The organism is Grimontia marina (assembly GCF_900060185.1).
Lineage (GTDB): Bacteria > Pseudomonadota > Gammaproteobacteria > Enterobacterales > Vibrionaceae > Enterovibrio > Enterovibrio marinus.
The window spans coordinates 53,863-111,533 of record NZ_FIZY01000007.1 but is presented as its reverse complement, the minus strand read 5'-3'; the positions used below and the strand labels follow the sequence as shown (position 1 = coordinate 111,533).

General features: G+C 49.8%; 37 protein-coding genes and 3 pseudogenes (2 of these 40 only partly in view). 17 read left to right on the top strand and 23 right to left on the bottom strand.

What is annotated here, in order from left to right; genetic code table 11:
• From rpsA to GMA8713_RS05705, 4 genes are all read right to left on the bottom strand, one after another.
• Positions 1-1,301: the 5' portion of a 30S ribosomal protein S1 gene (gene rpsA, locus GMA8713_RS05725; protein ID WP_062706717.1), read on the bottom strand. Its footprint begins 370 nt before the window's first position; the window shows 1,301 of its 1,671 coding nt (coding positions 1-1,301); the start codon lies at positions 1,299-1,301; its stop codon lies off the left edge, out of view.
• Between the two features lie 103 nt (positions 1,302-1,404).
• Entirely contained in the window at positions 1,405-2,091 is a 687-nt protein-coding gene (gene cmk, locus GMA8713_RS05720; RefSeq protein ID WP_062706715.1) for a (d)CMP kinase, read from the bottom strand.
• Positions 2,092-2,256: 165 nt separating this feature from the next.
• A complete protein-coding gene (aroA, locus tag GMA8713_RS05715) occupies positions 2,257-3,540 on the bottom strand; it encodes a 3-phosphoshikimate 1-carboxyvinyltransferase (protein ID WP_062706713.1) in 1,284 nt (427 codons plus the stop codon).
• Positions 3,541-3,987: 447 nt separating this feature from the next.
• Entirely contained in the window at positions 3,988-5,367 is a 1,380-nt protein-coding gene (locus GMA8713_RS05705) for a uracil-xanthine permease family protein (RefSeq protein ID WP_062706710.1), read from the bottom strand.
• Positions 5,368-5,670: 303 nt separating this feature from the next.
• Here GMA8713_RS05705 and GMA8713_RS05700 point away from each other — a divergent pair, with 303 nt between their 5' ends.
• Positions 5,671-6,426 (top strand): MBL fold metallo-hydrolase, encoded by a 756-nt coding sequence (locus tag GMA8713_RS05700; protein ID WP_062706775.1) that lies wholly within the window; start codon positions 5,671-5,673, stop codon positions 6,424-6,426.
• A gap of 58 nt (positions 6,427-6,484) precedes the next feature.
• On the opposite strand, the gene serC is transcribed toward GMA8713_RS05700, so the two are convergent.
• On the bottom strand, positions 6,485-7,567 hold the full coding sequence (gene serC, locus GMA8713_RS05695) for a 3-phosphoserine/phosphohydroxythreonine transaminase (protein WP_062706707.1): 1,083 nt from the start codon (positions 7,565-7,567) through the stop codon (positions 6,485-6,487).
• Between the two features lie 254 nt (positions 7,568-7,821).
• The gene (gene gyrA / locus GMA8713_RS05690) at positions 7,822-10,461 is read right to left on the bottom strand and encodes a DNA topoisomerase (ATP-hydrolyzing) subunit A (RefSeq protein WP_062706705.1); all 2,640 of its coding nucleotides are present in this window, start codon (positions 10,459-10,461) and stop codon (positions 7,822-7,824) included.
• A 711-nt stretch (positions 10,462-11,172) separates the two neighbouring features.
• On the opposite strand from gyrA, the gene ubiG reads away from it, so the two are divergent.
• From ubiG to glsA, 8 genes are all read left to right on the top strand, one after another.
• On the top strand, positions 11,173-11,886 hold the full coding sequence (gene ubiG, locus GMA8713_RS05685; RefSeq protein WP_062706704.1) for a bifunctional 2-polyprenyl-6-hydroxyphenol methylase/3-demethylubiquinol 3-O-methyltransferase UbiG: 714 nt from the start codon (positions 11,173-11,175) through the stop codon (positions 11,884-11,886).
• A gap of 45 nt (positions 11,887-11,931) precedes the next feature.
• Positions 11,932-12,588 carry an HAD family hydrolase gene (locus GMA8713_RS05680; protein WP_062706702.1) on the top strand — a complete coding sequence of 219 codons (657 nt, stop codon included), beginning with the start codon at positions 11,932-11,934 and terminating at the stop codon, positions 12,586-12,588.
• A 400-nt stretch (positions 12,589-12,988) separates the two neighbouring features.
• Positions 12,989-15,268 (top strand): class 1a ribonucleoside-diphosphate reductase subunit alpha, encoded by a 2,280-nt coding sequence (gene nrdA / locus GMA8713_RS05675; RefSeq protein ID WP_062706700.1) that lies wholly within the window; start codon positions 12,989-12,991, stop codon positions 15,266-15,268.
• 67 nt (positions 15,269-15,335) lie between these two features.
• Positions 15,336-16,469: a class Ia ribonucleoside-diphosphate reductase subunit beta gene (gene nrdB, locus GMA8713_RS05670; RefSeq protein WP_062706698.1), complete on the top strand. Its 1,134-nt coding sequence runs from the start codon at positions 15,336-15,338 to the stop codon at positions 16,467-16,469.
• Positions 16,466-16,756: a 2Fe-2S iron-sulfur cluster-binding protein gene (locus GMA8713_RS05665; RefSeq protein WP_062706696.1), complete on the top strand. Its 291-nt coding sequence runs from the start codon at positions 16,466-16,468 to the stop codon at positions 16,754-16,756. Before nrdB ends, GMA8713_RS05665 begins: the two co-directional genes overlap by 4 nt.
• Positions 16,757-16,956: 200 nt before the next feature.
• Positions 16,957-18,336 (top strand): glutamate decarboxylase, encoded by a 1,380-nt coding sequence (gad, locus tag GMA8713_RS05660; RefSeq protein WP_062706694.1) that lies wholly within the window; start codon positions 16,957-16,959, stop codon positions 18,334-18,336.
• 72 nt (positions 18,337-18,408) lie between these two features.
• Positions 18,409-19,968 (top strand): glutamine/gamma-aminobutyrate antiporter GadC, encoded by a 1,560-nt coding sequence (gene gadC, locus GMA8713_RS05655; RefSeq protein WP_062706692.1) that lies wholly within the window; start codon positions 18,409-18,411, stop codon positions 19,966-19,968.
• The gene (gene glsA / locus GMA8713_RS05650) at positions 19,965-20,903 is read left to right on the top strand and encodes a glutaminase A (protein ID WP_062706690.1); all 939 of its coding nucleotides are present in this window, start codon (positions 19,965-19,967) and stop codon (positions 20,901-20,903) included. Before gadC ends, glsA begins: the two co-directional genes overlap by 4 nt.
• A gap of 49 nt (positions 20,904-20,952) precedes the next feature.
• Here glsA and GMA8713_RS05645 read toward each other — a convergent pair whose 3' ends face one another.
• Positions 20,953-22,209 carry a CinA family nicotinamide mononucleotide deamidase-related protein gene (locus GMA8713_RS05645; RefSeq protein ID WP_232314369.1) on the bottom strand — a complete coding sequence of 419 codons (1,257 nt, stop codon included), beginning with the start codon at positions 22,207-22,209 and terminating at the stop codon, positions 20,953-20,955.
• 158 nt (positions 22,210-22,367) lie between these two features.
• Here GMA8713_RS05645 and GMA8713_RS05640 point away from each other — a divergent pair.
• Both GMA8713_RS05640 and GMA8713_RS05635 read left to right on the top strand, forming a co-directional pair.
• A pseudogene (locus GMA8713_RS05640) lies at positions 22,368-23,525 on the top strand (aromatic amino acid transport family protein).
• Positions 23,526-23,891: 366 nt separating this feature from the next.
• Positions 23,892-24,557, top strand: a pseudogene (locus tag GMA8713_RS05635) (DUF3943 domain-containing protein); the annotation flags it as partial.
• A 74-nt stretch (positions 24,558-24,631) separates the two neighbouring features.
• On the opposite strand, the gene GMA8713_RS05630 reads toward GMA8713_RS05635, so the two are convergent.
• The 3 genes from GMA8713_RS05630 to cysB form a co-directional block, all read right to left on the bottom strand.
• Complete coding sequence (locus GMA8713_RS05630) at positions 24,632-25,354, bottom strand: sulfite exporter TauE/SafE family protein (RefSeq protein ID WP_062706685.1); 723 nt, start codon at positions 25,352-25,354, stop codon at positions 24,632-24,634.
• Positions 25,345-26,562, bottom strand: coding sequence for a methyltransferase (locus tag GMA8713_RS05625; protein WP_062706772.1), 1,218 nt, complete (start codon positions 26,560-26,562; stop codon positions 25,345-25,347). The genes GMA8713_RS05630 and GMA8713_RS05625 overlap by 10 nt, the downstream gene beginning before the upstream one ends.
• 93 nt (positions 26,563-26,655) lie before the next feature.
• Positions 26,656-27,630, bottom strand: coding sequence for an HTH-type transcriptional regulator CysB (gene cysB / locus GMA8713_RS05620; protein ID WP_062706683.1), 975 nt, complete (start codon positions 27,628-27,630; stop codon positions 26,656-26,658).
• A 319-nt stretch (positions 27,631-27,949) separates the two neighbouring features.
• Between cysB and GMA8713_RS05615 the strand changes: the two genes are divergently transcribed.
• The 3 genes from GMA8713_RS05615 to GMA8713_RS05605 all read left to right on the top strand — a co-directional run bounded on the left by GMA8713_RS05615 (position 27,950) and on the right by GMA8713_RS05605 (position 32,340).
• Positions 27,950-28,702 carry a hypothetical protein gene (locus GMA8713_RS05615; RefSeq protein WP_062706681.1) on the top strand — a complete coding sequence of 251 codons (753 nt, stop codon included), beginning with the start codon at positions 27,950-27,952 and terminating at the stop codon, positions 28,700-28,702.
• Positions 28,703-29,057: 355 nt separating this feature from the next.
• Positions 29,058-31,031: a methyl-accepting chemotaxis protein gene (locus tag GMA8713_RS05610; RefSeq protein ID WP_062706678.1), complete on the top strand. Its 1,974-nt coding sequence runs from the start codon at positions 29,058-29,060 to the stop codon at positions 31,029-31,031.
• A gap of 10 nt (positions 31,032-31,041) precedes the next feature.
• Positions 31,042-32,340, top strand: a complete 1,299-nt coding sequence (locus tag GMA8713_RS05605) for an ABC transporter substrate-binding protein (RefSeq protein WP_062706675.1) — start codon at positions 31,042-31,044, stop codon at positions 32,338-32,340.
• Between the two features lie 185 nt (positions 32,341-32,525).
• Here GMA8713_RS05605 and adiA read toward each other — a convergent pair whose 3' ends face one another.
• Positions 32,526-34,820 carry an arginine decarboxylase gene (gene adiA, locus GMA8713_RS05600; RefSeq protein WP_062706673.1) on the bottom strand — a complete coding sequence of 765 codons (2,295 nt, stop codon included), beginning with the start codon at positions 34,818-34,820 and terminating at the stop codon, positions 32,526-32,528.
• A 384-nt stretch (positions 34,821-35,204) separates the two neighbouring features.
• Between adiA and potE the strand changes: the two genes are divergently transcribed.
• Both potE and GMA8713_RS05590 read left to right on the top strand, forming a co-directional pair.
• Positions 35,205-36,524: a putrescine-ornithine antiporter gene (gene potE / locus GMA8713_RS05595; RefSeq protein WP_062706671.1), complete on the top strand. Its 1,320-nt coding sequence runs from the start codon at positions 35,205-35,207 to the stop codon at positions 36,522-36,524.
• An 8-nt stretch (positions 36,525-36,532) separates the two neighbouring features.
• The gene (locus GMA8713_RS05590; protein ID WP_062706669.1) at positions 36,533-36,922 is read left to right on the top strand and encodes a hypothetical protein; all 390 of its coding nucleotides are present in this window, start codon (positions 36,533-36,535) and stop codon (positions 36,920-36,922) included.
• 47 nt (positions 36,923-36,969) lie between these two features.
• Here GMA8713_RS05590 and GMA8713_RS05585 read toward each other — a convergent pair whose 3' ends face one another.
• The 4 genes and pseudogenes from GMA8713_RS05585 to GMA8713_RS05570 form a co-directional block, all read right to left on the bottom strand.
• Positions 36,970-37,944 (bottom strand): LysR substrate-binding domain-containing protein, encoded by a 975-nt coding sequence (locus GMA8713_RS05585; protein ID WP_062706666.1) that lies wholly within the window; start codon positions 37,942-37,944, stop codon positions 36,970-36,972.
• Between the two features lie 179 nt (positions 37,945-38,123).
• The gene (locus GMA8713_RS05580; RefSeq protein WP_062706664.1) at positions 38,124-38,594 is read right to left on the bottom strand and encodes a low molecular weight protein-tyrosine-phosphatase; all 471 of its coding nucleotides are present in this window, start codon (positions 38,592-38,594) and stop codon (positions 38,124-38,126) included.
• Positions 38,595-39,052: 458 nt separating this feature from the next.
• A pseudogene (locus GMA8713_RS28740) lies at positions 39,053-39,214 on the bottom strand (IS4 family transposase); the annotation flags it as partial.
• A gap of 293 nt (positions 39,215-39,507) precedes the next feature.
• Positions 39,508-39,714, bottom strand: a complete 207-nt coding sequence (locus GMA8713_RS05570; protein WP_062706659.1) for a hypothetical protein — start codon at positions 39,712-39,714, stop codon at positions 39,508-39,510.
• Between the two features lie 877 nt (positions 39,715-40,591).
• Between GMA8713_RS05570 and GMA8713_RS05565 the strand changes: the two genes are divergently transcribed.
• Entirely contained in the window at positions 40,592-42,943 is a 2,352-nt protein-coding gene (locus tag GMA8713_RS05565) for an FG-GAP repeat protein (protein ID WP_062706656.1), read from the top strand.
• Positions 42,944-43,204: 261 nt separating this feature from the next.
• On the opposite strand, the gene GMA8713_RS05560 is transcribed toward GMA8713_RS05565, so the two are convergent.
• The 8 genes from GMA8713_RS05560 to GMA8713_RS05525 all read right to left on the bottom strand — a co-directional run.
• The gene (locus GMA8713_RS05560) at positions 43,205-51,523 is read right to left on the bottom strand and encodes a PLxRFG domain-containing protein (protein ID WP_062706654.1); all 8,319 of its coding nucleotides are present in this window, start codon (positions 51,521-51,523) and stop codon (positions 43,205-43,207) included.
• A 114-nt stretch (positions 51,524-51,637) separates the two neighbouring features.
• Entirely contained in the window at positions 51,638-52,987 is a 1,350-nt protein-coding gene (locus GMA8713_RS05555; protein WP_062706652.1) for a hypothetical protein, read from the bottom strand.
• Positions 52,988-52,996: 9 nt separating this feature from the next.
• The gene (locus GMA8713_RS05550) at positions 52,997-53,236 is read right to left on the bottom strand and encodes a hypothetical protein (RefSeq protein WP_062706650.1); all 240 of its coding nucleotides are present in this window, start codon (positions 53,234-53,236) and stop codon (positions 52,997-52,999) included.
• An 11-nt stretch (positions 53,237-53,247) separates the two neighbouring features.
• Positions 53,248-53,613, bottom strand: coding sequence for a hypothetical protein (locus GMA8713_RS05545; RefSeq protein WP_232314368.1), 366 nt, complete (start codon positions 53,611-53,613; stop codon positions 53,248-53,250).
• A gap of 8 nt (positions 53,614-53,621) precedes the next feature.
• Positions 53,622-54,284, bottom strand: a complete 663-nt coding sequence (locus GMA8713_RS05540; protein ID WP_062706646.1) for a hypothetical protein — start codon at positions 54,282-54,284, stop codon at positions 53,622-53,624.
• A 7-nt stretch (positions 54,285-54,291) separates the two neighbouring features.
• Positions 54,292-54,696: a hypothetical protein gene (locus tag GMA8713_RS05535; RefSeq protein WP_062706644.1), complete on the bottom strand. Its 405-nt coding sequence runs from the start codon at positions 54,694-54,696 to the stop codon at positions 54,292-54,294.
• Between the two features lie 8 nt (positions 54,697-54,704).
• The gene (locus GMA8713_RS05530; RefSeq protein ID WP_157515494.1) at positions 54,705-56,144 is read right to left on the bottom strand and encodes a phage tail tip fiber protein; all 1,440 of its coding nucleotides are present in this window, start codon (positions 56,142-56,144) and stop codon (positions 54,705-54,707) included.
• Between the two features lie 5 nt (positions 56,145-56,149).
• On the bottom strand, positions 56,150-57,671 hold the 3' portion of the coding sequence (locus tag GMA8713_RS05525) for a hypothetical protein (RefSeq protein WP_062706640.1). 86 nt of this gene lie beyond the right edge of the window; 1,522 of the gene's 1,608 nt are visible here — the last part of the coding sequence; its start codon lies off the right edge, out of view; its stop codon occupies positions 56,150-56,152.

Sequence of the window (57,671 nt, the reverse complement as noted above, 5' to 3'; positions counted from 1 at the left end):
TTGATGCCCAGAGAGATACGCTCACGCTCAGCATCTACTTGCAGAACAACTGCAGAGATTTCGTCGCCTTTCTTGAAGTCGCGAACTGCTTCTTCACCAGCAACATTCCAAGAAATGTCAGACAGGTGAACCAGACCGTCGATGCCACCGTCCAGACCGATGAAGATACCGAAGTCAGTGATTGACTTGATCTTACCCGTTACGCGATCGCCTTTGTTTTGCATTTCTGCAAACGACTGCCATGGGTTAGCTTTACATTGCTTCAGACCCAGGCTGATGCGACGACGCTCTTCGTCGATGTCCAGAACCATAACTTCAACTTCGTCACCCACGTTAACAACTTTAGATGGGTGAATGTTCTTGTTAGTCCAGTCCATTTCAGAAACGTGTACCAGACCTTCAACGCCTTCTTCGATTTCAACGAAGCAGCCGTAGTCAGTCAGGTTGGTTACGCGACCAGTCAGTTTGTGACCTTCTGGGTAACGGTTAGCGATTGCTACCCATGGATCTTCACCCAGTTGCTTCAGACCCAGTGATACGCGAGTGCGGTCACGGTCGAACTTCAGAACTTTAACCAGAATCTCGTCACCTACGTTAACGATTTCTGATGGATGCTTAACGCGTTTCCAAGCCATGTCAGTGATGTGCAGCAGGCCGTCAACACCGCCCAGATCTACGAATGCACCGTAGTCGGTCAGGTTCTTAACGATACCTTTAACTTCCATGCCTTCTTGCAGAGAAGCCAGCAGTTCATCACGCTCAACGCTGTTTTCAGATTCGATAACCGCGCGACGAGAAACAACAACGTTGTTGCGCTTCTGGTCCAGCTTGATAACTTTGAACTCCAGCTCTTTGCCTTCAAGGTGAGCAGTGTCACGTACTGGACGCACGTCAACCAGTGAACCTGGCAGGAACGCACGAATGCCGTTCAGCTCAACAGTGAAACCGCCTTTAACTTTACCGTTGATAACACCGATAACAGTTTCAGCTTCTTCGTAAGCTTTCTCCAGTTGGATCCAAGCTTCGTGGCGCTTCGCTTTTTCGCGAGACAGTTGAGTCTCACCGAAACCATCTTCAATCGCGTCCAGTGCTACGTCTACTTCAGCACCAACTTCGATTTCCAGCTCGCCAGCAGCATTTTTGAATTGCTCTGCTGGGATAGAAGATTCAGATTTCAGGCCTGCGTCAACCAGAACGTAACCGTTCTCGATAGCAACTACAGTACCTTTAACGATCGCACCTGGGCGGGTTTCTAGCTCTTTAAGAGATTCTTCAAAGAGTGAAGCAAAAGATTCAGTCATTAATTTAATCTTCAATATTTAAACTACCACGGGTGTCCTACCACGTGGGGTTGATAGTAGTGTCAGTCTTCATCCTTGCGACCAACGGTTAAACCCGCTGCTTTTAAGAAGCAACGGTAAGTTTACTTTCAATATAGGACAATGCTTGCTCTAGCACCTGCTCAATGTTGAGAGAGGTTGAGTCCAGAACAAATGCATCGTCTGCGGGACGCAATGGTGCGACTGCTCGGTTGCGGTCACGATCATCACGTTCCTGAATTTCGCTCAAAAGGCGGTCAAAGTTAACATCTAACCCCTTTAGTTGCAACTGATTCATGCGGCGCTGGGCGCGTTCTTCAGCGCTTGCGTCTAGGAAGATTTTCGCTTCCGCCTTTGGGAAGACGACCGTGCCCATATCGCGACCATCAGCTACTAATCCAGGTGCTTCTGCAAACGCGCGTTGGCGTCGCAGAAGGGCTTCACGAACGCGAGGTAAAGCTGCCACTTTCGATGCCGCCATACCCGTTTCCTCTTTGCGCAGTTCGCTGGACACATCCTCACCCTCTAGGATCACTTTTACCAGATCACCTTCAGCTTTGAACTGTACGTCCAAATGGGCAGCCAAAGGAACCAAAGCCTCTTCCGAATCAGGGTTAACGCCATGGTGAATAGCCGCTAACGCAAGCACGCGATAAATCGCGCCAGAGTCAAGCAAATGCCAGCCCAGCTTCTCTGCCAACAGCATGCAAAGGGTACCTTTTCCAGCACCGCTAGGGCCATCAACAGTAATTACGGGTGCTTGGGTAGACATATAATTCTCCAGATCGTTTTAAAATAGAGCAATTTAGTTGATGAATACTCACCAGTTTACCGCGAATTACTCCATAGAATCGGTGGCGTATTATAGGGAAGTCTAGGTAAAAAAAACAGGCCAGCGGATCGCTGACCTGTTGTCTGTCCCTTACAAACTGTCTCATTAAGTTTCCGATAAAGATGCCAGTTTGTCGAAGTAGTCAGGAAAGGTTTTAGAGGTACATTTTGGGTCATTAATGGTCACAGGCGTACCACCCAAAGCAACCAGCGAGAAACACATCGCTATACGGTGATCATCATAGGTATCAATCGCTGCATGCTGTAGGTTTGGTGTTGGAGTGATGGTAATGTAGTCGTCCCCCTCCTCCACTTCCGCACCAACTTTACGAAGTTCAGTGGCCATAGCAGCCAAGCGATCCGTTTCCTTCACGCGCCAGTTGTACACGTTACGAATAGATGTGGTGCCTTCTGCAAAAAGTGCTGCGGTAGCAATTGTCATCGCCGCATCAGGGATATGGTTAAAATCCAAGTCGACGGCTTTCAATTCTCCATGACGAGCTATCACATAATCATCGCCCCACTGGATATCAGCCCCCATTAAAGCCAGCGCATCAGCAAATTTCACATCACCCTGTACGCTCTTTTTACCAATCCCCGTCACCTTCACTTCACCACCTTTTATGGCAGCAGCGGCAAGGAAGTAAGACGCTGATGATGCATCACCTTCGACCAGGAAATCACCCGGCGCGGTGTATGATTGGTTACCCTTCACATGGAAAGTCTGGTAATCATTATTCGCCACCTCAACACCAAACTGCGCCATGATGTGCAGGGTAATGTCGATGTAAGGCTTTGAAACCAAATCGCCTTTGATTCGAATGTTGGTATTACCACTAAAAAGCGGAGCCGTCATCAAAAGCGCGGTAAGGAACTGGCTTGAAATCGTCCCATCGATTTCTACATCGCCACCCTGAATGTCCTGACTGACGATTTTTAGAGGTGGATAGTTTTCATTTTCCAGATAGGTCACGTCTGCACCGACAGTACGCATCGCATCAATCAGGTGTCCGATTGGACGCTCCTTCATGCGCGGCTCACCCGTCAACACGTATTCACCTTCGCCAAGACATAGCGCCGCCGCTAAAGGGCGCATCGCAGTACCAGCATTCCCAAGGAAAAGCTCAAGGGGTTCAGACGTTTTAAATGCGCCGCCCAGACCTTCAACTTCACACTCAGTTTTGTCAGCTGACAAACGATAAGTCACGCCCAGCTTGCTCAAAGCATTGAGCATATGGCGAATGTCATCACTATCCAGCAGGTTGGTCAGGCGGGTTGTGCCCTTCGCCAGCGCGGCAAGTAGAAGTGCGCGATTAGAAACACTTTTAGAACCGGGAAGATTCACTTCACCGTTAATTTTAGAAATAGGTTGTAGCGTCAACTGCTCCATCTGAACAAAATAAATCCTTAATTTTTCGTACCTCGAGAGTAACGAAAAAGCAGCGCTGGGGCTACCCTTTGCTGCTTTTAAAGATCAATTGATGTTCCTGTGTCTAACGGGTCATTTTCTTCACAAAAACTACAACGAACAGTGCGATCGTAAAGGTCACCACGCCTTAATATAGGCAATCAAAAAATGCAATCATATTGGCATCAAAAGGTTGGGAATGCTGAAACCCAGCGTATTCCCCAGCAAATTGAATCCCAGTAAAGAAGTAAATCATGACGCACAACGAAATCAGAGTCAGTGAAAAAATACGACTCTCACCATAGCCACAAAAAAGATCAACCGTTTTGAACATTGCCCATTGCGTGGAAAAAAAGCGGCATTTGATAGAGATTAGAGACGGGTAGCGACGATAAACACAATTATCACTACCCTTTTGGCAAGGTTCGGTTAGCCGTCTTTAAGATCATCGTCTAGCGGCAACACCAGATTTAGAACAATAGCCGTTAGGCCACCCGCTGCCATACCTGACGAAAGAATGTTTTTGATCCACTCAGGTATAAACTGCAGGATTTCCGGTTTTTGCGCGATACCCAAACCCATTGAGAATGAAAGCGCCATAATGAGAATCGCGCGACGGTTGAGCTCACAGCGGGAAATAATACGGATACCCGAGGCCGCAATGGTACCGAACATCACAATGGTTGCGCCGCCGAGTACAGGTTCCGGAATGAGCTGAACCAGCGTTGCTACCCCTGGCAAAAGACCCAAAATCACCAGCATACCCGCAACGAAGTAACCGATATAACGGCTTGCAACGCCTGTTAACTGGATAATGCCATTGTTCTGGCTAAACGTAGAGTTAGGGAAACTGTTCAATACAGCCGCCAATGCCGAGTTCACACCATCCGCCAATACACCGCCTTTGATTCGTTCCATGTAAATCGGCCCTGACACGGGCTGCTCCGATGTTTCCGAAGTCGCCGTAATATCACCAATCGCCTCAAGAGAGGTCACCAAAAAGACAATGATGAGAGGAATAAGTAGCGCAAAGTCGAATGAGATGCCGTACTGCATCGGCTGTGGGATGGCAAAGAAGGCGACATCTTCTGTTGGTGCGCTGTTCACCATACCCAAGGCATAGGCGATGATTGTGCCGACTGTCATCGCGATCACAATCGACGATACACGTAGATAAGGATTATCGATACGATTCAAAAAGACGATCACAGCCAGCACTGAACCCGCCAGCAACAGGTTTTTCAAATCACCAAAGGTGCCGTTTTCGATGGCTGCATAACCACCACCCATCGAGGTTAAGCCTACCTGAATCAGAGTCAATCCAATCAGGGTAACGACGATACCCGATACTAGCGGCGTAATAATGCGCTGCGCATGCTCCAGCACACGGGAAAGAAAAACTTCAGTCAGGGAAGCGACCATAATGGTACCGAAGATCGCGGCCATCATGGTTTCCGTTGGCGTACCGCCTGCCTTCATCGCCAGACCTGCGCCAATAATTGGTCCCAGAAAATTAAAACTGGTGCCTTGAATGGATAACAACCCTGACCCTAAGGGGCCAAAAGTACGGATTTGGATAAACGAGGCGATACCTGATGCAAACAGAGACATGCTCACAATGGTGTTGGTGTCACTCGTAGGAAGCCCAAGTGCCTGACAGATAATTAAAGATGGCGTCACCACCGCGACAAACATCGCCAGGAGGTGTTGGAAAGCAGCAAAAAGCGTTTGTGGTAAGGGTGGTCGGTCATCCAGTCGATAGACTAATTCCGATGGACGAACGTTTTCTGATAGGCGCTGAGAGCTCATTGTTATACCTATTTAAACTCACTCACTGCAATACGCTGAATGGGTAGAGCAGTTGATGGAATGCTTCTCTCTGTGATTGCTGTTACTCAGAGCATTCAATCAGTTAAGTGATTGGGCTGAAGGAAATTTCGCGCCATTCTATCCGGGAAGAAACCAAAAGCAATCGGTTGCGGAAACCGTTTGCGTCAAGTGCTTACGCTTTGTTCTGATTTAACACCTCAACTACAAATAGGCAGAAAAATTGATACAAACGGGTATACTCTCACTGGTCTGATGAGAGAGGAGTCCCACGTGTCGACACTGATCAAACTGCACCAGTTAGACGGCTACATTCAATCCATTTACCTTGCGGAGCATCATCATGGACTCTTGCTCTTAGATGGGTGCAGCCGGGCTGACGTTGATAAAGTCTGCCAGTTCATCACCGAAGAGCTGAACCGCCCTTTAAACGATCTGAAGTTGGTCGTTGTCACTCACATGCACCCCGATCACGCGGGTGGTGCGGTAAAATTTCGCAATTTGTCGGGCTGTCAGATAGCCACAGCCAATGTGTCAGGCGACTGGTATCAAGGACTGGATGGTTTTCTAATGCATTGGAGCGACTTACTTTTGGCAAAGTGGGTGGCCAAACGGAAAGGCCAACCAGCAAAAAACATTTGGTACAACAGAAAGCTGAAAGCAGATGTGATGTTGAATGATGAAGAGCCACTGCCCGGCTTTATCGAGTGGAAAGCACTTTTTACCCAAGGACATACCGATCGCGATTTGTCTCTCTACCATGCACCGACACATCACGTTTACGTGGCCGACTTAATGGTCACAGTCAAAGGACGTTACATTCCGCCTTTCCCCGTCTTCTACCCTAACCGCTACAAAGCGTCTGTCGATAAAATCGTACAACTAAAGCCTCGAGGCGTGTGGCTTGCACATGGCGGTGAAATTGAATTGACGGAAGAAGTTATCGCTCATTTGAGAGCGCGTTCACCGAACCGCCCGATCACACATTGGCGCTCGGTGAAAGCGAAAGTCAGGCGTGCAATTTTCAAAAAAGCTGCGTAAAAAAACCGCCGATTAGCGGCGGTTTCTAAAACGCGGTGGTAAGCGCAAACCTGGCTTATTACGCGTTTTTGGCTTCGAAGTCCTTCATAAAGGCAACCAGTGCCTGAACACCTTCCAAAGACATCGCATTGTAGATAGATGCACGCATACCACCCACATCACGGTGACCTTTCAGCGCCTTTAGACCAAGCGCATCTGATTCAGCCAGGAATTTCGCATCCAGCTCAGGATTCACCAACTGGAAAGGCACGTTCATCAAAGAACGGTTGTCAGCATGGATGTTGTTCACGTAGAAGTCCGAACCATCAATGAAGTCGTAAAGCAACGCAGCTTTCTCTTCATTCTTCTTCTGCATGGCTTCCACACCGCCCTGCTCTTTCAGCCATTTGTATACTTCACCCGCCAAATACCAACCAAATGTCGGTGGCGTATTGAACATAGACTCTTTATCTACCAGCGTGGTGTAGTTCAATACATTCGGCAGGAAATCCTTGGCTTTGCCCAACAGATCGTCGCGAACTATCACTAACGTGATGCCAGCAGGACCGATGTTTTTCTGCGCACCGGCGTAAATCACCCCGTACTTAGACACATCGATTGGACGAGACAGAATCGTTGAAGACATATCTGCCACGATTGGTTTGTCTGTTTCTGGCAAATCGCGAATTTCAATACCATCAATGGTTTCATTTGGACAGAAGTGAACGAAAGCCGCATCGCTACTCAACTTCCAGTCTTTTGCTGGAAGGATAGCGCGTTTGCCATCGATTTCTGTTTTGACGGTAACCACATTCGGTGTGCAGTATTTTTTGGCTTCTTTTACTGCACTTGCCGCCCAGTAACCACCGTCCACATAGTCAGCAATGGTGTTGCTGCCCAAAAGGTTCATTGGCACCGCAGCAAATTGGGCACGGGCACCGCCTTGTGCGTAAAGAACATGGTAGTTATCAGGAATAGACAGCAGTTCACGGAGGTTTTTCTCGGCTTCATCAACAACAGCCAGAAATTCCTTACTGCGGTGGGAAATCTCCATGACGGATGTACCCAAGCCGTTCCAGTTAGTCAGTTCACCCTGTACTTTTTCCAGAACCGCTTCCGGCAACATCGCCGGGCCAGCAGAGAAGTTATATACCTTTTCCATGATTTTTGAATGCTCCTGCATTAAATCGCTTATTTTTGGCTTTCTAATTTTGTCACTGAGGAAATTCATTCCCGACAACGCCCGCAAATGGCGGCAGTGAGAAGCCGTGATGAATTGTTATTCGTTTTGTTTTATCACCTTTCGCAAGCGATTGGAACGGAAAGTGTTGATCTAATGACGACACAATTAAAAAGGGGATAAAAAAACGCAGCGAATGCTGCGTTTTTTTCAGATTGATGAATGCAGGCCAGGAATTACTCCTCGGTCGCTTCTCCATCTGTTGAGTCTTCTGATGGTGCTTCGGCAGTTGGTTGCGCTTCTGCTTCTGCGTCAACGTCACCGTCTTCATCCAATGGCAGTAACTCTTCATCAGGCTCATCGATGCGCTGAAGACCAACCACTTTCTCGTCTTCCGAGGTACGAATTAGCGTCACACCCTGGGTGTTACGGCCAACCTGGCTGACTTCTGCCACACGGGTACGTACCAGCGTACCTGCGTTGGTGATCATCATGAACTCATCACCGGTTTCTACCTGAACCGCACCAACTACACAGCCGTTACGCTCAGAAACCTTGATCGATACAACACCTTGGGTTGCACGGCTCTTCGCTGGGTACTCAACAAGCTCAGTACGCTTACCGTAACCGTTTTCAGTTACCGTCAGAACATCACCTTCGTTGTGAGGAACAATCAGAGAAACAACTTTGTCGCCCTCTGCCAGTTTGATACCACGAACACCAGCCGCTGTACGGCCCATGCCACGAACCTGGCCTTCGTTGAAGCGAACAACTTTACCAGACTTCGAGAACAGCATGATGTCGTTATCACCAGTAGTGATATCAACGCCAATCAGAGAGTCGTTTTCACGCAGATTCACTGCAATGATACCTGCGCTACGAGGACGGCTGAAATCAGTCAGCGGTGTCTTTTTCACAGTACCGTCACCGGTGGCCATGAATACGAACTTGTCTTCTTCGTACTCTTTAACAGGAAGGATCGCAGTGATGCGCTCATCCTGCTCCAGAGGCAGCAGGTTAACAATCGGCTTACCACGAGCAGTACGTGATGCCAGAGGCAATTGGTAAACCTTCAGCCAGTACATACGGCCACGGCTTGAGAAACACAGAATAGTATCGTGTGTATTCGCCACCAGAAGACGCTCAATGTAGTCTTCTTCTTTCATGCGAGTCGCTGACTTACCTTTACCGCCACGACGCTGCGCTTCGTAGTCAGTCAGAGGCTGATACTTCACATAACCTTCGTGCGACAGGGTTACAACAACATCTTCCTGATTGATCAGGTCTTCGATGTCGATGTCAGCACTTGCAGCTGTGATTTCAGTGCGGCGCTCATCGCCAAAACCATCACGAACAGCAGTCAGCTCTTCGGTGATCACTTCCATCAGACGCTCAGGGCTGGACAGAATGAACATCAGCTCGCCGATCAGTGCCAGCAGCTCTTTGTATTCATCCAGGATCTTCTCGTGCTCGAGACCTGTCAGTTTGTGCAGGCGCAGATCCAAGATAGCTTGCGCTTGTTGTTCAGTCAGGTAGTACTTACCGTCACGAACACCGAACTCGTCTTCCAGCCACTCAGGACGTGCAGCATCAACACCGGTTGCTTCCAGCATTGCAGCCACAGTGCCTAGATCCCAACCACGGTTTTGCAGCTCTTCGCGCGCAATCGCAGGGGTTTGTGCATTGCGGATCATCTCGATGATCTCATCGATATTCGCCAGTGCAATAGCCAAACCTTCAAGGATGTGGGCACGGTCACGTGCTTTACGCAGCTCGAAAATAGTACGACGTGTCACCACTTCACGGCGGTGATTCACGAAGCACTTCAGCATATCTTTCAGGCCAAACAGGCGTGGCTGGTTGTTGTCCAGCGCAACCATGTTGATACCGAAAGAGGTTTGAAGCTGCGTTTGTGCGTACAGGTTGTTGAGGATAACCTCACCTACCGCATCACGCTTACATTCGATAACAATGCGCATACCGTCTTTGTCAGACTCATCGCGCAGTGCACTGATGCCTTCAATCTTCTTATCTTTAACCAGCTCGGCGATCTTCTCGATCAAACGTGCTTTGTTCACCTGATAAGGGATCTCGGTAACGATGATGGTTTCCTTACCGTTCTTCTCGACTTCAATATCTGCTTTTGAGCGCAGATAAATCTTGCCTCGACCGGTGCGGTAAGCATCTTCAATGCCTTTACGGCCATTGATCATTGCAGCCGTTGGGAAATCAGGGCCCGGAATGTGAGTCATCAGCTCTTCAATCGTGATGTCTTCATTCTCAATATAAGCCAAACAACCGTTAATAACTTCTGTCAGGTTATGCGGAGGAATATTGGTCGCCATACCTACTGCGATACCGGACGCACCGTTAACCAGCAGGTTTGGAATACGGGTAGGCATTACCTCTGGGATCTGCTCAGTACCGTCGTAGTTAGGAACGTAATCGACAGTTTCTTTATCCAGGTCAGCCAGCAGTTCATGGGCGATTTTCGCCATGCGAACTTCGGTATAACGCATTGCTGCCGCTGAGTCGCCGTCGATCGAACCGAAGTTACCCTGGCCATCGACCAGCATGTAACGCAGTGAAAACGGCTGAGCCATACGAACAATGGTATCGTAAACAGCGCTGTCACCGTGTGGGTGGTATTTACCGATCACATCGCCAACAACACGTGCAGATTTTTTATATGCTTTGTTCCAGTCGTTGCCCAGTACATTCATCGCGAAAAGAACGCGGCGGTGTACAGGCTTCAGGCCATCACGCACATCTGGAAGAGCTCGACCCACGATAACGGACATCGCGTAGTCGAGGTATGAGCTTTTCAGCTCCTCTTCAATGTTGACGGGCGTGATCTCTTTAGCAAGATCGCTCATGGAGCCAATATCCCTCAGGTAAGTATGTCAAAAATGACTACGTGCAAGACTAGTGAGAATACCACAAAAGCAGGCAAAGAGTCATAGCCTAAACCCGAGATAAATCACGAATTACTCTTATTTTGGCGCTCTAACGCACGACAGGGCGAAAAAACGCTCAGCCGCAGGGTGGAACTAGCAAAATTTGCCAGAAAGGCTGAGAAGCGCTCAGGCGTCTTTTTTCATATCCAAAGCCCGCTAAATCGCATTCAGCCGATAAAACCATCCACCTCACGGATCCGGATGTAATAAAGGATGGAAAATTAAAATGGGAACCTGATCTCAATATCCCCTTTTTCAGTAGGGGAAAATACCCATGACACAAAAAAGTGTCGCTAAAAAAATCAGGGGGCGCTATGTTACATCAAGCTATCAATGCTGTGGGTATGGCCATCATTGTTGGAAAATACACTTTATTGGGGCTTTTGGCTGCTGTTGCAGTAACCAATGCCGCTTAACTTTTCTCCAACACGATAACCACGACTTTTCCAATCTCGCCGGGGGTCTGCCTCCGGCTCTGTGATCGCCTCACTCAATCCTTTTCTACATACCAACCGTAACGATATTTAATGCATTGAGACTTCATTATCGTTGCTTTCAACAACAAATCTTCCACCTGCAATAGCAATCAAAACGGGTATAATGGAAAAAAATTTTAGGGATAAGATGTAGATGACAACCCAACTCAACGTCGATCCGGCGGAAATTCAAAAATTCGAAGACATGGCTTCCCGTTGGTGGGATCTGGAAGGTGAGTTCAAGCCTTTACACCGAATCAATCCCCTTCGCCTCAACTATGTGATTGAGAAAAGCAGCGGGATTTTTGGCAAGAAAGTACTCGATGTGGGTTGTGGTGGCGGTATCCTGGCAGAAAGCATGGCACGAGAAGGTGCCGATGTGACTGGCCTCGATATGGGCAAAGAGCCGCTAACGGTGGCACGTTTGCACGCGCTGGAAACAGGCGCGACAGTCTCTTATGTACAATCTACCGCCGAAGAACATGCTGAAGCACATCAGGGCCATTACGATGTGGTGACCTGCATGGAAATGCTGGAGCATGTACCCGATCCGGCGTCTGTGATTGCTTCCTGTGCGAAGATGGTAAAACCGGGCGGTCACGTATTCTTCTCTACCCTAAACCGCAATACTAAATCCTGGTTGTTTGCGATTGTTGGTGCAGAGCATGTGATGAAGATTGTGCCTAAAGGCACGCATGACCATAACAAGTTCATCCGCCCTTCTGAATTGCTGAAGATGATCGACTACACGCCACTTCAGGAACAGCACATGACAGGATTACATTACAACCCGCTGACGGATCGATACTGGCTGTCACCACGTAATGTGGACGTGAATTACATCGTACATACTCAAAGCCCGGAATAATCCGGGCTTTATTTTGCAGCGCTAAAACCTGAACAAGGAACATTAATGAAAGGAAGCGTAGAAGCAGTTCTGTTTGATTTGGATGGCACCTTACTGGATACCGCGCCCGATATGGCCAACGCCGCAAACTGTGTTTTGAAAGATCACGGACTCCCTCCTCTTTCTGAAAGCCAGATTCAGGCCAATACCAGCCATGGGGCCAGAGGGCTACTTCGCACAGGCTTTGGCGATGCGCTGCAAGGAAAAGACCTCAACCAACTGCGACTTTCTTTTCTCGATCACTATGCAGATAACATTTGCACTACAACCACACTATATAGTGGTGTGGTGGAATTACTGGAACAACTCACTATGCGACAAATCCCCTGGGGTATTGTGACCAATAAACCCGGTTTCCTGACCGGAATGCTGCTCCCATACTTTCCTTTATTACTCCAGGCCAGAACTATCGTTTGTGCAGACACTACTCCTCATGCAAAGCCCCACCCTGCACCGTTGCTGCACGGCGCATCGATTCTGACTATTGAGCCAGAAAAGTGTCTATACGTTGGAGACATACAAAACGACATTGTGGCAGCTAAAGCGGCTAACATGATGTCTGCTATCGCCTCTTGGGGGTATATCGGGGAAGAAGATCGACCAAGCGAATGGGAGGCGGATCTGATTTTTAACACACCTGTAGAGATTCTGTTATTATTCTGATCCTAATCACACAGTCACAGAACAGAAAATAACCACTATTCAGGTGCTTAACGGGATGCACCGATAGCACTATCAGGCAAGCATAATATTTTTTTTTATTTAATTTCGTACTGTAAAAAGCATTGCTTTTTTTTATACCATTGCCTTACTTGGTATAAAACAGTGAGTAAGCACTAACATAATAAATACCATCCCCAAGATATCCACAGCCCGCTACTTTGGGGGGAGCTTGCATTATCCTCATCCCACCACTATCTTGTTACTCAAGCATAGCGTAGACCCTACATATAGTGTTTTGATGACTACGCCATAAGTTAATATCGATCACAAATCATCCTTGCAATTTGTGAAACTTTGCAAAAATAGCTCTTCAGGCAAGGAAATACCGGGAACAAGATAAATGAACCAACAAATTACCGTCCAAAAGCGCAGTGGTGTCAAAGAAAACATAGATCTTGACAAAATCCACCGTGTCATTACTTGGGCCGCGAAAGGCCTCGACAATGTATCCGTATCACAGGTCGAACTGCGTTCTCATATTCAATTTTACGACGGTATCAAAACTGAAGACATTCACGAAACCATCATCAAAGCTGCAGCAGATCTGATCTCTGAAGAGACTCCTGACTACCAGTATCTGGCAGCGCGTCTGGCGGTCTTCCACTTGCGCAAGAAGGCTTACGGCCAATTTGAGCCACCAACGCTTTTCGATCATGTCAACAAAATGGTTGATATGGGTAAGTATGATAAACATCTGCTTGAAGACTACACTGCCGAAGAATTAAACATTCTTGATACCTACATTGACCACTGGCGTGATATGAACTTTTCGTACGCTGCTGTGAAGCAACTGGAAGGTAAATATTTGGTGCAAAACCGTGTTACCGGTGAAATCTACGAAAGTGCACAGTTTTTGTACATTATGGTTGCAGCATGTCTGTTTGCGAACTACCCGAAAGAAACCCGCCTAGATTACATCCGTCGTTTCTATGAAGCGGTATCTCTATTTAAGATTTCTCTGCCTACTCCAATCATGTCTGGTGTCCGCACACCAACACGTCAGTTCAGTTCTTGTGTACTGATTGAGTGTGATGATAGCTTGGATTCCATCAACGCAACCGCTAGCGCGATCGTTCGTTACGTTAGCCAGCGTGCTGGTATCGGTATTAACGCAGGCCGAATCCGTGCATTGGGTAGCCCTATCCGTGGCGGTGAAGCTTTCCACACAGGCTGTATTCCTTTCTACAAATACTTCCAAACAGCTGTGAAATGTTGCTCACAAGGCGGTGTACGTGGTGGTGCAGCTACCCTCTTTTATCCAATGTGGCACCGTGAAGTAGAAAGCCTGTTGGTTCTGAAGAATAATCGCGGTGTTGAAGAAAACCGTGTTCGCCACATGGATTACGGCGTTCAAATCAACAAACTGATGTACACACGTTTGATCAAAGGCGAGAGTATTTCTCTGTTCTCACCATCAGATGTACCGGGACTCTACGACGCGTTCTTTGCGGACCAAGAGGAATTTGAGCGTCTGTACGTTCAGTACGAGAACGACCCATCCATCAAGCGAGAAACACGCAAAGCAGTAGAGTTGTTCTCGCTGATGATGCAAGAGCGTGCCTCAACGGGTCGTATCTACATTCAGAACGTGGACCACTGTAATACTCACAGCCCGTTTGACCCTCAGGTAGCGCCGATTCGTCAGTCTAACCTGTGTCTGGAAATTGCGTTGCCAACTAAGCCACTGACCAATGTTGAAGACGATCAGGGCGAAATTGCACTGTGTACGCTGTCTGCGTTTAACCTGGGTGCGATTAAAGAACTGGACGAGCTGGAAGAGTTGGCTGACCTGACTATCCGTGCTCTGGACTCACTGCTGGATTATCAGGATTACCCTCTGCCAGCAGCGCGTAAAGCGACCATGAACCGCCGTACTCTGGGTGTGGGCGTGATCAACTTTGCTTACTATTTGGCGAAAAATGGCGTGCGTTACTCAGACGGCAGTGCAAACGGCCTGACTCACCGTACGTTCGAAGCGATTCAGTACTACCTGTTGAAAGCGTCTGTTGGTCTGGCGAAAGAGCAAGGCGCATGTCCTTCGTTTAACGAAACCAACTACGCAAAAGGCTTACTGCCAATCGACACTTACAAGCGTGATTTGGATGCGATTTGTGACGAACCACTGCACTTTGATTGGGACGCATTGCGCGCAGAGATCATGGAGCATGGTCTGCGTAACTCAACACTTTCTGCACTGATGCCTTCAGAGACGTCTTCGCAAATCTCTAACGCAACCAACGGGATCGAACCACCACGCGGCTTCGTATCAATTAAAGCGTCGAAAGATGGCATCTTGAAGCAAGTCGTTCCTGAGTACGAAAAATACAAAGACAACTACGAGTTGCTTTGGAACATCGAGTCAAACGACGGTTACCTGCAACTGGTTGGTCTGATGCAAAAGTTCGTGGATCAGGCAATCTCTGCCAACACGAACTACGACCCAAGCAAACAGGCTGGTGGCAAGGTACCAATGAAGCTGCTTCTTAAAGATCTGCTTTCTGCCTACAAGCTGGGTGTCAAAACCCTGTACTATCACAACACCCGTGATGGTGCAGACGATGCGCAGAAAGATCTCGCTGCACAAGATGATGATTGCGCAGGCGGCGCTTGCAAAATCTAAGAAAAGAATTAGGAGGGAGCACTAGCTCCCTCTTTGAAGTTTTAACCTGATTGGTAAATTTACGGCAATGGCTTACAGCACTTTTTCTAAAGAAAACAACAACGCGCTCAAGGAACCAATGTTCTTTGGTCAGCCGGTTAACGTCGCTCGCTACGACCAACAAAAGTACGAAATTTTTGAAAAGCTGATCGAGAAACAGCTTTCCTTCTTCTGGCGTCCAGAAGAAGTCGATGTCTCCAGTGATCGCATCGACTACAACAAACTACCAGAACATGAAAAGCATATTTTCATCAGTAATCTGAAATACCAAACACTGCTGGATTCTATCCAAGGTCGCAGCCCGAATGTTGCGCTGTTGCCGCTGGTTTCTATTCCAGAACTGGAAACCTGGATTGAAACCTGGTCTTTCTCTGAGACTATTCACTCGCGTTCTTACACCCACATCATCCGTAACATCGTGACCAATCCGGCACTAGTTTTTGATGACATCGTGGTCAATGAGCACATCATCAAGCGCGCGAATGACATCGCGGGTTACTACGATGACCTGATTCAGGCCACCAGCGATTACCACCGTTTTGGCGAAGGTGAACACACAGTTAACGGCGAAACCGTTTTGGTGTCTCTGCGCGAGTTAAAGAAAAAGCTGTATATCTGCCTGATGTCTGTCAATGCGCTTGAAGCGATTCGTTTCTACGTAAGCTTTGCCTGTTCATTTGCATTTGCAGAGCGTGAGCTGATGGAAGGTAATGCAAAGATCATTAAACTGATTGCCCGCGATGAAGCACTTCATCTGACCAGTACCCAACACATGCTGAACATCCTGCGCTCTGGAGACGACGATCCAGAAATGGCCGAGATAGCCAAAGAGTGCGAGCAAACATGTTTTGACCTGTTCAAAGATGCCGCTGAGCAAGAGAAAGAATGGGCAGAATACCTATTTAAAGACGGCTCAATGATTGGTCTGAACAAAGATATTTTGTGCCAGTACGTCGAATACATTACGAATCTTCGTATGGCCGCTGTTGGTCTTAAGCCTGCTTACCAAGGTGCAAGCCAGAACCCGATTCCTTGGATCAACGCTTGGTTGTCTTCTGACAACGTTCAGGTTGCCCCTCAGGAAGCGGAAATTAGCTCTTACCTTGTTGGCCAAATTGACAACGACGTTGATATCGACGATCTGGGTGACTTCGAACTATGAGCCGAATCGCTATTACAGTGAATGGACATGCGCTGGTGGGTAACACCCACCAGCCTCTGCTTGAGCAACTCGAGCAAGCAGGCCTGCAACCGGAATTCCAATGCCGAAATGGTGTTTGTGGCGCCTGTCGCTGCAAATTAGACAGGGGCAATGTTGCTCAGGAAGATGCAATGGCGTACCTCGCCGCTGGTGAAATCCTGACGTGCCGCTCTACTCCAAGTGAAGACGTGGCACTGGAGTTCGATTACCAAGTTTCTTTTGTAGCAAAAAAAGCCGCGAACCTCTGACTCGGTCGCGGCGCTCTTTTTCTCCCCCACACACCGCTCATCAGTCTGTCTGACTTTTTAGCCTTATCTAAAATAGACAACACCTTATATCTCATTTTTCAGTCACTGCACTGCGTCATGCAATCCAATACTAATGTCTGTTGTCCATTTAAATCGCTGATACCCAGCTTGGACAATTTTCCCTTCGAAAGGAGCAGACAATGGGATTGCACTTCACCAACAAACAAGATCCAGAGATAGAAGATATTTACGAAGAAGCCCTCTCTCAAACCCAGCTTCCCAAGTATTCTCTTCCACAAAAAAGCCAATCACCGGAGTTGATTGCACAATTGTTAAAAGATGAGTTGTTGATGGATGGTAACGCACGTCAGAACTTGGCGACGTTCTGTTCTACCTGGATGGAGCCCAGTGTTCACGATTTGATGGATGTCTGTATCGACAAAAACATGATCGATAAAGATGAATATCCCCAAACCGCAGAAATTGAAGCTCGCTGTGTTCATATCCTCGCCAAGCTTTGGAATAGCCCAGAAAGTGACTCGACAGTAGGCTGCTCAACCACAGGCTCTTCAGAAGCGGCCATGCTGGGTGGCCTTGCCATGAAATGGAACTGGCGAGCGAAACGCAAGGCTCAAGGAGAACCCGCCGATAAACCCAATATTGTTTGTGGACCCGTGCAGATTTGTTGGCATAAATTCGCCCGCTACTTCGATGTGGAAATGCGCGAAATTCCACTTGATGGTGACGAAGTCTGCATGAACCCAGACAAGCTTTCAGAATATGTCGATGAAAACACTATCGGCGTGGTTCCGACTCTTGGGGTGACCTACACCTGTGTATTCGAGCCAGTAGAAATCATTTCCAAAAAGCTGGATGAGCTCCAAGCGGAAACCGGGCTCGACATTCCCATTCACGTTGATGGCGCTTCAGGCGGTTTCATCGCACCTTTCGTAAGCCCTGAATTGAAATGGGATTTCAGGTTGCCCCGCGTGGTTTCCATCAACAGTTCTGGTCACAAATATGGCCTCGCGCCCCTCGGCGTTGGCTGGGTAGTATGGCGTGATAAGCAGCATCTTCCCGAAGACTTGGTGTTCAACGTGGATTACCTCGGTGGGAACATGCCGACCTTCGCTCTTAACTTCTCTCGTCCTGGTGGACAAATCGTGGCGCAATACTACAACTTCCTCCGTCTTGGCTTTGATGGCTATAAGGGCATTCAGACGACGTGTCTGAATACCGCTCAGTGGCTTGCAGATGAGATCGCTAAGATTGGACCCTTCGATCTTTTCTACGACGGACGGGGAGGTTTGCCAGCCCTAAGCTACAGCCTAAAAGAAGGCGATTGGGGATTTACCCTCTATGACCTCTCTGACCGAATGCGAATGCGAGGCTGGCAAATTGCTTCTTATCCTCTTCCTGGCAATCGTCAGGACACTGTCATTCAACGCATTATGATCCGACATGGCGTCAGCAAAGACATGGTTGCTTTGCTACTGGAAGATCTGAAGCGCTGCGTTGACTACTTCAAGCAATTCCCACAAGTCCACTCTGGTGCGACTTCTACTTTCCACCACGGCTGATCTTAGTCTTACAGCGCTTTACATCACCCACTGTCAGGCCAGAGCTGGCCTGACAGGTAAAGGACTATTCAAATGAATAACAAAAAAGATTCTTCAGTTGGCGCAAAAGATGTAGGAAAAATCAGCGTCGTTACCTTCGCGATCATGAATATTGTGGCCGTAGTCAGCCTCAGAGGACTGCCAGCCGAAGCCGAGTATGGATTGAGCTCAGTGTTCTTCTATGTCTTCGCTGCGGCATTTTTTCTGGTGCCTGTCTCATTGGTCGCAGCTGAACTTGCCACTGGCTGGCCAGAAAAAGGCGGCATATTCCGCTGGGTGGGTGAAGCCTTTGGGCCAAAGCTCGCCTTTATGGCGATGTTCTTGCTCTTCGTTCAGGTATGCGTTTGGTTCCCCACAGCATTGACGTTTGGTGCGGTTTCGCTGGCCTTTATCGGCCCAGATCAAACCTTTGATGCCGCCCTATCAGAAAACAAATTCTTCGTACTGGCTATCGTGCTCGCGATTTACTGGTTCGCAACCTTTGTCGCTTTTCGCGGGGTAGCGGCCTTTACGTTGCTGTCTAAATGGGGTGGTATCATTGGTACCATTATCCCCGCCATTATCCTGATACTGCTTGGCTTTGCATTTCTGTTCAGCGGAGAAAAAATCCAGATTGAGCTGGCATGGAAAGACTTAGTCCCTGACCTTTCCAACTTCAACAATGTGGTGCTGGCAGCCAGTATTTTCCTTTTTTATGCCGGGATGGAGATGAACGCCATCCACGTTAAAGATTTGGATAACCCTACCCGCTCTTATCCCCTTGCCATTGGTATGGCGGCATTAGGTACGGTGGTGATCTTTGTGCTTGGCACGCTCGCCATCGCCTTTGTGATCCCAAGTGCAGACATCAACCTTACCCAAAGTCTGTTGGTGGCCTACTTCGATATGTTCAAATGGGCGGGACTGGGTTTCCTCGGTCCGATTATGGCGATTTGCCTCGCCATTGGTGTGTTGGCGGGGATTGTCACCTGGGTTGCAGGCCCATCCACTGGCTTGCTTGAAGTCGCCAAGGCGGGCTATATGCCCAGATTCTGGCAACACACTAACAACAATGGCATGGCGACCCACATTCTCTTGGTGCAAGGCATCATTGTGAGTTTCCTTGCCGTTACTTTCGTGGTGTTACCATCAGTAGAAGCCGCTTACCAGATATTGAGTCAGCTTGCCGCGGTTATCTACCTCACTCTGTATATGCTGATGTTCTCAGCAGCGATTTACCTCCGCTTCAGTCAGCCCAATCGCCCACGCCCATATCGTGTGCCGGGAGGAAAGAAAGGCTTGTATGTGTTTGCCGGAGTGGGTTTTACCAGCTCGGCGATTGCCTTTGCTTTTAGCTTTATCCCACCCAGTCAAATTGCCGTGGGTAGCCCAACAACCTTTATCTCTATTCTTGTTGGCCTCAGTCTGGTGTTCGCCATTATTCCTTTTCTGATATATGCCGCGAGGAAACCGCACTGGCGGAATGAAAACTCTGACTTTGCGCCATTTACATGGCAGGTAGAGGGTGTGCACCCTGGTGTGGAGAACCACTCTGACCGTCACACGGAATCTGTCACCGAAATGCATCGAGAAGGGAAAGGAGACGCACAATGAATCATCTCCCTTCTCCCAGCGAGCTTCAGGCTTTGGTTAACGATACTTACCATCAGTTTCGCGATCTCCCAGGTGGTGAGAATGCCAGTTACATTCCTTATCTCGCTTCAGTTCCTTCAGAATTGGCAGCATTAGTCGTGGTCACGGCTGATGGTGACGTTTATCAAGCTGGCGACAGTGACTTCGGCTTTGCCATTGAATCCATATCTAAAGTGGTGACGCTGGCTTTGCTGATGGAAGATGTCGGGTCCGAAACGGTTCGCGAAAAGATTGGAGCTGAACCTACCGGCCTTCCATTCAATTCCGTCTTGGCTTTGTGTGAACATCAGGACAAGCCTCTCTCTCCGTTAGTCAATGCGGGCGCAATGGCCAGTGTCAGCTTGTTGAAAGCAGATAATCCAGAACAAAGGTGGCAGCGCATTTTGGACATGCAGCGACGAATCACCGCAGGAAACGTGACACTGTCAGAGGAAATCAACCAGTCAGAGCAGACAACAAACTTCCACAACCGTGGTATTGCATGGCTGCTTTATGCCGCAGGGAACTGTTTCTGCGACCCGATGGAAGCTTGCGAGGTTTACACCAGACAATGCTCCACACTCGTGACGTGTAAAGATCTGGCTGTGCTGGCCGCCACATTTGCGAACAAAGGCGTCAATCCTGTGTCTGGCGAACGGGTTATGTCTCGAGATAATGTGGCTCCTTTGCTCGCAGAGATGACCATGGAAGGCTTGTATGACTACTCCGGTGACTGGGCGTTTGAAGTGGGTCTTCCCGGCAAAAGTGGCGTGGGTGGCGGATTGCTTGCGGTCGCTCCGGGGAAATGTGGCATCGCGACATTTTCTCCACCCTTGGATGAATCCGGCAACAGTGTGCGTGGGCAGAGGATGATTGCGGAAGTGGCAAAAGCCCTCAATCTAAATATCTACCGATAGCGTTGAAAGGTATGCAGAAAAATGGCCTGATTATCAGGCCATTCTTTCATTACTCAGGGTCTTCTACTTCCTCGACGGGAATATGGAGCGACTCCAACGTCACCAGTGAGGCAATCTCCGGGAACATGTTTTGACCAGTGAGATAACGTCTAAGTAGGTCGAGCAACATGGTACTGCAGTAAATCCGAAAGTTCTCCGGTGTCTGGTTGCGACGCGGCTTCACGATTACTCCCCAATCACCTTCCTGAGACGACAAACCAAGAGCCACTCTACCCGCTTCGAGATTTCCACAGGCAAGACCAATATTGGCACCTGCATTTTCGCGGGAAGCAGCTGCCATGGCGAGCACTGCGGCCAGCGGATTGTAATCCCCATCTGCAGTCAGTGTAGATTCACTCAACACCCAAGACTGGACAAGTGCCTGGCGCGTATCGTCATCTTGGTTCAGCCAATTGGTGAGATAACCACCAGAGAATTTTTCAGCAACCGCCAGTGTCATACCAGAGTCTTCCAGTAATACGCCAACAGATTCCAGCATGGGTAAGCCGTCACCAACCATCAAGTCACCAAGGACATTGCGAACACCGTCCGCTACCAGTGAAATATCTAGATGCTGGCGCGGTGAGAACACTTTCACTTCAATGAAAGGTAAGGCAGATCGGTAGCCAAGTTCAAAACCTTCCGGTAACGCCAAAGACTCGAGCTTGTCGTTAAGCAGAGATTCTGAAAAACCAAAGGTGTAGAAACGGTTAATTTCACGACGGTAAGTATTCGGAAAGCGCTCCTGGAGCCTTGGCAGGATTTCATTGTCGAACATCTGCTTAAATTCACTTGGCACGCCTGGTGTGAAGAAGAACAAGCAGTCATTGAGTTTGGCAGCGAAGCCACAAGCGCTACCAACCGGGTTGTCCACCAATTCACTACCTTCCGGCAGCATCGCCTGTTTGATGTTACTTTTGGGCATCGTCTTACCATTCTTTTCAAAACGGCTTTTAAGCTCCGACAACCAATGACTGTTGAGTTCCAGATCGGCGTCCATCGCCATCGCCATGGCTTCTGTGGTCAGATCATCTGTCGTAGGCCCAAGACCACCATTGACAATCACCACATCTGACACCTGACTGCACCTAACGAGTTCGATGGCGATGTCATCCAGAGCATCCCCCACCGTCACGCGGCGGTGCATGGCGAACCCTTCTTCAAAGCAGCGTCTCGACAGCCAAGCTGCATTGGTATCGGTGATGTCTCCGTGAAGCACTTCCTCGCCAGTGCTGAGCATGGCAACTCGAAGTTTGTTGTGTTCCACCGATATCTCCTTGTTCGGACTGTATTAATACTCAGACGTTATCAGGAAGCCCGTTCAAGCACAAAAAATACTCATCAGATGCGATTCAAATTCAACCTACTTTCACAGCAAGAGGTACCTCAGTGCAACCGTAAACATATCATTACAAGAAGTCGATTATGCGCAATAAAGTTTTAGGAAGCACTTTGATCATCGCTGGCACCACGATTGGTGCAGGTATGTTAGCCCTTCCCCTTGCATCAGCAGGGTTGGGATTTACTCATTCGCTGATTCTGATGATCGCGATGTGGATGCTCATGAGCTATACCGCTTTACTGATGCTTGAGGCTCACCAACATGCACCCGCTAACGCGACCTTAAACAGTCTCGCCAGGCAGTTTCTCGGGAAAAAAGGCTAATGGGTCGCGAGTGCTGCCTACATTGCAGGTGGCGGAGGCCAATTCCACCATAAACTGACCGCATTAGCAGCGACGGAATCGATACCACCGAGCGCAGGTATCATTCTGTTTACCGCTCTGGTGGCAACCGTGGTGATGTTGGGCACTCAAAAAGTTGATGTGATTAACCGAGGGTTGTTTCTGCTGAAAGTCGTGCTTCTTGGGCTCTCCCTTGCATTACTGCTTCCCTTGGGAGAAGGCCAGAATCTGGTTTCCTTGCCACTGCAGGAAGGGCTATTGATTGCAGCGATTCCTGCCATGTTCACCTCATTTGGCTTTCACGGTAGTATTCCGTCAGTGGTGGCTTACACCGGGCTCAATATTCACGTATTAAGAAAAGTGATGCTGATGGGCTCCGCCCTGCCACTGGTTATTTACGTGCTCTGGCAAGCTGCGAGTTTTGGCGTGTTGGGTGCGTCTACGCTTGCTGAAAACACAAACTTGGGGATGTTTATTCAATCCATTAGTGTTGCAGTAGATTCGGCTCGCATAGCCAATGCGATCTCACTGTTTGCTGATTTGGCACTGGCAACGTCGTTTCTTGGTGTCAGTCTGGGGCTTTTCGACTTCATCGCTGACATGCTAAAGCGCCAAGCTTCGGTAAAAGGCCGGTTTCAGACTGGTTTAGTGACTTTTCTTCCACCCATGCTAGTCGCTTTGTTCTATCCGCAAGGATTCATTACCGCGCTGGGTTTTGCGTCAATAGCTTTGGTGATTCTGGCAGTTGTACTTCCCGTTTTGATGGCTCAGAAAGTACGCCGTTTAGGTTTAAATCGCGACCAATATCAAGTTTTCGGTGGAAAAGTTACCCTTTACGTTGCTATGATTAGCGGCCTTTCCGTGGTTGCCTCACAATTAGGACACGGTATCGTGCATTAAACATATGTCTCGATTTTAATTCAGAAAGGACGTACTGAATCTCGTCGACTGACAAACTTTTTTAAACCAAGAATTTATATGCCAGACCATTCGCACAATGCGTTGCGATCAGGTTTGGCATTTTATTTGTGTGGGAGATCCTACGTGCGCTTTCGCTCTACTATCGCTGCAGCCGCTTTATTTGTTACACACTCTGTCTCTGCATTCGATGCGTCCACCATCAACTTCGAGCAGCAAGGTTCTGTCTACAGGGGGCAGCTGAACTACAGCCAATCTGCACTCGACACTGGTGAACCTATCCAAAGTGGTTATTCATTCGATGTTAATGAATACCGCTCTCAAGGTTTGCCTCGCTACCTATCTACCTCTTCCGATAAAGACTGGGACTACCTGATGGGACAGACTTACACCATTCTGGGCCTTAGTGTAGCGACCGTCGGTCTGATGACATTCTTGCCGGAAAGCGTGACCAACTGGACAGCAGAAGATCGCGACTTCTCAAATCTGGGTAAGAAGTGGTGGGACAATGTGTCCGAAGGGCCTGTTTGGGATAAAGATGACCACTACCTGAACTACGTAATGCACCCTTACTTTGGTGGTGTTTACTACACTGCGGCTCGTCACTCAGGCTTCAACGAGTTCGAGTCCTTCCTGTACTCGTTCACTATGTCGACCTTCTTCTGGGAATACGGTGTAGAGGCCTTTGCAGAAGTTCCTTCCATCCAGGATATTATCGTGACGCCATTATTTGGTGCTGCTGTAGGTGAATGGATGTACCTGACCGAGCAACACATCGTCGCAGACGGTGGTGAAGTCATGGGCTCAGAAACGCTGGGGGATGTCAGCCTGTTCCTCCTGAATCCGGTGGGTCATATTCACGGTTGGGTGACGAACATGTGGCAAGGCGACACTGAAGTTCGTATGAATTACGACCCTTGGTTCAACAATCAGGAGGCCGCACGTTATGCTGCAGATGCTGGTGCGCCGTATGACAGCCAATTCATTGGTATGCAGGTCAGCCTGAAGTTTTAAGGTCTCTGAACTATAAAAGATAAGAAAAGCCAGCAATGCTGGCTATTTTGTAATAGGGTCTGTTTATCTGATATTTAGCTTAAACCTTTCCCTAAAAGCGCCAGCCCAGCAAACCCACACAAAATCAGTAGTCCGTATCTTACCCATTCTGCTCTCACATAAGGGGCCAAACGAAGAGCAAACACTGAAGAGAGAAATACGAGTGGTAGAGAAATCAGGCTGACTTTCAGGTGCCACAACGTAAAGTATCCTGCCATCGCTTGTGCGCCTAGAGAAATCGCGCAACTGAAAATAAAATAACCAGCCAGTGTCGCCCTCAGTTTCATCACATCCATTTTCTGCAGAACCAATGCCATGGGCGGGCCACCAATCCCAGTTGTGGTTCCCATAATCGCCGCAGCAAAACCTGCCCAGAACATATTTTTATTGTTCGGCTCTACAGCAAATTTGAAGATACTGGCGACAACGGCAATCAGCACTGCAATCCCCATCAGCAATTCCAGTGAATTCGCTGAGAGATAGAAAAGCAATGCTGAAGCAACAAAAGTACCGGGAATACGGCCAATAAATGCCCAACTGATGCCTTTAAAGGACAACTGACTGCGATATTGCCAGGTATTCACTATTGCGAGTCCAAGCGTCACAAGTGTCACTGCGGCAGGCACCAACGAGGCGTCAATAAACATTAGAATTGGCGCAGAAACAATGGCAAGACCAAAGCCAATTAGGCTTTGAACAAATGCGCCGGCACTTAAAGCCAGCATGATTAAAATGAGCTCTTCCGTGCTCAGTGCCATCTATTTTTCCTTACAGCATGGATAAGCAGATTCCTCGGCGTCAGTTCGCGAGAGCAAAATGTGGAGATATCAGTATGGTACCCGTTTTCTGTCAGATAAAGGGCCCGGTCAAGAACCAACCATATTTCTAGGGGACGCCGAAACAGCGTTCGCACTGTCTCCATCTTCTCTACGGTGTGGAATCGAGTCTCTCCGATTTGAAGGAAATGACCGAAGTTAAGACCCTTTGGCAGGGTGATGCCTTTTCGCATAGCGGCCCAATAGCAGAATGCCTCAAACCCCTCTTTTAAAAAAGATTTTTGTACATTAGGAATAGGCAAATATTTGTCGGAGTTAGATAGGTTTCTCTGCAAAGCATCAAAACCAAGTCGAAAGCTCACCTCGACAAAACGCTTACTCTTCACGGTTTGCCCCGCCGTTACGGTTTCTTGGAGGGGGAGCTTTAAATCATGTTTGCTGAGCGATAGCTCAGATGCCTTGGCTAATGAAGATAAAGGTTGATACTGCTTATCCCGAATGAGGTGATAGCAGCAAGGAGACACCGAAACAGACAACGGCTTCGCTTCTACTGCATGGCGTAAAAGCGTCACATGCAGGTCACCGCATGCATGCAATGCAACCGCATGATCACACCCTTGTACTAACTGCTGGCTTTCTTTTGCGAAGGCATCGCCCTGCACGAACCGCATTGGAAGTTGATGCTTTTCTGCATACGCCTGACCATCATCACAAAGCGCCTGCTGCCACTCCAAGCTAGTGACATTCGCATTTTTCGTTGCCGCCAGAATACGCCCGAGATATCCCTTCCCAGCGCACCATTCAAGCCAATTTCCGCCTTCACCTGCTCGTAACGCCGCCGTAAAGGTGCTGATCTGAGACCACTTACGACCAGGAACACCTGTCGCCCAATGGGGATCGCACTGAACATCAGCGGATTGTTGTGGCTCTATCGCAGTCAGAGAAATAAAAGACTTCGCATCTGGGAGCCACTTACTGAGCATTTTGGCCAAATCTGCAGGGCTTTCTTTCCAATTTCCCAGTTCGTGAAGGGACTGCGTATCCAGCCACTCGCATAGTTCGGGGTGACTCTCCCGCCAGGGTAAATCGAGACAATCAAAGGGCACACCCTGCCAAAATACAGTATGCGAGGACAGAAAAGCATCCAATTGAATAAAACGTTCAGTGAGAACATTAAAGGATAATGACAAGAAAGTACTCCACCCACATTGCGGAATCTCCAGAAAACAGCCGAAGTATATACCCAACTCGGGGGAGAGGTGCAGAGCTTCCTTTTACGATAACTACCTTACTGGGAGGTCAAACTGACTAAAGAACTTTTCAACTTCATTGAGGTCTTTCATCAGCATCACTTTCTCAATTGTTTCGCGGGTTAGGTGTGGCGCAAAACTCTCAATAAAATCGTACATGTAGCTGCGAAGGACTGTGCCTCTTCGAAACCCAATTCTTGTTGTGCTGGCATCAAAAATATGGCTCGCATCGATCGCAACCAAATCTTTATCCAATTCATTGTCATAGGCCATACGCGCCATCACACCAATACCTACCCCCAAACGAACATAAGTCTTAATCACGTCAGCATCGGTTGCAGTAAAAACGATATTTGGCTTGAGCTTGGCTTTATTGAACGCGGAATCCAGACTAGACCTTCCAGTAAAACCAAATACATATGTTACCAGCGGATATTGGGCGATGTCGTAGATTGTAATAGCGGAGCGCTGCGCCAGTGGGTGATCTTTCCGCACAATCAAAGAGCGAGTCCAGTGATAGCAAGGCAACATCAGTAGATCTTCGTATAAATGTGAAGCTTCTGTTGTAATAGCAAAGTCAGAAGCCCCCTTCAATACAAAGTCTGCGATCTGACTTGGCGCTCCCTGATGCATGTGCAGTGATACCTTCGGATAACGCTTCACAAATCGTGAAATCAAGTCCGGTAAGGCATATCTTGCCTGGGTGTGGGTGGTGGCAATATTCAATTGACCACGCTCCGGGTTGGTATACTCCTGCGCCACCGATTTAATGCTGTCTACACGGGAGAGAATGTCTCTCGAAATTTCAACAATCTGACAACCAGCAGGGGTGAGTTTAGTCAGGTGTTTACCGCTACGGCCAAAGATCTGCACACCAAGTTCATCTTCCAGGGCTCGGATTTGCTTACTGATACCAGGTTGTGACGTATAGAGGCTTTCTGCCGTTGAGGAAACGTTGAGATCGTGGTTAACCACTTCGACGATATATTTTAGTTGTTGTAATTTCATAATGTTGCAGCAAGCAAGAAATGGGGCTAATGCTGTTATAGCGCCAAAATAAGCGGAGGCGTAGTTTTATGTCACGTAACCTTTACCCAGCGCCCAAAATACCTTGTCTCACTCAGACTCACGGACAACGATTGCGGGTGGTAACTTAATGATAGCACTATAAATAAACGTGCGTTCTGGCGCAGTAAGTTGGATAAAAGGGTTACGCTACGTCATAATTTAGCTAAGATCGAAAATAGTATTAACAAACTATGACCCTATCTGTAGATCGTGTATCTTAGTCAGTCATCGTTTTAACAGGGATTATCGACGCTCACTTATGAATATCGCCTTAATTGTTGGCCTTTGCGTCATTTTGCTTGGTCTTATTGTTGGCTACAACATTATGGCCCAGCAACGTCAGCGTGTAGAGTCATCAAAACGCCAGGAAATGGCTAAATATATTGCAGTTATTGATGCCACTGAAGAGCTGATTGGTAACGCGCATAACCTTCCTTATAGTGGGTCCCTGCTGATTTGTCTGAACCAGAAAATCCTTGATGCCCTGAAAACCATGCATGAGATCGACAAGAGCGATCGTTCTCTACCAACACGCATTGCTGACGTTCAGCAGCAGGTTAACCAGATCAATCAGACTTATCAGAATAAAGAGTCGACTTCTTTCCGAGTACCAGACAGTGATCGTGAAGCGATTTCTATGCTAAAGCTGGTGAAGCGTTTGCGCGCCGTGATTAAGGCCGAGCACACAAAAGGTCGTATGCAAACTCAAGCGTTCGTGGCTGAAAACTCACGTCTTGAGCAGATGCAGATGAAGATCAACATCGAGAATGTATTGAAACGTGTTAACGATGCCAAGATTAAAGGCCAGATGGGTACCGCCCAACAATTGCTTAAGAAAGCCCTGGATGTGGTTAGCGCTAAGAACGATCCATACTGCCAATCAGCGAAGGAAAATCTCTCTGCCATGCTAGAAGACGTTAATACCGCGTTGAACAAAACAGCCGCAGCTCAACAGCCGAAAAAAGAAGGCGACGAGCTCGACGAACTGTTCGCTCCCAAGAAGAAGTGGTAATGCTTTAACTTTCCAATCGAGGAAGCCCCCATGCGGGGCTTTTTTGTGCCCGCCAGCACTCGGTTAATCGCCTTGAAGCCAAGTATCCCTGCAGCAACGAATCTTTTTTGACCCATCTGGTCAGTATTTATTTTCACCTGCGAATTAATTGTGCGTCAGATAGCATTTTTTTATTAAAGAATAACGTACGGCGTGCCGATAAGAATGTTTGATGTCACAATCCTCAACCTTTTTGGCTTCTCCTAAGTCTTTATTTAGAGCTGTAAATTTAGAAGCCGTTGTGACTCTAAGCTGCCGGAATACGCTGCGTAGCTTTTGAATCCCCATCGCCAGACTGTTGTAGAGTGAGAGAACAATGAAGTTGTCCGTCGTACAGAGAACAGTTGCAGGTTTTGTCTTAATGTTCGTATTAATGTCACTACTTAGCAGCGTCAGCCTGTTCAGCGCCAGGACCCTACAGGGTAAAGTTGAACAAATAACCGACCAATCCACCCCAATGGTTGTTGCATCCGGAAACCTGATCACTCAGTTGATGCGCACCAACCAGCTGGTCAGAACCTTTCACAATGACACATCTGAAGCAAGCCAGATTGATCAGACCTTTGAAGAGCAAAAACGCCGCTTCTTCGACACTCTGAATACTGCACAACAGGGCCGTCCGAATGAAAATGAAAGTCAACAACTCAATACCATCGCCCAAGCTTCAAACGGCTATTTTGAGCAGGCGAAAGTGCTAATCCAGCTTCAAAAGCAATCCAACCAGCTAATCGCAGAACGCGAAGCCTTAGATCTGAAATTCCTGCGTCTGGAAGACACCTACCAGTGGGCTGCTAACCTTCTTTTACAAAAAGCTTCTGTGAAGCGCTCACTACATAACCGTGCAGAACTCATCACCAGTGGTATTGCCCGTGACCTGAAAATGCTGCGCCGCGCCGATCAGGACACCAACCTCGACAAACTTCGGGCCACCATGGCGAAAGACATTGAAATTGCGTTCAAGCGTCTAGAACTTATTAGCGTAGAAGAAGACGTAAAAGCACGATACTCGCGCAACCTAAAGAAAGTTGAATCCCTGACGCTAGATGAAAATGGTCTCATTGATGTACTTAGCCAACAACAGCAAGTCAATGCCCGCCTTCATCAGGAAAGCCAGCGTACCAACCGCCAGATGGAAGACATCCAGGGTCAACTGGAAGGTTATGCAACGTATGCACAACAACTGGCCACCAGCAGCCGTAAAGATGCTGAAGCGGCAGTGAGTGGAGCTTTCCTATACGTGATTCTGATGACTTCGATTGCTGCAGTTTTCAGCCTTTGGGTTGGTGTTAGCACGACACGCAGCATCCAAAAGCCACTGGCGCTGATTCGAAACGTGCTGGACAAAATGACTGATGGCGATATGCGTACCCGCGCGAATTACAATGGGCAGGATGAATTTGGTGAACTCAGCCGCTCTATTGATGAGCTGGCAAGCACCATGGCACAAACACTGGCGAAATTCGGGGACGGTGCGCAACATCTACTGGACGAAGCGAGCCGCGCAGCGAACGTCAGCGAAAGCGCCATGTCCCGCGTAGAAGATCAGAAGTCCCGCACCGATCAGGTTGCTGCTGCTATTTCTGAAATGGAAGTGAGCGCCAAGGAAATCTCGCGTTCTACTGAGTTGACCGTATCAGAAGTTGAAAGCACTAACGATGCAGCGAATAGCGGTCGTTCTCAGGTTTCCCGCAGTCGCCAGTTAACCGAACAGCTCTCTGGAAACATCGAAGAAGCGGTGAACAACACCCAGCAGCTTAACCAGTACTCCAACAGCATTGGCTCTATCTTGCATGTCATTCAAGATATCGCAGAACAAACCAACCTGCTGGCGCTGAACGCAGCAATTGAAGCAGCCCGTGCAGGCTCTCATGGCCGTGGTTTTGCGGTGGTTGCTGATGAAGTACGCGCTCTGGCGACTCGCACCCAGCAGTCGACAGAAGAAATCCAGCAAATGATCAACAACCTGCAAGGCAACGCATCACGCATGGCAGAAACCATGAACACCAGCCAGAAGCAGATGGAAGAATGTCTGACCCAAACCCGCCTGACAGACGAAACCCTGCAGGACATTGTGTCACGTATGAAGTCTATTCACGAGATGGCGGTGCATGTCGCGCAGGCAACCGAAGAGCAAATCAAAGTGAGCCATGATGTGGCAGAGCACATCAACGGCATTGCACACGTGGCTTATGAAGCGGAGAAAGATGCAAGAGCATCAGCATCGAGCAGTGAAGCACTGGCGGATCTGGCACAAGACCAGCAAAACCTGATTGGCAACTTCCGCGTCTAAGGAGCAGAGAATGAAGAAATTAGCCCTGCTGCCTATTGCAGCACTGACCTTTGCCGCTTCGACGCTGGTGAATGCACAAACCACACTGGTGATTGACTCCTGGCGTAGTGACGACGCGGTATGGAATGAGAAAATCATCCCTGCGTTCAACAAGCACTATCCAAACATAAAAGTGGAATACCGCTCGCCACCGGATCTGGATGCCTCCAAGTGGAGCGATGACATGGAAGCACGCTTTGAAAGTCAATCAGCGGGGGACCTGATCGCCTGTCGCCCCTTTGATGGCTCTCTGGGTCTATTCGAGCGCGGTCTTTTGAAAGAAGTGACCGAAATGGAAGGAGTGGAAAACTTCCCAAGCTTCGCACTGGCACCATGGCAAACCGACTCCGGCGCACAGACCTTTTGTTTGCCGATGGCATCTGTGATCCATGGTTTTTTCTACAACAAAGATATCTTTAAAGAAGTCGGCGTGAATGAGCCTGTGACCAAAGCCGATTTCTACTGGGCATTAGAGAAAGCCAAGCGCGCGGGTTACCTGCCACTGGCAATGGGTACCAAAGATAAATGGGAAGCTGCAACTATGGGCTTCCAGAACATTGGCCCAACTTACTGGAAAGGCGAAGATGGCCGTGATGGCCTGCTGACCGGTAAAGAACGTGCAGATAGCAAGCCGTATCGCGATACCTTCCGTGAGCTTAGTAAGTGGGCAAGCTACATGGGTGATGACTTTGATCAGCGCGGATATAACGACGCGATCAAAATGTTTGCTGACGGCAAAGCCGCCGTTTATCCGGCGGGTTCTTGGGACATTGACACCTTCCGCGGAAAAGTGAACATGGGCGTATTCCCCCCACCAGTAGAGCAACGAGGCGATGCTTGTTATTTTAGTGACCATACTGATCTGGGTATGGGCCTTAATGCCAAGTCGAAAAACCCGGAAGCAGCTGAGACTTTCCTAAAATGGATGACGACCGCAGAATTTGCTGAGCTTTTGACCAACGAAATCTCTGGCTTTTTCTCGCTGTCGAACCACTTCTTTGATGTAAAAGACCCAATAGCACAGGAAATGATCTCCTGGCGTGACCAGTGTGATTCGACCATCCGTAACTCGGCACAGTTTCTGTCCCGTGGAGAGCCAAACTTCGAACTTGAGATTTGGGAAACCAGCGTAGGTGTGATGACAGGCCAAATGAGCCCTGCTCAAGCTGCTAAGCAACTGCAAGATGGCCTTGAGGAATGGTATCAGCCTCAGAAAGAAAGCAAGCAAAGTGCCTCAAACGGCAACTGTAACTGTGCGCCTTTGTTGTAATAGGAATGAACAAATCTAAACCCGGCCTTTGCGCCGGGTTTTCTGTCATTGGATGCTTCCAGCACATCAAGGTCACAGGTCTGTAGTAGGTTCGGGGTATCCGTACTGCTCTCGTGATATTCGAGTACCTATAACGCTAATTAATGCAACAGTCTGGACTAATAGGCCTTATTCATCCTTAAAACCTAAACATGCTTTACACACATTACATGGTAAATGCCATCATGCATCTCTGTCCCTTCGGTTTCTTTTTCAAAGCCAGGGAATTCTTCATCCCACACTTCAAGGCTCTTGAGATATTTGATTTGCGGACTGTTCTCGTCACCGAAGCTCTCTCCGGACATTAACATCGGAATGCCCGGTGGATATGGGATAACCGCATTAGCAGCAACACGCCCAACGAGTTGATGCGAAGGCACCATTTCCACGTTATCAGCGACGATAGCCTGATAAGCGGCGCGTGGTGTCATCACAGCTTCTGGCAGCGTTTCATAAGCAGCATTCAACACTTCCCCCGGATTGTGCTGTTTCAGGTAACTGAAAATTTTGTCACCCAAATCCTTAAGCCCCATATCGCCATAGACATCTGGAAAATCTGACGCCAAATCAGGCAGCGAATCCACCAGCGGTGTGTTGTTGTCGTAATGACGTTTGAAGCCCATTAGCGTATTGACCAGTGTCGCCCACTTACCTTTGGTGATACCCATTGAGAAGAGGAACATCACCTGAAAATCCGTGGTACGGGTTGGCACTATACCGAAGCGTCCCAGGTAGAGTGTGACCAGTGCGGCTGGTACACCTTTATCAAGCAATTTGCCATCATCTCCCATACCCGGCGCGAGAATACTGACCTTGATTGGATCGAGCATACACCAGTCTGCAGGCATGTCTTCGAAGCCGTGCCAGGTATCACCAGGGTGCATCACCCAGGCATCCTGACTCTCGCATAACAAGTCTGCAGGCGCATCTTCGAAGGCGTAACTCTCCCCAGTTTGTGGGTCTTTGACAGTGTCCGCATTCCACGGCGTGAAGAACCAATCACCATTTTCTGTGTACTCTCGATTCAACCGCCCCATTGCCTGACGGAAATCCACCGCTTCGCGAATCACTTCCAGCGTCAACGAATGGCCTCGGTTACCGGCCATCTGCGATACGGCAATATCGTTCGATGCACAAATCGCATACAGCGGAGAGGTGGTCGCGTGCATCATGTACGCTTGATTGAAGCGCTCAAAGCTGATGGCACCTTTACCATTTCTCACATGCAGCCAAGACGCTTGGGATAAGGCATTCAGCAATTTATGGGTAGAGTGAGTCGCAAACACGGTTGGCGCGTCAGGATCTTCGGTTGGCTCGCCGCGCATCGCGTAGTGTTTTTCGTAGATTGGGTTAAAGCGTGCGTAACCGTACCAAGCTTCATCGAAATGAATACGGTCGCTGCTGTCAGCCAGAATGTCCTGCGCCCTTTCAGCGTTGTAGCAAAGACCGTCATAGGTACAGTTTGTCAGCACAGCATAAACAGCACGTTGGTCGGCGTAATCTTTGGTCAGCGAGTAATCTTTTGCACGCTGGTCAAGCACCTGCTTTGAAAGCTGGTCAGGATAGATAGGACCAATAATGCCGTAGCGATTTCGTGTTGGAAGCAGATAGATAGGACGAGCACCTGAGAGCATCAGTCCCTGCTCGATCGACTTGTGACAGTTGCGGTCACAAATCACCAGATCATTCTCGTTCATACAAGCCGACATGATGGTGCGATTAGAGCCTGATGTGCCCGTCACCAGCGAGTAGGATTGATCAGCGCCAAACACCTTGGCAGCATAACGCTCACTATCACCAAAGTAGCCTGTGTGGTCGAGTAGTGAGCCTAAGCTACCACGCTCAATCCCCATATCGGTGCGGAACAGTCCCTCTCCGTAGTAATTATAAAAGCGTTGCCCTGCAGGGGTCTTCGTAAAGCCCACGCCACCCTGGTGACCCGGTGCTGCCCAAGAATACTCGTGAATGTCGTCATACCTCATCAGTGCGGACATCAGTGGAGGTAGTAACTGTTTACGGTAGCGGTTCATGGCTGCTATGGCACGGCCTGCAATGAAATCTGGCGTATCTTCCAGAATCCAGGCGAATTCATCGACTTTTTCCATCATCTCACGGGTGACGTGAAGCGTAATTTTCTTGCGTTCAGCCAGCAGAAATACAGGTACATTTTGCTGACGGCGATTCAGCTTTTCTATCAACACATAGAAGCGCTCATTTTCTTCGCTCTGGGAGCCGCTCATGGCGGATGTCAGCATCAGACAATCAAGCGCGGTATTTGAAAAAATCACCGAGTAACAATCGTCAAAGCTTGTCGCCACCATCACTCGCGAACCGCTGCTTTCCAGTTCTGCAATCAGCCTCTCAATTGCATTACCCACTACACCTTCTTTATGGGCTTCTTCCAAGATCAGAACATTAAATTTCTTTCCGTAGGTTTTCATAGCCAAGCTCCGACACTGAATGAGGAGAAGTGTTTTGTTTGAATCCCATTCACCATAGAAGAGCCCGCGATTAGACAAAGTCGCAAAAAAGACAAATTGAATGAAAAAGATGTATAAAACCTGATGCAATGCCGAATAGGAGCAATGTCAATCCCCTAAATTTGTTGGCTTACAGCCAGTTGTGTAATTAGTTTCATTTAACCTAACTGCGCGATTGTCTTGTAAAAGAACCAAACTACTCTCTACTCCGCTTCTACTTTCAATTCGACAGGCAAAGCCTTTTCACTTGTTTCGATGCATCGACGGAAGATCGTCAATCCAATGTGTAAGCAGCAAGGCTGAATACCTGCATTTCATGCCCAAATAATGCAGTGGAGAATCAGTATGGCGTCAGAACAAAATAAAATGGGACTGGTGGGGTTAACCACCATAGTGACTGTAAACATGATGGGCTCGGGCATCATAATGCTGCCGGCCAGTCTCGCTCAAACAGGGGCAATATCGTTGCTCTCCTGGGTGGTGACGGCGCTAGGAGCAATGTGTATTGCCTATGCATTTGCCAAATGTGGTATGTACTGCAACAAAGATGGCGGAATGTCCGCCTATGCCAATGAAGCACACGGAAAATCATCGTTCTTCATTGCCTCATACACATATTATGTCTGCCTGGTGATCAGTGCAGTAGCGATTGCAGTATCTGCTGCTGGTTATCTAGTGCCCTTCTTCCCTTGGATTAAAACCACCCCTATTCACACTTTTGCCGCCGTGGTCGCCATTTTGGTTGTCACTATGGTTGCCAATTTCTGGGGACCCAAAATCACCGGACAAATATCTGCAATCACTGTCTGGGGAATTATCATTCCTGTCGTGGGGCTGTCGGTCGTCGGCTGGTTCTGGTTCAAGCCTGAGGTTTTTGCCGAAGCTTGGAATCCACACCAAGACACCACCATCACCGCAGTGTCTTCAGGTATTGCTCTAACGCTCTGGGCTTTTCTAGGGATTGAATCTGCAGGGGCTAACTCGGGGGCTGTGGAAAATCCCGAAAAGAACGTGCCCTTGGCTTGTATGCTCGCCACCAGCTTCACAGCGATTGTGTACATTACTTCCACTTCAGTGATTCAGGGGATTATACCGAATGCAGAGCTGGCCAAATCCGATGCGCCATTTGGTCTGGTTTATACCTACATGTTTGATGAAACCGTCGGCAGTGTCATCACTGCACTGGCAGTCATAGCCTGTATCGGCTCCTTACTTGGTTGGCAGTTCACCAACGCTCAGGTTTCTAAGGCCGCTGCTGATATTCGGCTGTTTCCAAAGGTGTTTGGCGAAGTCAATAAGGATAATGCGCCAATCAAAGGCATGCTGATCATGTTGGGGCTCGAATTGCTGTTAGCTGTGATGACAATTTCGCCAAATCTGGTCAATCAGTTCAACGTACTACTTAATCTCGCGGTATTTATCAATATGGTGCCATACATCCTGTCACTGACTGGCCTTGAAGTGATTCTCCGTAAACAAAATGTTAGTCAGAAAGAGTATAAAACCGCCGCTGTCATCGGTACTTTCGCAGTGATTTACAGTATCTATGGGGTGTATGCCTGTGGTCAATCGGCGGTGTTCTGGGGTTCGATTCTCACCATGTTCGGCTACATCTTCTATGGATTCGTTGCTGCCCGTGACAGAAACGATGGCACACCCGCGTAGGAGGCGATATGTCAGATATTGAAGCCCAAGCAATGAAGAAACTGGCGATTTTGTTGTTGATGGGGGCGGCTATTACGCTCTCTCCATCAGCTCTACATGCTGTCGAGGAAGTCGTGATTGAAGAGTCTGAAACCGAGTCTGTTCCGACGAGTGATGCCATGACAGCCATTGAAATTATCATTGGCAAACGCATTCCCGAAACAGTGTTAGAAGAGGGTAGGCCGCATCATGTCTATCGACCGAAAACCCCCATCTTCCATCAGAACCATCCGGAAAATGAACCTGAAGCGCCGGCTATCCGCAAACACCTCCTAGTGGATCATCCCGAACTCAACAACAACCAAGGCCGAACCATACGAACACCGGCAGTTGCGGATGGGGAGCCCTCCCGCAGCTGAACACAAAAACGCCAGCAACACTGGCGTTTTTTACATCACTTTATCTGTTAGTACACGGGCAGCTCAAGGCCTTCAAATAGCTTGTCGACTTTTTCACTGCTGTTCTGCATCAGCACACTTTCCATTAATGTTTTGGTCAAGTGTGGCGAAAAAGACATCAGGAAGTCATACATGTAGTTCTGCAGCAAGATATCTTTCGAGAAACATATCCATGCGTTACATGGCTCAAACAAATGGTCGAGATTGATGTATGTCAGACCCGTGTTTTCGATGTCGCGAGCCGCCAACGTTGAGATAATACCAATACCAAAACCGAGTTGGACGTAACGCTTGATCACGTCTGCATCCATCACCGTCATAAAATAGTTCGGGTTGATACTTGCGCGGCTGAAAACTTCATCCTGGACCTGACGACCCGTTGAACCCGGCTCGTAACTTAATATCGGATACTCAGACAGTTGCTTAAGTGTTGGTTTTCGTACTTCTGCCAGCGGGTGCTCCTCAGGCACCACCAGCCCCATAGTCCAGAGATAAGCAGGCAATTGGATCAAATCGTTATCTGCACCGATATCATGAGCTACGATCGAAAAATCCGAATGCCCTTTGCTGATCACGCCCTTCGTTTGCAGAGGCAGCGTTGGATGTAGGTGAAAATTGATATTGGGATACTTTTTGGTGAAGTAAGACACACTATTTGGCAGCAGATAACGTGCAATCGTATGAGTGGTGTAGATATTCAACGTACCCACACTTGGATCCAGATGCTCGTTTGCCAGTGCTTTGATTTTTTGCTCCAGCGCCAGCATGCGTTCAACCTGTTCAAGGATTCGCTCACCGATTGGAGTTATGCCACTGAGGTTCTTACCACGGCGTTCAAAAATCCTCACACCCAGTTCTTTTTCCAGCAATCCAACCTGTTTACTTACACCTGGTTGGGTCGTAAAAAGCGATTGGGAGGCTGCGGACACATTTAAATTGTTGTCCTTTATCGCTTTTAGATATTTAAGCTGCTGAAGTTTCAATCCCTTACTCCACAATAAGCACTCTGCTATAGATCTTAAATTTATAAGAGCGATCAATTTTAAACAAGCTTAAAGGCGCCAAATTGCTTGATGTATGACAAAATTGCCAAACATTGTTCTGTATATAAACAATTGAGCCCGCTCAAAGCGGGCTCTCTGTGTTGGGTTGCTGAATGTTATCAAGCTGTCACTTTATCCAGCACACTATCGCTGGCTTCCTCAATCAAATCCAATACCAATTCAAAACCTCGCGACCCACCGTAGTAAGGGTCAGGAATCTCAGCCAAAGAAGCATTGCCATGGCTCAAAAAGAGGGAAACTCTTGCTCGCAGGTGGTCAGGGCAACGATCGAGAAGATCCGCTAGGTTGGCTTTATCAGACGCCAAGATCATATCGAACTTTTCAAAGTCTTCATCTTCAACCGGACGCGAGTAAATCCCTGAAAAGTCGTAGCCTCTTGCTTCACCGGCTTTCCTTGCCCTTTCATCAGGCTTAGAACCCGCGTGATACCCAATGGTGCCTGCAGAGTCAATCTCGACATCCAAACCACGTGCTTTGGCTTTGGCACGAAGTATTGCTTCCCCGGTAGGCGAACGACAAATATTGCCCATACAGACAACGAGAATTGATGTTTTTCTTTTATTTTTCATTGGGATAGAAACAATAAACTTTACTCTAGACCTTAGAATATAACAAAATTATTCCATTATAAATAAGATACTTACAAATAGTTTTGGAGGGATTTCAAAGATACTTTTACAGTCAAAAACAAAAAAAAAGCCCGCAACATAGTAATTACAGGCACGAGTACTACAGAAGTATCTTGTGTTCATCAACAATCCTTGACCTCTACTTCCTCTTTCTTTCTCAGTCTCATGTAGTCACTTAGAAACTTGAGTAATGTGACTCGCATCCAAGCTAAGGTCTCTTCCGACACATCTTTCCGAACTACCAGTAAATCATAAAGAGCGCTGATTTCTTCGGTATAAACCTTTTGCTGGTCTTTGATCGCATTGTCAATTTCGTAGCTAGCCAATAACTTGGCCCTTTATTTTTCAAGCCTTGCTTCGTCTTAGTCCGTGATTGAGCAGATAAAAATAAAATTAAAGCGAAACCAGGTGTTCCGGAATCCCGCATCAGATATCACAATGGGCGTAGCGCCTTGTGGGAGAATATCTTGAAGCTTATCGAGAAAGCGCTGATGGGATGTTGGTGAATTATATTGCTTATATTCAAAGGCTTGTTCATACAAAGTCACTGCACGGCCATCGAGTACAAACTCAGTCGCAAGTAGCAGAAATTGAAGTCGTTTTTTTATTAATAGTGGGACACTGATTGGTTAGCGTCTCTTGTAGTATCTGAATATCGTGCATCGGTAATTCCTCTTGGTGGAATTTGGTTTTTGGCGAAATTCATTAGATCAAAAGGTACGGCGCGCGTCCTTCTCATTATTTAGAAACGGGATTTGCGACGCTACCAACTCACCGCCTCATTCAAGTACCGCAATTTGTCGTTTAATTGTACACCGCGTTCGTTCTTACTCGCCTAACGCTGGCCCATGAGTTACTCTTTGATGTTCGGATCTTCATTCACCTTCAGCAAAGCCACTAACTTCAATATGGTCTGTCGAACCCATATCTTCGTGTCATCTGAAAGCTCCGTCCCTTCCACTAACATCAAATCCAGTAACGCACTCAGTTCAATGATTAAGTCGTCTACATCCGCTCTGGGTAGCTCTATTTTTTTTACACCAACCCTATCCCTAGCCATGACCTTCGTTCCATTTTTTGAATTATTACGTTAACACTAGACAACGCGACAATGGCACATCAATAGCTGGTACTGCTCTTCAATTAGACTTACTCAACCTTTTAAATTATCGGACAATAGCCCCAACTTTTATTCATACAGTTCAATAAGAAGTTCAATGTCAGTTAATGCATACAAAAGATGACAATTAACAGTATGTTAATGTTAGACACTGATTAAAATGTCCAGTCTTTCATTCAAATCAAATAAAGGAACCGTTAATACACTTGTCAAAGTATTCTCAAATAAGATAACTCACTTATTTTTATCAATAATTTTTTGCGTATCAACACAGCCACACTTTCAATTAATTCCGATAAAACCGGATACATACTGAGCGTAAAAGCCGTGGCATAAGTCATACTCAATGCCCTTTCGTTACTCTGTGTACCTCTGGAAGTTCTCAGCAGCTGGCAGCTTCAGCACGCTTCTGCCCCAAAGCCAGTGTCACTGAGTCCGTCATGGCGCGGAAAAAAGAAAAACAAAACCAAACCAAACCAAACCAAACCAAACCAAACCAAACCAAACCAAACCAAACCAAACCAAACCAATTATGTTGAAGTGCGCCGCATTCTTTAAAGGAGTGGCGTGTCTCAACTGTGAAACTTTCTTTCTGTATTTCACCAGATTTCTCTCAGTAACTGTCTGCTTTAACAATTAATCTGATTTCCACAATGTCTCAGTCTTATTTGTGAATCAATATTCTCATCGTTGAATTCTCCTCAATCTCTTCTAGCTTATTTTTCGATACGAAATTTTACGCGCACCCGATTTGTGGGTGTGCTGATGGACTTAACACGCTTCACAACCATTAGACGTAATTTATCGAGGACATAGGATGTATTTCTTCAAGAAAGCGATATGGGTGGTGCCGGTATTTTCACTTGGACTCACCGCTTGTGGGGGGGATGACGGTAATACGTCGGCCTCCGTACCGGGGGACGCGAATAGTCTCCCTTTACCGGGCGCACCGGTTTTAGCACAACCGACGGTGGGGGCGCTCACAGGTGATGCTTATCCTGTCACCTTCAGTTGGAGTAGCGCCACGAATGCGGCGGGCTATTTCCTGTGTAGAAAAGATGCATCACAAGACGATAACTGTGCAATGGTGGGCGAAACGACGGCCCTTACATCGCTGACTCTGCCTCTGAGTTTGGACACGCCGGCTGACTATTTTGTATTGGCCAAAAACAGTTCAGGCTCAACGGCGTCTACTGAGATAGCCGTATCTATTCCCAAACCAGAGATGCCGGTTTTAGCGACGCCACAGGTGGGTGCGTTCAACGATAGTTCTCGTTTTTACCCTGTCACCTTTAGCTGGGATAGCGCCGAGTATGCGACGCACTATACCTTGTGCAGAGAAGACGGATCAGAAGACGATGACTGTCAATTTCTATTAGAAACCGAAGCGAACAATACCTCGCTTACTGCCAATCTAAATTTGGACGAACTGGCTAATTATTTTGTATTGGCCTCTAACGGTACGGGCAAAACAGCGTCTGGTAAGCAAGCCCTCTCTCCCGCACCTGGTGCAACGAATTTATCGCTAGAGGTGGGTGCGCTCTCAAATGGCTATCATCCTGTCACCTTTACCTGGGATAGCGCCGAGCATGCGACGGGATATACCTTGTGCAGAAAAAATGATGCACTCGATGATGACTGTGAAAAGCTGGGCGAAACGACTGACACAACGCTTACTCTGAGTTTGGGCCCACTGAAAAATCATTTGGCTGAATTTTTTGTGCTAGCCGAAAACAGCACGGACAAAACACCGTCTGGTTACGAATCCTTAACATCATCAGACCTGACAACATTGATAACCTACATCAAGGCCTCGGATCCCTCGACGAGTGACCAATTTGGCTGGGCGGTATCGGTGTCAGAGGATGGCAACACCCTCGCGGTGGGGGGTATTGCAGAAGATTCCAATGCCGATCTCACTAACGCTACCGGGGAAAGTAATTCCGGCGCGGTGTATGTGTACCGCTTTGCCAGTGGCCGTTGGTCGGAGGAGGCCATCATCAAGGCCTCGAATGCCGGGGCAGGTGACCAATTTGGCACGTCGGTATCACTGTCATCGAATGGCAACACCCTCGCGGTGGGGACTCGCTATGAAGATTCCAATGCCGATGGCTCTAGCGCTACCGGGGCTGATAATTCCGGCGCGGTGTATGTGTACCGCTTTGCCAGTGGCCGTTGGTCGGAGGAGGCCTTCATCAAGGCCTCGAATACCGGGGCAGGTGACTATTTTGGCTGGGCGGTAACGGTGTCAGGGGATGGCAACACCCTCGCGGTGGGGGCTTATGCAGAAGATTCCAATGCCGATGGCTCTAGCGCTACCGGGGCTGATAATTCCGGCGCGGTGTATGTGTACCGCTTTGACAGTAACAATTGGTCGGAGGAGGCCTTCATCAAGGCCTCGAATGCCGGGGCAAGTGACTATTTTGGCTGGGCGGTATCTTTGTCATCGAATGGCAACACCCTTGCGGTGGGGGCTTATGCAGAAGATTCCAATGCCGATGGCTCTAACGATACCGGGGAAACTGATTCCGGCGCGGTGTATGTGTACCGCTTTGACAGTAACAATTGGTCGGAGGAGGCCTTCATCAAGGCCTCGAATACCGGGGCAAGTGACTATTTTGGCCACTCGGTATCTTTGTCATCGAATGGCAACGCCCTCGCGGTGGGTGCTTATGGGGAAGATTCCAATGCCGATCTCACTAACGCTACCGGGGAAAATGCTTCCGGCGCGGTGTATGTGTACCGCTTTGCCAGTGGCCGTTGGTCGGAGGAGGCCTTCATCAAGGCCTCGAATGCCGGGGCAAGTGACTATTTTGGCTACTCGGTATCTTTGTCATCGAATGGCAACACCCTCGCGGTGGGGGCTCGCAGTGAAAGGTCCACTGACACCGGCATTAACGGTGACGGGAACAATGATGATGCACCTTCTAATAGAGGCGCTGCGTATGTGTACCGCTTTGACTTTAACAAATGGTCGCAGGAGGCCTACATCAAGGCCAAGTATAATACCCATACAGGTGACTATTATTTTGGCCGCTCGGTATCGGTGGCAGGGAATGGCAACACCCTCGCGGTGGGGGCTCGCTATGAAGATTCCGGTGCCACTGGCATTAACGGTGACGGAAACATTGGAGGTGGAGGTGATACCGGCGCGGTGTATGTCTTCTAGTCTATACCAGTAGCAACAATGGACGCGCCCAAACACGGTGTTGCACCAAACCGAGAAGGTGAAATCTGTGAATCGGGCGCGTCCATATCTATCCTAATGGGTCGGTTTCTTTTTGTGGGCTCAGCCAACATTGCGCTAAAACAACAAAGTGGGTGCGTCACTTTGCGTAAATAGCGCTAAGAATTGGTCGATGGAGAGCACAAAAGCTAAGTCGGAATTGTCCAAAAACTGTTTAGAAATGGCACTCGCGACGCTACCAACTCACGCCTCATTCAAGTACCGCAATTTGTCGTTCACCTGAATGCCCCGTTCGTTCTTACTCGCATAGCGCTGACGCGCTTTTACCGAGCGTCTCAGGTCTGCCGTTTTGATAGGGATGCGGGGGTTCTTGCGGTTGAACCTCGCTATGTTTTTCTGGGTTTCCAGCATCAAAGCTGTATCGGATTGCTTAAGACCCAACCAATACGCTGTCATCAAGTCTCTGCGGCGGTCAACGATGTGTTTCTCATAGCCCTTGATGGCATTGTTGAGCTGGTACTGTTTGAGCAACGCATGGTCAGAAAAGCCGAAGGACTGCATAAGCAATTGCAGGCCTGTAAAGTCATCTTTCTCTTTGTACGCATCGCCCCGGTAAGTCAACGCACCTTCTTCCGCATAACGCACCGCCTTCATCGGGTCACGGACGAATTTAGGCACAATCTTCTCAACCCCCCGCCATGTATGCCCATCAGCGATGTCTTGCGTCCCCCGCAGAGCGCCCATCACCACGCCGCCCAGCACAGGCCCAGCGACCTGTTGCGCGTAATGTGTCCAAAGGTCTTGCCCTTCCACATCCCGGTTAGCGTCGCGCAACCACAGCCCATCGAGCGAGATACGTGACGACAACCCTTCCCCGCCAACGCCATGCAGGATGAGGTCTGACAGGTCTTTTCCGAAGACGTCAGCAACATACCCCTTGAATTCGGTTTCAGCATCCCACGGCTCATCCTCGTCACCTTTAAAGGTGTTCGCCAAGGCATAGAGGGCACTCAGTGGTAACGCACTCACACCACCGAGTAATGTGGTCATCCCCAACGAGCCAATGAGCTGCTTGCGCGCCATAGCTTTTACTTCTGGGTCCAACCCCTTAAAGGACAGATATGCATTTCTAGCAAGGAAGTAAGTCATGTTCTGGCTGTACTGTTTGAACTGGGTAATAACCTTCATGGACGGCGACTGCATGTAACGCGCGCGGTTGGCGTTGGTGTAGTCAAAGTGTGCGTCCCAGGTTATGTCAGCCGCCTCTCTCACCGCGCCATCATGGCTCATGCCTTTCTTACGCGCCAGGCGATAAGCGGCCATCGCCGTCGTTTCACGATTGAACACTTCGGCTTTATGGAACAAGGCACTGACCATGTTCATCGCCTTTTCATAGTGCTCGTTATATTGCCAGTTCTCCGCCTCGGCCATCCCTGCAAGGTCATTCGCATTGGTCGCATCAATCAAGCCCATGTCTACCCACTGCTGATAGGCGTCTTTCTCGTCATATTTGGTCAGCTTGCCTTTAATACTGCCTTTGCCAGTAACGAATTCCTTCATCGTTGTCATCAGCATGCTCGACGCTTTACCTGCACCGAATTTACTGCCAAGGATTGGGAGGGCGACAACAAAGTTCTGCGTCGTGTTAATGGCCGCAGCAGCGGGAGACACCCCCAACATCCAGACAAAACCCACAGAAGTTATCATCTGCGCGGCTTTTGAGTGTGTCGGGTTCATCACCCATTCATGCCGCTTCATGAGCTCTTCCGCGTAACGGCCTGCCTGGTTGTTGCCGGAAATGGTAGCGGCCTTTTTCGCTTCCGCAGCCTGCTTGGTGAGCTCGTCTGAATACTCCATGCGAGCAAGCTGATACGCGCCTTTCATCATGTTGGATGCCATAGCCCGCAGCGCATCATTACTCCATCCCTTTACCTTTTTACGGTGAATGAATTGCTTTCGCATCGAGCGGGACGGCAGTGCCTGCAGGTACATTTGATAAATAGAGTCTTTGATTTCGTCTTTTTTGAGAACATTTAGCGAGGTGTCATCAATCTTGTTCATCAAATCGGTGACAAAAGACAGGCTGGCACCATTGATGGCCGGGTTGCCTTCCATTTTATAGCCGGTTGATACCTCAAAGCCTTTCTCACGCAGACGCTTTGCCATGGCGCGTTGCTCGGCTTCGCTATCAAACATCATGTAGCGTTGTTCCCCGCTCTCATCCATGGCGGATAACCAGTAATCGCCAAAACGCGCGAGCGGAAAGTATGGCGCGTTCACTTCCTGCAGATCGAACATGGAGCGCAGTTCAGCGATGCGTTTTTTCTTCACACGGCCATCAATCTCAGCGTTCATGATTTGCTGCTCAAGGAGCTGCTTATACTCGTTGTGGCGTTGCTTGTAGTTGTCGCGCATTTCGCGGTAATGCGCTTTCGCCTGCTCAGGCAATGCGTCAAATTGTGTCTTTAAGCGCGCGTGTTGCGCACGACGGCGCGGCTCATTTTGAAGGTCACGACGAAGCTCGCGTATCTCGTCCATCTGGGCTTTGGTCTTATGACTGCCTTCGTTAACATTCTCCAAATATTCAATGCGGCGCTGAATCGCTTCCTCAGCAGAGACAAAAGGCTTGTCCGGGTCTACGCCTTCAACTGTCGCATCGTGAGCGAGGCCAAACATCTGATCGGCCGCGTCTTTGTTTTTCGCGGCCCACTTGCGAATATGCTGGGCGATCTCAGCAGACTCAAACGCCATCTGGTTACGGCGTGTCAGCATGCGGTGAACGGTATCCACATAGGTTTTGACCATGGGCAAGGTGTCTTTAGACAGATCAGCCAACTGGCGAAGGGAGACAGCCCCCAGACCAAGGCGGCCACCGGCAACACCTTTCACTGCCATGCCTATTGCACTAAGCGCGGATTTAAACCGTACCTGTACCGTTTCGCCTTGACCCACTTTCTGAATGGCCTCATCAAACGTCATGCTCTGGGTTTTGGAAAACTTCACATCGTCGGTATCCGGTGTTATTTTCTTACTATCAGCTTTCGCTCCCACTTCTGGGTATATGGGTCCTTGGGTGTGTAGGCGCGGCCCCGAACTGTTGCCACCGGAAGCTGACTCATCTCGTTCGAATGAGTGGTCGTAGTAAAACTTCCCGTCAGGCATCTCCCTTGCATCTATCACAACATCTTTCACACGACCTTCAAGCCCAAACTTCACACCGAAATAATGGTGTGCTTTTACATTGAGGTTATCTTTGCGGTCAGGTTGACTACCCAGATATGTCGCAAGTCGGATAAGTTCATTCAGATAAGGGACACTGGAGATAAGATCAGGCTGTGCCTTTGACAATGTATGCTTAATCCCTGCTTTACTTATCGTAATGACTAAACCGCTATCGTCATTGACAACCTCTTGACCGACATGGATAAAGCTCTTTGATTTTGCCTTTAGACGGAGGTCTTTAACCGTAGACCCCGTCAGTGCCTTACCATGAACGACCTTCGAATCAGCAGGAACCCGGCTGAATTTCGCAGTAGACAGCTTTGATGTGCCCGTCCCTGCCTTCTCACCGTCCTCTGGCGCGCTGTCCGGATCCCAATGGTTGACCGATTTCACCCGGTCAATCAGGGTTTGAACAATGTTGTTCATTTCCGCCTGCGTCATGTCCCCCGGCTTCATCAGGCCCACTTTTCGTAGCGCATGGGCTATCGCCTCTATCACGCGATCCCACCATTGCTGAAGGGTATTTCTTTCAAGCTCGGCCGCATGCGCCAACACTTCTTCAACCTGCGTGACAGCATCCTGGTCGGCGTAATTTTTCAATACCTGCTCCCAAAGCCCCTTGAGGTGTTTGGATTGGCGGCCTGAAAACACCCGCACCAGAATTTTCTGGTACTCGCTGTCCCCGACCACGGATTTCAGCCCGTGGTGTACCAACACCTCATGGCGAAGCTTTTGGCGTAGCGTCTTCATATCAGGCATGTTGTCAGCCACCACGATGACGGAGGCGCTGCGGTCATGATAGAAGGCGTGAACTGTCGCATCGGGGAATGACTGACCCAGCAGCGTCTCGGCGTCTTTCTGGGTGTTCACCACGCGCACTTTGACGCCAGCCCCGCCCTTGTAGTCTTTCAGCCATTGCTTCACACCAAGCTCAACGTGCTTTACCGGTAAGCCTTTTTTGGGTTGATAGCCTGACGTGACACCTTCACGGGAGTAGAGCCTGACATGACCCTTTCCCGTCTCCTCAGACTCGATACTGTTGAACAGCCGGTCAAAGGCACGGCGAATGACAGCCCCCTCTTTGTCTGTCGGATAGGGATAGGCCTCAGCGGTGTTTTTATCCACGGCGCGGCCAGCCCACGCCTCCTGACTGAGGATGTTAGCCAGAAAATCATTGCTGGCGTTCTGGTCGGCCAGTTTGCCAATGAGGTAGGACTCAAAGCTTCGGGCACTCATTTCAATATGGGTAGACCAATAGTCTTTCGTCCGTTTGTTATCGAGTTGGCGGGAGCGCTGATACAGCTCAGTGCCCTGTATTGCTTTCATCACGCCTTCAAAGGCATCCCGCATTTCTTGCCGCACGCCTGCAACGGCGGAGGGATGGTCAGCGTCTCTCGTCAAATAGGTCGCAGCACCCTGTCCTCGCTCGATACCAAGGTTCATCTTGCCAAAGTAATTATCGAGTGCGTGCCACCACTCATGGCCCAACGAGCCTGCCCCATTATTTTTGGTGAGGTTGATGACCACACGTCCCGGCTCATAATGCGCGGCTGCCGGATTTCGCCCGCCAGCTCCTCTCGCCCCAAACGCCAGTCCCAGCTCGCCGTTTAAGGAAATGGCCTTGGGCGGAATGCCCAAGACCGCCGCCAAATCCATCAGGCCATCAAACGCATCATTGACCATACGCTGTCGCTTGGTTTGCTCGACCCAGTTCCCGAACTCCACGCCCCGGAAACCGAACGTCTTGGCAAAGTCTTCGGCCGTCACATCCCCGCCCTGACGTAAGTCCTCGCCGACTCTGGGCTGGTTAGTGTCGCGCCGGGGCGGTGGCGTATATTTTGCGCCCGCTAACTTCTCAGCCAGCACGTCATGCTGGTCTGTAAGCATCGCCCTCGCCTCGGCCAGCTTTTCAATCGGCCCGGCTAAGTCGATGTAGGTGCGGCCCACCTTCTTACCGATAAAAAAGCCCGCTTCCCCGGCTTTGGTGTAGAGGTCAAACGAGGTGTTTTTCTTAGGCGTCGGCCCCTGTTTCAGTTCGGCAAAATGAGTTTTGAAACGCTCGATAGCTTCTGTCTGCGTGCCACCACTGGCCATCACTCTCGGCCAGTTGCCATAAAGGCCCCCTTTCGCTTTGCGCGTCACCGTCCATATCGTTTTTGGCGGGTCATAGCGTGTGCCTTCAAACAGCGAGTAAGCACCGGATGACACCTCAAAATCAGACAGACTCTGGTCATGGCCCATGGCTTCATAAAGCGCCGCTTTACCAGAAAGGCCCAAGGTACCGCGTACCGAGCTTGAACTCAGCCGGGCAATAGCGTCATCCACCGGTAACGCACCATCAATCACTGTCATCCCGATATCACGGAGCATACTCACTTGTGTGGCCCACCGGGTGACCTTGTAGCTGGCGCGGGGTTTGGCGGGGACAATATCGCGGATAGCCCGGAACAGGCTCAGCGCCTCAGAAGATACCCCGGCTTTCAACAGGCTCGTGTAATTCGGTTGAGGCCAGACCTTGGACAGTGGCAGCACTTTAATGTCCTCACTGTCCTTGCCTTCGAGACTGCTTGAATACGCCTGCCAGATATCTTTGCGGGCACCACCAATCTTCTCACCGACATCCTCGATGCGTTCTGAAGCGACCGCTTTTTCTTCTTTCTCCTTAGCCGGTGTGGCCTCTGGCGTTTTATCCGACGGGTTGTCCTCAGCCTTTTCCACCGTTTCTGTGGATGACTCTTGTTGCGCTGGCGCTCGCTTTTCTTGAGGTGTGTGTTCAGTCTCGGTACTTTGTTTGCCAGTGGCCTCGTCATCGGTGCTGTCGGTCTTCGCCACTTGCTCCGCGTCGGCTTCCTCTTCAACCTCAGGTTGCTGTTGCGGCTTGGGCTGATAACGTGGCGTAAAGTCTTTCAGCGTCTTGGTGCGGTTGGCCTTGGCTTCGTCCATCATCATGCGAAGGCGGGTTGTTACAAACGCTTGTGCCTTGTTCAGGTCTTCACGTGCAGTGGTCTGTTCCTCTTCCGGCAGCCCAGCAATGATTTTCTCACCACGCTCACGCAGTTCGTTAATCACCTGAGCAACGGCATGACGCTCAAAGTCCGGTACGGTGACCGCCTCGTGACTCTTCGGGTTGAACAGCGCTTCCGCCTGTGCTCGACGCTCACGGTTTTCAGGCAACGATTCTTCATAGGCTTTTCGGCGCTCGGCTTCTGCCTCAAACGCGGCGATACGTTCTGGCGCATGGCGCAGTGATTCGAGCAACGCTTCCGCTAATTGTGGGTTAGCTTTCGCCATTCGCTGCTTGAGGCGCTTACGCATAGATTTGGTTTTCTTCACTGTGTCAGTGAAATCAGAAATCGGTTTTTGGCCCTGTTCACGTTGCGCTTGCTGTTCTGTTCGTTGTTGCTCTGCAGCCTGACGTTCCTGTTCATGCTGGAATGGGCGGGTTACACCACCCATCTCAGGCTCGGTAATGCCACCTTTGACCGAGCGCTCTGCCTCTGCTTCCCGTTTCAGTAGCTCAGCACGTGCCATGTCTGGATCGAATTGGCGTGCGTCCTTTGCCGCTTCTTCCGCTTCCCATTGAGCTATTCGCGGATCCTCAGGCGAATGGTAAGGCTTATATGTCGGTGGAGAGTGCTTAGCATTGAGCACTTGCTCCCGTCCTTGTTCTAGCGCCTGAATGTAGCGCTCAGTGTTAGAGGCTTTTCGCTGACCGGCTGCATTTCGTTGGCTCACAGCCTGGTCAAACAACTGTTGCAGGCCAGACGCATCCAAATCCAACTCACTGGCACGATCGGCTAATGCGTAAAGCTCAGCTTCTGCGCTGTGGTCGCCTTGCTCTAAACGATCAACCAACATGTCTGCTTGCTCTTGGTCCATGGCGTACGCCAGTTTCAGCGTTTGCACTGCATAGTCCTGCGGATCACTGAGCACGCGTCGTTTACGAAGAGCTTGTCGAGAGGAAACTAGCTTTTGTTTTAATGCGTCTTGCGTATCGACTTTTTGGCCAACAGCTTCCTGTCCCTCTTTAGAACTTTTTGGCGAAAGCTCGGAGCTGTCCGCCACAGATTCAGGCATTCCATGCTGTGGCGCAGTCTGTGAATCATCCACACCCTGTGTAGGTTGTGACGGCTCCCCACCTTCAACATGGTCAGTTTGCTTGTCGTCTTGTAGCGCGTCACCACCACGGTAAGCGCCTCCCGCCCCCATCGTCGCGCCCACAGCACCGCCGATAGCACCTTCGTTCACCGCAGAAAGCGCAACGCCATCCATCAGATCCACCTCGGTACCGGCGAACTCATTGGAGACTTTATTCGATACGTATTGCTGCACGCCACCTTGGGCCGCTTCGGTTGGCGCTTCGCGCGCTGCTCCCGCAGCAATGCTCTTCACCAGCCCTTTGCCTGTACCCTGCATCAATGTGCTCGCCAACGGTAAGTCACCGACTAAGGTCGCTGCCACACTGGAGCCTAACGTCAGTGGGTCCGTCATGGTTGCTCGAGATGCTCTGTCCGCTGTACGCTTTCTCGCCTCTTCCAGCTTTTCTATATCACTGAGATGAGTAAACTTAGGATCTTCATCAACCGTCAGAAAGGCCTCTTGGAATACCTCACTTTTGGCAAGTTGAGACAAGTCGGCATTTAAAATCGATTCTTTTGCCTGGTTCCCTTGCGAGCCAACATCAGAGCCCATAGCGACGGTAGCAGTTGGAGACTTACTCAGTGAGGCATGAGCAAGGCGTGCAGCTTTGGCGGCCAGTTCTGGCTTAGCACCTGAACGGATAGCGAGGTTTGTAAGAGACTGGATAGCTGCTCCCGATGACAGGCCGCCCGTTGAAATCGCCGTTGCAACGGTCGGGACCATATACCCGATCCCCTGCGCCAGTTGCATTGACCACACGGCGGGGTCAGTCGATAGCTTCCAGTCACCCTCTGGCGTCTCGGTGACCGGCAGAGTGTTCAGCGCCTGCTTGCCGTCTTCCGTCAGCGTCTCGGTTACCCACTCTTTAGCATCCGAAACCAGCTCACCGGCTTTCGCAATGTAATTGACCATTAAGCCTTGAGGCGTATAGTTTGCCGCTTCAACCAGTTCCTCAGGCACACCCATTTCACGGGCCTTCTCACCTAGGTACCCCTGGCCTTGTCGATATGTTTCGGCTCCTCCTTCAACTGCGCCCATCGCTCCAATCGCCAGCGCTTTTGCAGCATCACCGCCCGTGACTTCTAGGTCTCGCTCTGGGGCAAAAGCACTCAAATCAAAGTCATCAGATAGCATAAAGGTCATGTCAGTCGCAGCACTTAATGTCGCTTTTTGATGTTCACTGAAAGGGTCATTTTTCATGGTGTCTCCAACACAAAGGCAGAAAAAAACCGCTACCCTTTCGGGCAGCGGCTCTCATCGTGATAGGTTCGATATTATGGGCGTGTTCTCACCCGCTTTTGGACAGACGGTTACTTATCGACTGGCATAACGTTTGGCGTTCTCCGTGCGTATTTTCCCCGCTATCGCTTCCGCATTAGCGGCTTTCTGCTTATTAACCTCATTGGTATACGCGCGTTCGAGTGTCTGTACATCAAACTGCGTGAAATCCTGCCCCCTTTCTTTGAGCGCATTCAGAAAGCCTTGCTTGTTAGGATCGTCTGCAGCCCATTGCTCGTAAGCATCGGCGGGCGATGATTGGCGAGGAAGTTGACCTTTCTTATACATCGTGTCGAGGAATGTCCGCTGCTCATCAAACTCCTTATCAATGAGATCAAAAGCTTCTGGCGTCTGTTCGAGTGACTCACGTTTGGTCTTGCGACGCTCTTTTTCCAATTCAAGGACGGCGGAGCGGTATTCCTTCTCCATCGCCTTTTGTTCGACAGCCTGCGCTTTGGTTTCCTTACCCCGGAACAAAGATTGGTAAGCGGGTGAAAGCTGTGCCTGACGCCTCATCTTCAACTGACCGGTGATATCCTGCATCACAGCGTCCAGCGGAATGACCTTCACCTTGTCGCCGGGGTCGGTCGAACGACCTTCCGTGATAGGACGCATGTGCCTGCCATCTTCGCCTTCGTACTGCATGCTGGCATGTACCACCAGACCCGGCTGATCGCCTGCCATATCAGGATTGATATCACGGGAAAACGTCGCACCACCCCACTGAACATCTTTGATGACCTTGCCTGTTTTCGGGTCAGTCTGTCCGACGGATGCGATAAGGTTTGAGCGATAAAACACGGACAATGCGGTGTTGAGTTCCTGATCATCCAATCCGATTTCACCTTTCATCACCAGAGGAATTCTCTGCTCTAACGTGCCTGCTGCACCGTCCAACTCCTCATCGAACCAGCGACGGGGATCGTAAACGCCCCCTTTAATGTGTTCGCTCTCAAACACCTCATCAATATCACCGGTTTTTTGGTAGCGCTGCCATGCCGTTTCAAGTAGCGGCGCATTTTCTTGGATATAGGCTTTTCTTTTATCTTGCTGGAACAGATAGTCACTGCGGCGTTGACCGGATTTTGTATTGGCGATTTGCGCCTCCCGCAAGGATAGGTTCTTTTCGTGCAACTCCCCCTCACGCTGGCGCTGCACAGCGAGCCAGCCGCCCTCACCGTCCACACCGTATTTGTCTTCGTGAGCTTGTTGGGCACGCTGGTCTTGTGCATGTCTCAGGGCCATTTGCTGGTCAAAACGCTCATCGTGTTTCGCATCCCGAAGCCGTTGGTATTCCCTGTCTTCCTGACGGGTGAAATAACGGTCAGCCACATCAAATGAACGTAGCGCCGTATCCATGAACCCGCGGGTATCTAACTTTCCCATGATCACCTCTTAAAACAGCTCGCCAAGCACAAACCCACCGACGGCACCAATCCCCGCCCCAATGGGCCCACCAATCATAAACCCCAGAGAGGCACCGCTGACCGTGCTGTTCATGGTCTGCTGTTTCTCGGCCTGCTCGATGCTTTCGTTGGCCGCTTCTCTGTCTTTCTCCATCATGGCCGCATCCCGAAGGCCATTGAGTGCCATGCCTTTTGTTTTGCTGGCCACATTTCTCAGGCTATACCCCATCGTGCTCTCCTCTATTGCGCCGACGCATTTTGTTTCACGGCATACCCCGCCCCCGCCAAGGTTTGCATGGAGCGGTCACGCTCATGGTCTCTGAGGCCGTTTTTCGCCGCGACCGTTGCCAATGAGAGCTTGGCGTTGCGGTGCGCGTCACCCTCGGGGGTTAAACCGTATCTCGCCATCTTGTTCGCTTCAGAGAGCCTGGCAGACGCACCGGCATCGTTGGCATTGCTGTCTACCCGTGCCAACTGTTCGTTCAGCAGTTGGCCGCTTTGGGACTTCTGGAGCAATTCGACCTGTTTGGGGTAGAACCGGTTGAGCCAGTCATCGTACATATTGCGGGTAATTTCCGCGTAGGTATCAGAGGCTATACCCATCATCACTCTCCTTACGCATGCATCGCCCCGTCAGGGTTGAAGTTCGGATCATAACGGCCCTGCCGCGAGGTACTGGAGCCATCAATCAGGTTGGACGAGCCTGTCCCGCGACCAACAAACTGCTGGGCACTTCTGAGCCCAATCCCGGCAACAGCACCTGCCGTTTGTAAGTTGCCCGACCGGCGGTTGAAGTCCACCTGCGCATCCTGCTGGGCTTCCCTGAGACTCATCCGGGCCACGTCCGTCGAACGCTGCAAGGCTTCTGCCTGCTCCCCCAAGCCCATCGCCACCACATCGGACAAGCCGGCAATATGCGCATCCTGCCCGGCGGCTTGCGCCCTGTTGACCGTGTCAGCCTGGTGAGTTGCCTGAGCAGTAGAAAGGTCTGCCATGGCACTGCCAAATTTCTTGCTTGAAGGATTGATACCAGATGCGGTGAGATGTTTTGCCGTGGCATCCCGGTTCTCGCTAAACGCGCTGTTGTAAGCCAAATCAGTATCAGCTTTCACATTCGCCATGTTCGAATCGCTGTTGAGGTTATCGACGCGTTGGATAAACACATCTTCATATTGTTTGAGGTCTTTTTGGTAGATATCCCAATACTTGTTGGCAATGTCTGCCGATGCCTTTTCGTATTCGGTTTCCTCAACCTTGTTGTCATCACCACCGCCCATTTTTACCTCACAATGTTTTTGTCCAATGACCTACCCGCCCTTTCGTTTGGGAACGGATATAACCTTGTTGCGCCAGTAACGGCGCCAAGCCCGACACGGCGGTGTATAACTCCACCTTCTGCGCCTTTGCACGCCTTGCCATGTCATCGATTTGGGGTTGGTAGCGTGTGATTAAATCCTCTCCCCACCCATATGCAAACAGGACGAGCAACCGCCGCGCCTTTTTCTTCCCCCGCAGAGTCAGCACCACAAAGCCATCCGGGCACAGAAACAAAAATGCCCTCTTGGCTAAAAGGGCATGGTCAATGTCCTGTGTGTGGTCGTGTCCGTTCCGTGTGGCGGTTTGCCGGATGATGGGCAGCAACCTGTCGCGATACGACGCCCAGTCTGCCTGGCTAAAGCGGTTTTCCATCCTCGCGCCTAGGATTTAAACGACATAAACAGCAAGCTTTGAGCAGGAAATGAGAGGTACGCTGAGCCGGAAAAGTTAATGAAATAGCCATCCATACGGAACGTTACGGTAGTATTCATGGGCAGGTTGTACGCCTTTATTGGAATAGAGGCGGTACCCGAACCGATGATCCTGCTCATCTCATTCAACACCAATCCGTTGTTGATGTAATACCTGACATAGGGCTGACCATAGCCCCCGGAATCAAAGCGAATCTCGGGAACAATCAGCAGGCGGGGAAAAGGCGCTGCCGGGATGGTGATGCTGAAGATGTTGCTCCACACGGAGCCCGCCGAGTGCTGGCTTTGTCGTCTTGCGCCATTGGTATAGACGTGCGGTTTGACCACATCGCCAATGATTTGATTGGCATAGATGGTGCCTTTGACGGTGCAGTCCTGCTCAATGATGATGTTATTGAGGCGCCCGCCAGACGCGACCAAATAATCGGTATAGATAACGCCATTCTCCGTGATGCGGGTGTGGTATCCATTGTAAGGGCCACCGCTCCCGACATTGATTTCAGCGCCATTGATAACCGCAGAGGTGAGGGTTGGAGAGGTGATCGAAATACTGGCTCTCACCTCATCCGCGACAATGTGTTGGGCATTGAGGATTTGGATGGTGGCCGTTTCAATTAGGGCTTTGGGAATAATGACGTTGCCCTGGTCGATAGCCAGCAATGGCGCCAGCCCTTGGTTTGCATCATTGGGGTCAAAGACAAACACCTGACTCGCGGAAATGGCGACCTGGCTGACACCGTCAGCGTTCGCCAAAATGCCTATCCCAGCTCGAATATCACCGGCTTGCGCCTTGACCGCCCACATGTCGTCAAACTTCTCATGCGCACCATCAACATCTTCCTGTAGCGCCTGGATGAGCTGTGAGTTCTCCATCTGCTCACCTATCTCATCGATAACTTCGCTGATGTCCTGACTGGTGGAAACCTCTAACCCATTGGTCCCATTGTAAGGACCCGCAATATCATTCACATTCACATGGCGGATCCAATAAAAATACGTCGAACCCGGCGACACGATATCGTTAAAGACGGTGGCCGGCGTCGTGGCTATCTGGGTGGCGTCCGATAAGGTGTCTTTGTCATGGCGCCAAATTTCAGTGTGTGCATGGCCGGGGTACCCGGGTGGCTTCCATTCCAGCAGTATTGCGCCGAAGCCGCCGGCTCCCTTGAAACCCTGTGGCGGTGATGGGCGCTGTGCGTTCGTATTGCCCGTGCCCACCGGCGGGATGGGTTTGGGGACGACCTTGCCATCATGGGCTCGGAACACCGTCACGAGCCCCAGTGCCTGCAGTTCACGGACGGTGACGGCCCTGTCCAGACCATTCCCCCGTTGCCCTGTCAGCTTCTCGACGTTTTCTCGTATCGCCTCCTGACGGCGCCCGCCCCGCACCCCGTTCAAGAAAGCTCCTCCATCGAGCTTGCCATCATGATGCGCTCGACCTCTGCGCTCCCGGATATTTCAATTTGCCAACGGTGGGCACGCACGGCAGGCAAGCGAAAGGCATCGCCGGTTAACACGCCCTTTTCCACCACATGCACCGTAACGCCATTGGCCATCACTCGGACCGATAAATGTTCGGGTTCAGGGGACTGAATGCGCGCGCAATTGAGCATCGCCTGCATCGGCGTCCAAAACTCTTTTGAACGCCAGACAAAGGAACGGTGGCCATCTGCGCTTTTCCACGCTGACAGTTCACGGCCTTTCAGGGTCATCAAGACATCCTGTTCAAGGCTGACATAGGCAGCGTCCCAGGTTTCGGTGAGCCGGGTGAAGGACTGGGAGACCGGGTCATAAATAAAGCCGCCGGCGCTGCCCTGCGCGACATACTCGCCTTCCACCGCAACGGCAGAGAGCGAGTCCGGCGCCATGGCCTGCCAGCTGTCTCTGTCTATGATGGCGTCCGTCAGCATACTCGCGCCTTCTGCACCCACCACCACCAACCCGTCCGGGGAGGCATACACCGCCGTGCCTTTGAGCACCACCAACGAGGCCGCGCTCACGCACGATTGCTCGACGTCCAGCTTGTGGCCGGTGATGGCATCCGGGGTCACCCCTTCAAAGAGGTACGGATAGCCCTTCGTGACCACCACCAGTGAGGTGCCTATCGCGGCGATACCGACAATGTCGTGCTCGGTGGTACTGCGATACGAGGAGGGCCATGCATAAGGCAAATAGGCTTCCGAGAACATCACCTCGTTGCCGGCAAACCCCGCACATATCCCGTTCGCCATCTGACACAGTCCCTGCATGTTGGCCGGGGGCGGCGCATAGCCCCAGCTCTCAATCACCGGGCCATTCACGTTTCTGGCACGGTCAGCGTAATGGGAGTGAGAAATGGGCACCTCGGCCACCAACACATAATCACTGCTTTCGGTTGAGGTGGCGGAGCGGTAAAGACGGGTGTGGGTGATGTTATGTCGGTTGTTCAGCGGTTGGGTCAGCTTCACGGTCACGGTGGCGCCGGGGCGTTCAACAAGCACGGACAACGATGGCTCCCCCGGTGCGCTCTCTTCGCCAAATCTTGTCACATAGGTTTGGATATACACCCGGTCTTCATCGTCATACGAGGGTGACTCCCCATCCGGCGGGTCTTCACCGGTACTGCCATCGACGTGTGTCACCACCGGCGGTGAGTCCGGCGCGGGGACGCCAAGGTCATAAGAGGATGAGGGGCCAACGCCTTCCCCGTTAAGCGCCATATCCTGCGCCGTCACCTTGGGACACCCCTCCCCGGTGTAATACACCCGTTGATACGGGTCTTGCGCCACCGGGCTTTCCATTACCCGGATAGCGGGGCTATCCCACATCAGCCATCCTTCCCCGTAGCGGTGAAAACGCCCGGCCGACCTGGGTAAGGTGCCTTGGGGCTCACTCGCTGCCAAAGGCGCTAAAATACCGTTTTCAAAGTGCGTATCA

Coding starts and splice junctions, on each gene's coding strand:
- GMA8713_RS05535 (WP_062706644.1), bottom strand. CDS start 54,696: ATGGAAAACCGCTTTAGCCAGGCAGACTGGGCGTCGTATCGCGACAGG.
- glsA (WP_062706690.1), top strand. CDS start 19,965: ATGAATCATCTCCCTTCTCCCAGCGAGCTTCAGGCTTTGGTTAACGAT.
- adiA (WP_062706673.1), bottom strand. CDS start 34,820: ATGAAAACCTACGGAAAGAAATTTAATGTTCTGATCTTGGAAGAAGCC.
- ubiG (WP_062706704.1), top strand. CDS start 11,173: ATGACAACCCAACTCAACGTCGATCCGGCGGAAATTCAAAAATTCGAA.
- nrdB (WP_062706698.1), top strand. CDS start 15,336: ATGGCTTACAGCACTTTTTCTAAAGAAAACAACAACGCGCTCAAGGAA.
- GMA8713_RS05555 (WP_062706652.1), bottom strand. CDS start 52,987: ATGGGAAAGTTAGATACCCGCGGGTTCATGGATACGGCGCTACGTTCA.
- GMA8713_RS05540 (WP_062706646.1), bottom strand. CDS start 54,284: ATGGGCGGTGGTGATGACAACAAGGTTGAGGAAACCGAATACGAAAAG.
- GMA8713_RS05590 (WP_062706669.1), top strand. CDS start 36,533: ATGTCAGATATTGAAGCCCAAGCAATGAAGAAACTGGCGATTTTGTTG.
- cmk (WP_062706715.1), bottom strand. CDS start 2,091: ATGTCTACCCAAGCACCCGTAATTACTGTTGATGGCCCTAGCGGTGCT.
- GMA8713_RS05560 (WP_062706654.1), bottom strand. CDS start 51,523: ATGAAAAATGACCCTTTCAGTGAACATCAAAAAGCGACATTAAGTGCT.
- GMA8713_RS05580 (WP_062706664.1), bottom strand. CDS start 38,594: ATGAAAAATAAAAGAAAAACATCAATTCTCGTTGTCTGTATGGGCAAT.
- gadC (WP_062706692.1), top strand. CDS start 18,409: ATGAATAACAAAAAAGATTCTTCAGTTGGCGCAAAAGATGTAGGAAAA.
- GMA8713_RS05570 (WP_062706659.1), bottom strand. CDS start 39,714: ATGGCTAGGGATAGGGTTGGTGTAAAAAAAATAGAGCTACCCAGAGCG.
- GMA8713_RS05545 (WP_232314368.1), bottom strand. CDS start 53,613: ATGATGGGTATAGCCTCTGATACCTACGCGGAAATTACCCGCAATATG.
- GMA8713_RS05605 (WP_062706675.1), top strand. CDS start 31,042: ATGAAGAAATTAGCCCTGCTGCCTATTGCAGCACTGACCTTTGCCGCT.
- GMA8713_RS05665 (WP_062706696.1), top strand. CDS start 16,466: ATGAGCCGAATCGCTATTACAGTGAATGGACATGCGCTGGTGGGTAAC.
- GMA8713_RS05550 (WP_062706650.1), bottom strand. CDS start 53,236: ATGGGGTATAGCCTGAGAAATGTGGCCAGCAAAACAAAAGGCATGGCA.
- potE (WP_062706671.1), top strand. CDS start 35,205: ATGGCGTCAGAACAAAATAAAATGGGACTGGTGGGGTTAACCACCATA.
- gyrA (WP_062706705.1), bottom strand. CDS start 10,461: ATGAGCGATCTTGCTAAAGAGATCACGCCCGTCAACATTGAAGAGGAG.
- nrdA (WP_062706700.1), top strand. CDS start 12,989: ATGAACCAACAAATTACCGTCCAAAAGCGCAGTGGTGTCAAAGAAAAC.
- serC (WP_062706707.1), bottom strand. CDS start 7,567: ATGGAAAAGGTATATAACTTCTCTGCTGGCCCGGCGATGTTGCCGGAA.
- GMA8713_RS05615 (WP_062706681.1), top strand. CDS start 27,950: ATGAATATCGCCTTAATTGTTGGCCTTTGCGTCATTTTGCTTGGTCTT.
- cysB (WP_062706683.1), bottom strand. CDS start 27,630: ATGAAATTACAACAACTAAAATATATCGTCGAAGTGGTTAACCACGAT.
- aroA (WP_062706713.1), bottom strand. CDS start 3,540: ATGGAGCAGTTGACGCTACAACCTATTTCTAAAATTAACGGTGAAGTG.
- GMA8713_RS05610 (WP_062706678.1), top strand. CDS start 29,058: ATGAAGTTGTCCGTCGTACAGAGAACAGTTGCAGGTTTTGTCTTAATG.
- GMA8713_RS05680 (WP_062706702.1), top strand. CDS start 11,932: ATGAAAGGAAGCGTAGAAGCAGTTCTGTTTGATTTGGATGGCACCTTA.
- GMA8713_RS05705 (WP_062706710.1), bottom strand. CDS start 5,367: ATGAGCTCTCAGCGCCTATCAGAAAACGTTCGTCCATCGGAATTAGTC.
- GMA8713_RS05565 (WP_062706656.1), top strand. CDS start 40,592: ATGTATTTCTTCAAGAAAGCGATATGGGTGGTGCCGGTATTTTCACTT.
- gad (WP_062706694.1), top strand. CDS start 16,957: ATGGGATTGCACTTCACCAACAAACAAGATCCAGAGATAGAAGATATT.
- GMA8713_RS05630 (WP_062706685.1), bottom strand. CDS start 25,354: ATGGCACTGAGCACGGAAGAGCTCATTTTAATCATGCTGGCTTTAAGT.